Here is a 57671-nt window from a genome sequence, read left to right as displayed (position 1 = left end):
GTCGCCCAGTGCATAGACCATGACGAAGATCAAGAAAGTGGTGCCGATGAAGACGGGCACCATCTGGAGCAGTCGTCGTATGACGTAGCGCCCCATGTGTCCTCCAGAAAAGCGCCGACGCGGGGGCAGCCGGGCCCGGCGCAGGACCGGTGGGTCCTGCGCGGGCGGGCCGGCTGCTCCTGCCGCCGTGAGCGGTCGGATACGAAGCCCCGCTCGGGAGACCGGCCGGGTGGGCCGGTCTCAGGGGCAGTTGCGTCGGGTCAGCTGCTGACCTTGATCTTGGTGAAGACCGGGAAGCTGAACGCGTTGAGCTGGACGCCGGAGACGTGCTCGGACCAGCCGGCGGTGCCGTTCTGGTACCAGAGCGGGATGCTGACCATCTTGTCGAGGACGATCTTCTCGGCCTGCTTGTAGAGGTCGGTCGCCTTCTTGGTGTCCGGCTCGGCGCCGGCCTGCTGGAGCAGCGCGTCGAACTTCGGGTCGCTGAACTTGGCGTCGTTGGAGGCGCCGCCGGTGGCGTACAGCGGGGTCAGGAAGTTCTCGATCTGCGGGTAGTCCATCTGCCAGCCGGAACGGAAGGGCTGGGTCATCTCCCGCTTGGTGATCTGGTTGCGGAAGTCACCGAAGGTGCCGACGGGGTTGCCGACGCAGGCGGTGTCGTTGCCCAGCACCTTGTTGATGCTGTTGCAGACCGCGTCCACCCACTGCTTGTGGGAGTCCTTGTCGGCGTTGTACCCGATGGTCATCTTGCCGCCGGGGATGCCGCCGCCTTCCTTGATGAGCTTCTTGGCCTCGGTGGGGTTGTACGTGCAGGCGTCGCCGCAGACGTCCTTGCTGTAGCCGTTCGCGTCACCGAGGACCGGCGAGGTCAGGTCGGTGGCCGGCGTGCGGGTGCCGTTGTAGACCTTGTCGGTGATCGCCTTGCGGTCGATCGCCATCGACAGGCCCTTGCGGACCTTCTCCATGCCGGCCTTGTTCCAGCCGTCCTGGTAGAGCGGGAAGGTGATGACCTGGTTGATACCGGCCGGCTGCGAGAGGTAGTTGCCCTTCAGGTCCGACTTGGCGTTCCTGATCTGCTCCGCCGGCACGTCGTCGTCGACGTCGAGGTTGCCGGACTGGAGGTCGGCGTAGGCGGCGTTGGAGTCCGTGTAGACCTTGAGCAGGACGCCCTTGTTCTGCGGCTTGTCCTCGCCGATGTAGTGCGTGTTCGGGACAAGCTTCATCTGCTTGCCCTTGTCGTACGAGTCCACGGCGTACGGGCCGTTGCCGACCGGCTTGGCGAGGTAGGCGTCATGCTTGCTGAAGAACACCGTCGGCAGCGGCGCGAACGCCTTGTAGCCGAGACGGACCGGCCAGGTCGACATCTTCTCGTTCAGCGTGACGGTGAAGGTGTGGTCGTCGACGACCTTCAGCCCCGAGAGGGTCTTGGCGGTCGGCTTGCCCTCGGCGGGCGCGACCTTGTCGTAGCCCTTGATGTCGGCGAAGAAGTACGAGCCCTTCTGCGCGTTGGTGCTCAGCGCACCGTAGTTCCAGGCGTCGACGAACGAACGGGCGGTGACCGCCTCGCCGTTGGAGAACTTCTCGCCCTTCTTCACCTTGATGGTGAAGGTCTGCTGGTCCTTGGTGTCGATCGACTGGGCGACGTCGTTCTTGGCCTCGCCGGTCTTGGGGTCATAGCTCTTCAGGTTGCTGAAGATCATGTCCAGGACCTTGCCGCCGAGCACCTCGTTGGTGTTGGCCGGCTCCAGCGGGTTCTGCGGGTCGCCCCAGTTCGCCCGAACCACACCGGGTTCGGCACTCGCACTGCTGCTGCCGCCGCCACAGGCCGTCGCCCCCAGGGCCACGACTATCGCTCCTGCGACCCAGGTGGCGCTCTTGGCACCGCGCATGGGACTGCCTCCTCATGAGTCCATTTCCTGATATGGAAAGGAGCCGGCCCGCGACTGACACCCCTGACAGTCCGCAACCAGCCCCCGATGCTCGTGAGTCGGCGCTTCTTACGGCGCTTGACCCATTGACCCGAGCTCAATACCGCCCAGTCTCAGTCACGTTCCCGCCATAAGTCACGCGTAAGTGGTTGCGATTAAGTCACATCTGTTCACCTCGCCGTTCGGAATCCGGACAAACCAAACCATCCACACGGCCACGAATCGGACGAGGTGGGCAGCGGAACCTCAGATTCCTTCCACATTGCGGACTCCGGCTCATCAGGTGGAGACCAAAGCCCCGTTGACGATCCCCCACAACAGCGATATAAGCTCCCGCGCCCTCCCCGCACACGACAGCGCCCCGCCGGACGGAGAGTCCGGCGGGGCGCTGTGCGGTGCGGGTGGCGCGTGCCCTTGGAGGGTCAGCGCTTGGCGCGCGACGCGGAGCGGCCGCGCTCCTTCTGGTCCAGGACGACCTTGCGGATGCGCACGGTCTCCGGGGTGACCTCGATGCACTCGTCGTCGCGGCAGAACTCCAGCGACTGCTCCAGGGAGAGCTTGCGCGGCGGCACGACGTTCTCGGTCGAGTCCGCGGAAGCCGCACGCATGTTGGTGAGCTTCTTCTCCTTGGTGATGTTCACGTCCATGTCGTCGGCGCGCGAGTTCTCACCGATGATCATGCCCTCGTACACCTCGGTGCCCGGCTCCGTGAAGATCACGCCGCGCTCCTGGAGGTTGATCATCGCGAACGGCGTGACCGAACCGGAGCGGTCGGCGACCAGCGAACCGTTGTGACGGGTGCGCAGCTCACCGAACCACGGCTCGTGACCCTCGAACAGGGAGTGCGCGATGCCGGTGCCGCGGGTCTGGGTCAGGAACTCCGTACGGAAGCCGATCAGACCGCGCGAAGGAACGATCCACTCCATGCGGATCCAGCCGGAACCGTGGTTGGTCATGGTCTCCATGCGGCCCTTGCGGGTCGCCATCAGCTGCGTGATCGCGCCAAGGTGCTCCTCGGGGGAGTCGATCGTCAGGCGCTCGATCGGCTCGTGCAGCTTGCCGTCGACCTCCTTGGTGACGACCTCGGGCTTGCCGACGGTCAGCTCGAAGCCTTCCCGGCGCATGGTCTCGACGAGGATCGCCAGCGCCAGCTCGCCACGGCCCTGGACCTCCCAGGCGTCGGGACGCTCGGTGTCCAGCACGCGCAGCGAGACGTTACCGATCAGCTCGCGGTCGAGGCGGTCCTTGACCTGGCGGGCGGTGACCTTGTGGCCCTTGCCGCCCTTGCCGACCAGCGGCGAGGTGTTGGTGCCGATGGTCATCGAGATGGCCGGCTCGTCGACCGTGATCAGCGGCAGCGCGATCGGGTTCTCGGGGTCGGCCAGCGTCTCGCCGATCATGATGTCCGGGATACCGGCAACCGCGCAGATGTCACCCGGGCCCGCCTTCTCGGCCGGCTTGCGGGTGAGCGCCTCGGTCATCATCAGCTCGGTGATGCGGACGTTGGACATCGTGCCGTCACGCTTGATCCACGCGACGGTCTGGCCCTTCTTCAGCTCGCCCTGCTCGACACGGAGCAGCGCGATACGGCCGAGGAAGTTGTCCGCGTCGAGGTTGGTGACGTGCGCCTGGAGCGGCAGCGAGTCGTCGTACTCGGGGGCCGGGACGTGCTCAAGCAGCGTGCTGAAGAACGGCAGCAGGTCCTCGCTGTCGGCCGGGACGGTGCCGTCCTCCGGCTTGGTCAGCGAGGCGACGCCGTCACGGGCGCAGGCGTAGACGATCGGGAACTCGATCTGCTCCTCGTCCGCGTCCAGGTCCAGGAACAGGTCGTAGGTCTCGTTGACGACCTCGTCGATCCGGGAGTCCGGGCGGTCCGTCTTGTTGATGCACAGGATGACCGGCATCCGCGCCGACAGGGCCTTGCGCAGCACGAAGCGGGTCTGCGGGAGCGGGCCCTCGGAGGCGTCGACGAGGAGGACGACCGCGTCCACCATCGACAGACCGCGCTCGACCTCGCCACCGAAGTCGGCGTGGCCGGGGGTGTCGATGATGTTGATCGTGATGGGATCCCCGCCGTCCTTGGGGTGGTACTTCACGGCGGTGTTCTTCGCCAGGATCGTGATGCCCTTCTCACGCTCCAGGTCGTTCGAGTCCATCATGCGTTCGTCGAGGTTCTCGGCGGCGTGGGCAGCGAACGCTCCCGCCTGCTTGAGCATGGCATCGACGAGGGTCGTCTTGCCGTGGTCGACGTGGGCGACGATGGCTACGTTACGAATGTCGTGGCGCGTGGGCATACTGGCGGCGCTTCTCCCGGAATCGTGGATGGCGGCGCGTACGGTCCGGTACGCGCGCCCGCCGGGCATGAAGACGCCACGGCCTCACCCCATCGTACGTGGCTGCGGCGGCGATGGCCGCCCCAGCCCGTACGTATCGCACCTGACCTGCGGTTTCTTACCGATTGTTCGCCGTTACTTCGTATAACCGATGTCCTGGAAGCGCGGCATGGCGAAGCCGAAGGCGCCGACGTTGGCGAGCGACTTCTTCGTGGCGACCAGCTCGGGCCGCTGGTAGAGCGGGATCGATCCGGCGACGGCCCAGATCCGGGCGTCCGCCTTCTCCATCGCGTCCTGCGAGCTGTCCGGGTCCAGCTCGGAGACCGCCTGGTCGAAGAGCTGGTCGATCCGGTCGGTGCCGACCCGGGTGTAGTTCTGCTCGACGGTCAGCGAGCCGTCGGGCGCGGGCTGCGGCTTGGCGTAGATCGGCCGGGCGTCGGTGGCGGGGTAGGCGGTGCCGGGCCAGGTGTAGAGCGCCAGGTCGTAGTCGCCGGCGGCGATGTGGTCCTGGAAGTAACCGGCGCCCTCGACCTTCTGGACGGCGGTCCTGACGCCGATCCGGCCGAGCATCGCGGCGATCCGGTCACCCACGGTGCGCAACTGCTCGGAGCCGGGCCCGTCGGGCAGGACGAAGCGCAGGGTCAGCGCCTTGCCGCCCTTCTTCATGGCGGGAACCTGGGCGGCCGCGGCCCGGCCCGCCGACCGCCGCTCCGCATCCTCCTGCTTCCCGGCCTTCCCCTTCTTCTCGTTCTTCTCGTTCTTCTCGTTCTTCTCGTCCTGCCCGCCGGCCTGCGGTCCCGGGTTCCCGGCCGCCGCACCGTCGTCGCCGGACCGGTCGTCGTCGCCGGACCGGCCTTCGTCGGCGGACCGGTCGTCGTCAACGGTCGGGCCTTCGTCGGCGGCCTGGCCGGTATCGGTGGTCCGGCCGGTGCCGACGTATCCACCGTCGTCGCCGGACTCGCCGGACTCGCCGTTGTCGGCGTTCTGGCCGGTGTCGATCAGCTCGGCCGCCGCGAGGGCGTTGGTGGCCCGCTTGGTGTACGTCCGGGACTCGGCGGACGCGTCGCCCCCGGTGTCGCCGCCGGCCTCGTCCTCGCGGTCGGCGGCCGCGGCCCGGTAATACGTGGCGCTCTGCCGCAGCAGCGCCGCCTGCTGGACCTCGGCGCCGATCGCGCGGGCCGACGAGAGCGGGGCGGCCGCGGCGGCGGGGCGGCTGTCCACGGCGTGCTCGTCGTCGGGGTGGGCGGCGCGGCCCGCCGCCGGGGCGCGCTCCGGATTCCGGCCGTCGGCATCGTGCGCGGTCTTCGGGGAGGCGGCCGGTCCCGCCTTCGCGGAGGAGGAGGCGGAGGGATGCGCGGAGGCCGACGCGGAAGCGGACGAGGACGCGGTGCCGGCCGCATTCTCGTTCGCGGGCTGCGGCGACGCCTGGCCGCCGCCCTTCCCCGGCCGCCAGCCGGCATCCGCGAGCAGCGCCTTGGCCGCGCCCGTGTCCTGGCCGCCGATCGCGTCGCTGTGGTCCTCGTAGCCGTGCTGCCCGGCCAACAGGAGGTGACTGCCGAGCGGACGGGAGGGCAGTCGCAGCGGCTTGAGCACGGTGTCGGCGAGCTTCTGCCGGTCGATGGCGCGGGCCACCGCGCGGCGTACCCGCTCGTCGCTGAGCGGCCCGGTGCTGCCGTTGAGCGCGAGCTGCGTGTAGGCGGGCCCCAGGGCCTTGCGCAGGGCGTAGCCGGACAGGGCCTTCTTTCCGGCCGCGGCCTTGTGCGCCTGCGGCCCGGAGTTGCCCGCGTGCACGCTCTTCGGCAGGCTGCCCGGCACCGTGCCCCCGGAGGAGTCGACTTTCCTGGCGTCCGCCGTGTCGACCTCCGCCACGTCGATGTCCCCGGCGGCCAGCGCCTTGGCCCGCTGCGCGCGCGGCAGCGCCTGGAACACCACCCGGTCGAGCTTGGCCCGCGACCCCCACCACTTCGGGTTGCGGACCAGGGTGACGGTGCCCTCGTCGGTGTCGCGCCCCTCGACGGCGAACGGGCCCGCCGTCACCTTGAGGCGCTCGCGAGCGCCGTCGTTGAAGGCATCGGCACTGCCCATGACGCTCTGCGGGTAGAGCGGGCTGAACAGCGACCGCCAGTCCGCGTAGGGCTTGGCGAAGGTGACCTTGACCTCGTGCGCATGCGCGCCCTGTTCGACCTTGTCGATCCGGTCGTAGCCGGTGTTGCGCGCGGTCCAGTACGCGTTGTCCATGCCGCGCAGCGCCTTCCACTGGGCGACGAAGTCGGCCGCCCCGATCGCCCGGCCGTCGCTCCAGCGCGCCTTGGGGTTGAGCTTGTAGACGACAACCTGCCGGGGCTCGCGCTTGGTGATGTCGGCGGCCGTGAGGTAGTCGGCGTTGCGCTGCGGCGCGCCGCTCCTGTCGACGGTGAACAGCGTGGGCAGGACGGCGCCGGTGACCCGCGAGGTGGCTGCGTCGGCGTCGGCGTGGAACGCGTTGAGGGTGCCGGGCAGGGCGTCCACGGCCCAGCGGACCGTACCGCCGTCCCTGACCCGGCCGCGGGGCGCCGCCGCGATGTCCTGGGCGACCGCCGCCGACGCCCCTCCGTCGTCGTCGGCTCCGCAGCCGGCCAGCACCGGCAGTGGCAGCAGCACCCCCGCCGCGATGAGCGCGGCGCAACGGCGCCTGCGGCACGCCGCGCGGCCTGTGCTGACGTGGTCGGTCATGGCTGTTACCTCCGGGGCTCGCGCGCGCCGCCGCAACACGTTCGGCCGACTTTGCGGTTCATCACATCTATGGCTCCCCCCACTGAAAGCGACCGATCACGGCCCGGACACCCGACACGTCGAGCGGCGGGCCAAGGCCACCCACCCGGCCCAACACCCGTACGCACGGCGGACATGCGGGCCCGCGGGGCGCATGGGCAGGCCGCCCGGTGGCCGGCGGCGGGGCGTGGAAAGCGGCGCGGGGACCGAAACGCACCGGTTGGATCCGGTAATCACGACAGATCCCTTCCCAACACCTACTGTGACGCGCGACACTCACGGGCGCATGAGGTCGCCCACCACTCCTTCGGAAATGAGGGCACACCATGTCCCTTCACGACGATCTGACGGCGCTCGAACGGAGCCTGGGCGAACTGGTCCGGGCGGTGGGCCGGCTGGAGAAGCAGGTCGGCGGCGGCCTCGACATCCGCCGGGTGCGCAGCGACGCCGACCATCTGGGCGAGAGCCTGCGCCTGCTCAAGGAGAGCGTGGCCTCGTCCGGCCGTACGGCAGGCCGCCCGGCCACCGGGGACGAAGGTGTCGTCACCATCTCCGACGCCCCCTACGACTCCACGCTGTGGACCGACGCCGAGGACGAGGGCCTCGGCGCCAAGGACCGGCACGCACCCTGACCCCGGGGGCCGCGCCCCCCACCACCCGCTCCAGCCCCGCCCCGACGGAACGCCCTTGACGGAGACCGACGTTGGCCACTGGTACCGAACCCGCACCGAAGTCCGGCACGAGGGGCGTGCACGACGCCTCACGTGCCGCCATCCCCGCCCGTCACCTGCGGACCGACCGCTGGTGGCTGGCCCCGGCCGTCACCGCCGCCGGGCTCCTCGCGTTCATCGCCTACTCGACCTGGCGGGCCTTCGCGAACGCCGATTACTACCACGCGCCGTACGTCTCGCCGTTCTACTCGCCGTGCCTGGCGCAGAACTGCGCGCCGATGCACGGCGGCCCCAACTGGCAGATTTTCGGCAGCTGGTGGGGCCTGTCCCCCGCGCTGCTGATCCTGATCTTCCCGCTCGGCTTCCGGCTGACCTGCTACTACTACCGCAAGGCGTACTACCGCGGTTTCTGGGCCGCGCCGCCGGCCTGCGCGGTCGCCGAGCCGCACGCGAAGTACACCGGCGAGACCCGCTTCCCGCTGATCCTGCAGAACATCCACCGCTACTTCTTCTACGCCGCGGTGCTGGTGGCCTGCGTGCTCACCTACGACACCGTGCTGTCGTTCCGCGACGCGCACCACGCCTGGGGCCACATGGGCCTGGGCACCCTGGTGTTCCTCGCCAACATCGTGCTGATCTGGGCGTACACGCTCTCCTGCCACTCCTGCCGGCACATCGTCGGCGGCCGGCTGCGGCACTTCTCCAAGCACCCGGTGCGCTACCGGCTGTGGGGCTGGGTCGGCAAGCTCAACGAGCGGCACATGCTGCTCGCCTGGTCCTCGCTGATCAGCGTGGCCGTCGCCGACTTCTACGTCTTCCTGCTGGCGTCCGGCGTGTTCGACGATCCGCGGTTCTTCTGACGACAGCTCTTTCGACCCTTCCGAGGAAAGGTGTGCTCCGCGATGGCGCATGTGGACCGGCAGACGTGGGACGTGGTCGTGGTCGGCGCGGGCGGCGCCGGGCTGCGCGCCGCCATCGAGGCCCGCGAGGCGGGGCTGCGGACCGCGGTGATCTGCAAGTCGCTGTTCGGCAAGGCCCATACCGTGATGGCCGAGGGCGGCATCGCGGCCAGCATGGGCAACGTCAACGACGGCGACAACTGGCAGGTGCACTTCCGGGACACCCTGCGCGGCGGCAAGTTCCTCAACCACTGGCGGATGGCCGAACTGCACGCCAGGGAGGCGCCCGACCGGGTCTGGGAGCTGGAGACCTGGGGCGCACTGTTCGACCGCACCCCGGACGGCCGGATCTCGCAGCGCAACTTCGGCGGCCACGAGTACCCCCGCCTGGCGCACGTCGGCGACCGTACGGGCCTGGAGCTGATCCGCACGCTCCAGCAGAAGATCGTCTCGCTCCAGCAGGAGGACGAGCGGGAGTTCGGCGCGTACGACGCGCGGCTGAAGGTCTTCCAGGAGTGCACGGTGACCCGGGTGCTCAAGGAGGGCGGCGCTGACGGCGGCCGGGTCGCCGGGGCGTTCTGCTACGAGCGGGAGTCCGGCAGGTTCTTCGTCCTGGAGGCGCCCGCCGTGGTGCTGGCCACCGGCGGGATCGGCAAGTCCTTCAAGGTGACGTCGAATTCGTGGGAGTACACCGGCGACGGGCACGCGCTGGCGCTGCTGGCCGGGGCGCCGCTGGTGCACATGGAGTTCGTGCAGTTCCACCCCACCGGCATGGTCTGGCCGCCGTCGGTGAAGGGCATCCTCGTCACGGAATCCGTCCGCGGTGACGGCGGGGTGCTGCGCAACAGCGAGGGCAAGCGCTTCATGTTCGACTACATCCCGGACGTCTTCAAGGAGAAGTACGCGCAGTCCGAGGACGAGGGCGACCGCTGGTACGACGACCCGGACAACAACCGGCGCCCGCCCGAGCTGCTGCCCCGCGACGAAGTGGCCCGCGCCATCAACGCCGAGGTCAAGGCGGGCCGCGGCTCCCCGCACGGCGGCGTCTTCCTGGACGTCTCCACGCGGATGCCGGCCGAGGTGATCAAGCGGCGGCTGCCGTCCATGCACCACCAGTTCAAGGAGCTGGCGGACGTGGACATCACGGCCGAGCCGATGGAGGTCGGGCCGACCTGCCACTACGTGATGGGCGGCGTCGACGTCGATCCGGACACCGCGGCGGCGGCCGGCGTGCCCGGCCTGTTCGCGGCCGGTGAGGTGGCCGGCGGGATGCACGGCTCCAACAGGCTGGGCGGCAACTCCCTCTCCGACCTGCTGGTCTTCGGCCGCCGCGCCGGTCTGCACGCCGCCGAGTACGCGGCCTCGACGCTCACCAGGCCGCGCGCCGACCAGGCGCAGCTCGACGCGGCAGAGGCGGAGGCGCTGCGTCCGTTCAGCGCCGAGGGCGCCCGCGGCTCGGACCGCGCGCCGGGCCCCGCGGAGAATCCGTACACGCTGCACCAGGAGTTGCAGCAGACGATGAACGACCTGGTCGGCATCATCCGCAGGGCCGGCGAGATGGAGCAGGCACTGGAGCGGCTCGGGGAGCTGCGGGTGCGGGCCGGGCGGGCGGGTGTCGAGGGGCACCGGCAGTACAACCCCGGCTGGCACCTCGCCCTCGACCTGCGCAACATGCTGCTGGTCAGCGAGTGCGTGGCGCGCGCCGCCCTGGAACGCGAGGAGAGCCGCGGCGGGCACACCCGCGACGACCATCCGGAGATGGACCGGCACTGGCGCACCGTCAATCTGCTGTGCACGCTGGCCGGGCCCGACGGCGCGGCGGAGGATCCGGATCCGGCGCGCGGCCGGATCCGGCTCACCCGCCGCGAGACCCCGCCGATCCGGCGCGATCTGCTGGAACTGTTCGACAAGGACGAGCTGGTGAAGTACCTGACGGACGAGGAGCTGAGCCGGTGAGCGGGCAGGAGACGGGGCCTTCGGGCGCGTACACGGCGCACTTCCGGGTGTGGCGGGGCGATGCGGACGGCGGTGGCCTGGAGGACTTCCGGGTCGAGGTGCACGAGGGCGAGGTGGTGCTGGACATCATCCACCGGCTGCAGGCCACCCAGGCGCCGGATCTGGCGGTGCGCTGGAACTGCAAGGCGGGCAAGTGCGGTTCGTGCAGCGCGGAGATCAACGGGCGGCCGCGGCTGATGTGCATGACCCGGATGTCGGTCTTCGACCGGACGCAGACCCTCACGGTCACGCCGATGCGGGCCTTCCCCGTCATCCGGGATCTGGTCACCGACGTGTCGTTCAACTACGTGAAGGCGCGCGAGGTGCCGGCGTTCGTGCCGCCCGCCGAGTTGTCGCCCGGTGAGTACCGCATGCAGCAGGAGGACGTGAACCGTTCGCAGGAGTTCCGTAAGTGCATCGAGTGCTTCCTGTGCCAGGACACCTGCCATGTGGTGCGCGACCACGAGGAGAACAAGGGGGCATTCGCCGGGCCGCGCTTCCTGATGCGGATCGCGGAGCTGGACATGCATCCGCTGGACGCGGCGTCCGAGGCCGGTCTCGACCGCAGGCGCACCGCGCAGGACGAGCACGGGCTCGGCTACTGCAACATCACCAAGTGCTGCACCGAGGTCTGCCCGGAGCAGATCAGGATCACCGACAACGCGCTGATCCCGCTCAAGGAACGTGCCGCGGACCGCAAGTACGACCCGCTGGTGTGGCTGGGCAACAAGATCAGGCGGCGCGGCGACTGAGCGGCGGAGCACCCACGTCGCCTTTACCACAAGGAAATTGACGTTCCGTCAGTTGGCCGGAATGGGCCTTATCGATGCGTAGCCCGCGCACGCTATAAGAACGGAATGAACTTTCCGAAGATAACCAGACGCCGGGTGCTGGCGGGCCTCGGCAGCGTCCCGCTGGCGGCCGCCGCCGGCACCCCCGTACGCCACCGCCCCGCTCCCCCGGCGCCGCCCGAGCCGGACGGCACCCGCCGCACCACCCTCATCCGGGGCGCCGACCTGGTGCTCACCATGGACCCCGCACTCGGCGACGGGACGCTGGGCACCCTGGAGGACGGTGTCGATGTCCTGCTGCGCGAGGGCACCATCGCCGCCGTCGGCCGCCGGCTCGGCGTCCCGCCCGGCGCCCGGGTGATCGACGCACGCGGCAAGCTGGTGCTGCCGGGCTTCGTCGACCTGCACAACCACCTGTGGCAGTCCAGCATCCGCGGCGGCTGCGCCGACCAGGACCTGAACGGCTGGCTGTCCGCCTGCAACCGCGCCGTCCTGCCCAAGATCCACCCCGCCGACATGTACCGCTTCGTCCACCTGGCCGCCCTCGACGCACTCCAGGCCGGCGTCACCACCGTCGTCGACTGGGTGCACGCCATCCCCTACGACACCAGCGGGCGCTACGTCAGGGCCCTGGACGACGCCGGCCTGCGGTTCGTCTACGCGATGACCCAGAGCGGCGCCGACCGCCACCTCATCCGCGAGGTCAAGAAGGACTTCATCGACCCGCTGCCGCTGGCCTCGGCCCAGGTGTCGGTGCACGCGGGCATGTCGGACATCAAAGACCTGCGACAGCTCCACGACCTCTCCCGCGAGCTGGACCTGATGATCAACTCCCATGTGCTGGAACACCGCGACGACCGTAAGGACGAACAGATCCGTGCGCTGCGCGAGGTCGGCGCGTTCGGCCCGCGGCTCCTGATGAACCACGCCGTCCACCTCACCGACGACGAGATCGCGCTCACCGGCGACCACGACGTACGCGTCGCGCACTGCCCGCTCAGCAACATGCGGCTGGCCTCCGGCATCATGCCGCTGCCCGCGCTGCACCATCGCCGCGTACGGGCCGGGCTCGGGCACGACGGCGGGACGAACGACACCTCCGACATGTTCGCGCTGATGAAGGCCGCGGTCGGCCTCCAGCGCGCCCGCCACGAGGACGCCGGCATCCACCCGACGATCCCCGCCGTACTGCGGATGGCGACGCTCGGCGGAGCGGAGTGCATCGGGATGGCCGACCGGGTCGGCTCGCTGACCCCGGGCAAGCGCGCCGACGTCCTCGTCCTCGACCCCGGCACCCTCAACTTCGCCCCGCGCTACGACTGGACCAGCCAGATCGTTCTCAACGGCCAACCGCCCAACCTCTCCCACGTCTTCGTGGACGGATGGCTGCGCAAGGACCGCGGCGAGCTGACCGGGGTGGACACCGCGCGGGTGGTGCACGAGGCGGAGCGGGCCGCGGCACACGTGCGCGCCGCCTGACCCCGGCCCGCCGGCGGCCCCCGTCCGGGCCGTCCCGCCAGGGCTCAGAACAGGCTCAGCAGCGCCTCGGCCGGATCCAGCGCCTCCGACTCACCGTCCGGCAGCGCAAGTTCGAACCAGACGGTCTTGCCGCGCGGGGTACGGCGGCTGCCCCAGCCGGAGCTGAGCAGCCCCACCAACTGAAGCCCGCGGCCGCCCTCGTCCGTGTCCCGGGCCCGGCGCCGACGCGGCTGGGCGAGGTCGGCGTCCCACACCTCGCAGACCAGCGAACGGTCCCGCAGCAGCCGCAGCCTGATCTCGCCGTGACCGTGCCGCAGCGCGTTGGTGACCAGCTCGCTCACCAGCAACTCCGTGGTGTCCACCAGGGCTTCGAGCCCCCAGTCGGTCAGCTGGTCACGGGCCAGCTCGCGGGCGCGGGCCACCGAACGTGCCTCCGGGGCCAGATTCCAGTCCCCCACCGCGTCCTTGGGCAGACCGTGCACCCGAGCCATCAGCAGGGCGATGTCGTCCTCGCCGTGCGAGGTGTCCAGCGCGCTCAGGACGTGATCGCAGGCGTCCTCCAGCAGCTGGTCGGCCTCCGACAGCGCCCCGCGGAACGCCTGTAGCCCCTCGTCCAGCGGATGGTCACGGGACTCGACGAGCCCGTCGGTGTAGAGGGCGAGCAGCGCACCGTCCGGCAGCTCGACCTCGATCTCCTCGAACGGCTCGCCGCCGACCCCCAGCGGCATCCCCGGCGGCACATCGAGCAGCAGAGCGTCCTCGCCCTCCTCGACCAGCACCGGCGGCAGATGCCCGGCGTTGGCGAACGTACACCGGCGGGTGACCGGGTCGTACACGGCGTAGACGCAGGTGGCGAGGTAGACCTCGGAGAGGTCGGCGGTGCCGGCGCGGCGCCCGCTCTCGGCGCCCGTGCCGGACTGCGACCGCTTGCCGGTCCGCCCCTCGCCGCCGCCGAGCCCCCGCGCGATCTCGTCCAGCGCCGAGAGCACCTCGGCAGGCTCCAGGTCAAGCAGCGCCAACGTCCTTACGGCGCTGCGCAGTTCACCCATCGCGACGGCGGCGCGCAGCCCGCGGCCCATGACGTCGCCGATGACCAGGGCCGTGCGGTGTCCCGGCAGCTCGATGACGTCGAACCAGTCGCCGCCGACCTCGGTGGCGGTGGTGCCGGGCAGGTAGCGGCAGGCGATGTCCAGGCCCGCCGCCTCCGGGTCGCCGGGCGGCAGCAGGCTGCGCTGGAGTATCAGCGCCCGCTCGTGCTCCCTGCGGTAGAGCCGGGCGTTGTCGATGCAGACCGCGGCGCGGGCCGCCAGCTCGACCGCCAGCGCGGTGTCCCGCTCCCCGAACGGCTCGCTGCCCTTCGTACGGGAGAACTGCACCAGGCCGACGACGGTGTCCCTGGCGACCATCGGGACGGCGAGGGTGGAGTGCACCACCGCGCCCAGCTCCGGCCCTTCGTCGCTCTCCCGGCCGGGGATGATCTGCGCCTGCGCGGTCCGCAGGGCGCCCGCGCACGGGGAGTTGAACGGGTAGCGGTGCACCGCGCCGACGGCGACCGGATCGCGCTCGCCCTCGGCGACGCAGCAGGTCATGGTGGCGAGCGGGGCGTCGGACACCGCGCTGGAGAAGGCGACTCTGCGCAGTTCGGCGCTGCCGTCGCTCATGCCGGGCGGGGCTTCGTCACCGGCCAGCAGCCCTTGGAAGAGGTCCACCGACGCCAGGTCGCAGAACTGCGGGACGGCGACGTCCAGAAGGGTCCGGGCGGTGGTCTCCAGGTCGAGGGAGTTGCCTATCCGGGCGCCGGCTTCGTTGAGCAGCGCGAGATTGCGGCGGGCGTTGGCGGCCTCCCGCTCGGCGCGGCGGCGTCCTGTGACGTCGGCGGCGAGCGCGGCGACGCCGATCGGACGGCCGCTGGCGCCGTGCAGACGGTAGAGCGAGACCGACCAGCGGCGCCGGTCCTGCTCGCCCGGCACCACACCCACCAGCTGCATCTCGGTGACCGGCTCGCCGGTTTCCAGCACCCGGCGCAGCGCGACGGTCATCCGCTCGGCCTCGGACCGCGGCAGGAAGTCGTGCGGGGTGCCGCCGCGGTACTTGCTCGCCGGGCCGCCGAAGACCGTGGCGAACCGTTCGTTGACCCGCAGCAGCTTGAGCCGGGTGTCGAACAGGGTGAAGCCCATGGGCGATTGACCGAAAACGGCCTGCGAGGCGGCGAGGTCGGTCTCGATGCCGCGCAGCGCCCGGACGTCGACGACCAGACAGACCGCGGTCCGCTCGCCGGCCTCCGTCTCGGACGGCATCACATAGATCTCCGCGAGCCCGTCGGCCTCGGCGCCCTCCTCCCGGTGATAGGGCACCAGGCCGGTCCACTCCCGGCCGTCGAGGATCTGGGACACCGTACGGCGGCCGGTCTCGCGCAGCTCTCTGGGGACGAACGCCTCGACGGGATCCTTGCCGACCGCGTCCCGTGCGGTGATACCGAGCATCTCGGCGGCCCGCTCGCTCCACCGGTCGATCCGCCCGTCGGGGCCGAGCGAGAAGGAGGCGACGCGGATGTAGTCGTAGATCGAGCCGGGCCTGCTGCTCTGCCACACGGGCGGGGGCGGCGGCAGGGGCGCAGGCCGGGCGGCGCCCTGGGCATCCGGTCCGTCCGCACCCCGACCAGCGGTCTGTGCGGGTACCGTCCCACCAGATGACATCTCGCTCACGAGCCCCGTCCCCTCCAGCTCATCGTGCCCGGACCGGACTAGCCGAGTAAATCAGCACCGCGGCCGTCCGGAACACGGTCTTCACGATCACAGCACAGTCTCGATCGCAGCCCATCCACAGAATGTCGATGAAATGGCAACGATCAGGACTCCACCTGTCTCCTAACCCGCCACCGACAGCTCGAACCACACTGTCTTGCCGCTCTTTCCGCGACGGGTGCCCCACCGCCGTGACGTGCACGCCACCAGCTGCAATCCGCGGCCCCCCTCGTCGTCGGGGGCCGCGGTGCGTTCCTGCGGCGGATCGGGCAGCGGATCGGACACCTCGACCAGCAGACCGCCCCCGCTGAGCAGCACCATGCGCACGCCGATGGGGCCGCTGGCGTAGCGCAGGGAATTGGTGACCAGTTCGCTGACGAGCAGGACGGCGACATCGACGGAGGACTCCAGGCCCCAGTCGGAGAGCGCCTGGCGGACCATCGCACGGGCGGTGCGTACGGAGCCGGGATCCGCCGGGAAGCTCCATTCGGCGATGGGGGAACCGGAGGCCATGCCGCGGCGGCGGACGTACGTGGAGGCCGACTCCGGGGCCCCTGCCGCTGCGCTGTCGCTCACGCCGATCACTTCCCAGCCCGATGCGATGCCCGTCGACATCACCCATAAAGAAAAGGGTCAATCAGGACATACCCGATATCGAGGCGCAAGTACCGCCTTCCGCCGGGCACTGTTCCACACCCGCCACACTTCGGCCCGACGCGGCGCCAGGCCCTCCCACCCGCAGCACGCCGGACTCACCCGAACCCGGGCACGAGACGAACCCGAGACGAGCGCGAGCGGCTAGGCGTTATCCGTCGCGGCCGATCCCACGGCTTCCCGCAGCCGACGCATCGCCTCGGCGACCGCCGGGCGGTCCTGGTCCAGCCAGTCGACCGACAGCTCCTCGCTCGGCGGCAGCCAGCGCAGCTCGTCGTGATCCTGGAGGGGCCGTGGCTCCCCCGACACCAGCCGGGCGGCCCAGACCTGCAGCACGAATCCGGGACGCAGCGGCCACTCACCGGCGATCCGCTCCCCCGGCTCCGCCTCGACACCCAACTCCTCGCGCAGCTCGCGCACCAGGGCCTGCTCGGGTGTCTCGCCGTCCTCCACCTTGCCGCCGGGCAGCTCCCAGCGGCCGGCCAGCGCGGGCGGCGCGCTGCGCCGGGCGGCCAGCAGCCGTCCCCGGTCGAGCACCGCTCCGCCCACCACCACACGCACCGTCGTCATACGCGGCAGCCTACGGCGCACACTGCCCCGCGCAACCCGCTCAGCCGGTCGTCCGCCCCACCTTCTCCACCACGTAAAGCCGCTGGTCGCCGCGGGCGTCGAGCCCGCCGGCCACCTTCTCCGCCTCCGCGCGGGTGGCGTACCTGCCCACGCGATAACGATTGCCGCCTTCGTCCTGACGGATGACGAGCCAGGGCAGCACGGCCCCACTGTCGCTCATCGCGCCCCTCCGTCCGCCGTGCAGCGCGCCCGCGCGCGCCCCTCCTGTACCGATACCGAAACCGCATTCTGCATATGCCCGACCCTACGCCCGACCTTCACTCAGCGGATACGGAATGGCACAAAGAGATACCGAACCGGCCACCCGCGGGCCCCCGGCGAACCGGGAGGGGCCTGCGAGCGGCCGGTGGAGCCGGTGACGGCTCGGTGGTGCGGGGTGCTTCTCCGGGACGTCAGGCGCCGGTACGGGCCTTGCCCTCGCCCGCCGGGTCGTCGTCGGACCCCGCGGATTCGGCGGAGCGCTGGGCGCCGACACCGGCCGCTTCAGCCGCCTCGGCTGCCTCGTCGGCCTCGTTCGCCGCCTGGATCTCCGTCTCGACCTGGACCAGCGAGGGGTTGCGCCACGAGCTGCGCACGCCCCAGAAGTAGAAGCCGAGGCCGACCAGCGCGACGACGACGATGTCCCAGCCCGGAGGCAGGTAGCCCTTGCCGCCGAACTCCTTGCCGCCCATGTACGAAATCATGGCCATGACCAGCAGGTACGCCACCATCCAGGCGCCGGCCTTGAGGTGCGGCCGCAGCTCGGCCCACGGCTTGCGGCCCTGGGTGAGCGGCTTGCCGATCTCGTACCAGGCCCAGACCGGCAGTCCGACGGCCATGATCAGGATGACCTTGCCGGTGAGCGGCCAGCGGCCCCAGTAGAGCACCAGCGAGCCGAAGACCATCGCGATCGGCGCGATCACCGGCATCACGCGCAGCTTGACCGGCCGCTTGAGGCCGGGCGAAAGCCGGCGCAGCGACATCACGGCGACCGGTCCCGTGATGTACGAGATGACGGTCGCGACCGAGACGATCTCGGCGAGCGAGCCCCAGCCGCGGAAGACCGCCAGGAAGAGGAAGGCGATGACGAGGTTGAGCACCAGCGCGGGCCGCGGCACACCCGTCTTCTTGTCGACCTTGCCGAAGATGCCGGGCAGGTGACCGTTCTCCTGGACGCCGTTGATCATGCGCGAGGTGGTGGCCGCGTAGATCATGCCGGTGCCGGACGGGGAGATGAACGCGTCGGCGTAGAGCAGCATCGCCAGCCAGTTCAGGCCCCAGGCGACGGCGAGGTCGGCGAGCGGGGAGTTGTAACCGAGACCGGCCCAGCCGCCCGAGGCACCCAGCTTGTCGCCCGGGACCGCCATCAGGAAGGCGACCTGCAGCGCGACGTAGATGACCAGCGCGATCACGATGGACCAGATGACGGCCTTGGGCAGCGACCGGCCCGGGTTACGGGCCTCACCCGCGAGGTTCAGCGGCGACTGGAAACCGTTGTAGGCCCAGACGATGCCGGAGACCGCGACGGCGGTGAAGACCGAGCTCCAGCCGTTGGGTGTGAAGCCGCCGTGATCCTTGATGTTGCTGGTGTCGAAGTGCGCCAGCATCAGCGCGCTCGCGGTCAGGATCGGGACGACGACCTTGAAGACCGTGATGGCCGTGTTGGTCTTCGCGAACAGCGTGATCGCGAACCAGTTCAGGAAGAAGTAGAAGATCAGCAGCACACTGGCGAGCGCCACACCGGTGCCCGTCAGCTCCTTGCCGTCGTACAGCCCGTGCGTCCAGCCGAAGTCCCAGGAACTCATGTACTGCACGGAGGCGGTGGCCTCACCGGGGATCACCGAGACGATCGCGATCCAGTTGGCCCAGGCCGCGAGGTATCCGGCGAGCGAGCCGTGCGAGTACTGGCCGTAACGGACCATGCCGCCGGCCTTCGGGAACATCGAGCCCAGCTCGGTGTACGTGAGGGCGATCGTGAGCGCGACAACCGCGCCGATGATCCAGGCGAGGATGGCGGCAGGACCGGCAATGGCGGCCGCCCGCTCGGCTCCGAAGAGCCAGCCGGAGCCGATGATCGATCCGAGACCAGTGGCGGTCAGGGCGATGGTCCCGAGGGACCGACGGTAATTCGAATGCGAGCCCTGCTCCGCACTCGTGGTTTTCGTCTGGCTCACGTGCTTGGTCTCCTGGTCTTCCCCCGTGCCGTGCACAAACTTCGCCATCGTAAGAGCCAATCAGATGATCGGCTTCCCTTACTCGGCAAAAAGTCCCGCCCGACTGAGGGTCTGTGAGTTTTCCCACGGCACGTTTCAGCCGACAATTCAGCACGAATCCAGACATAGCGACGGCATAAGTGGCGCAACGAGCGCCGAGAAGAGGCCGGCAAACGGCCGTGGAATCACCCAGGGCGCAGGGGCGCAGCAGGGGCGCACGCGACCGCCCCTGCGCCGTCCCGCATCAGGGCGCCACAAGCCCGCACGTCCCTTCCGGACCGGCCCTGACGCACCGGCAGGCGGCTACCGCACCGGCAGGTGGTACGTCACCCGATGGCGGTCGGCGAGCGTGACCACGTCCGCCGTCTCCACGGGCCGCCCGCCCGCGCAGTACGTCCGCGAGATGACCAGCACCGCGTGCCCCGGCACGCCGCCCAGCACCATGACCTCTTCCGCGAGGCCCGGCCGCGAACCGATCTCCTCCACGACGTTGTCCACCACGATGTCGATGGCGGCCATCCGCTCGACCACCCCGCGGCCGGCCAGCGGCCCCTCCTCGGGCAGCATCACCGGCGTGCGCCCGGTCACCTCCAGGGGCTCCCAGGAGGTCGACAGCATGGCGGGCTCACCCTCGGCGCGAAAGACGTAGCGCGTACGCATCACCCGGGCCCCGCGCTGGATGCGCAGCCGCCCGGCAACGGCGGCACCGGCCTCCTCCTGGCCGCTGCTGGACTCCCAACTCCCCTTCACCCGCTCGTCGGTCTGCTCCTGCCGGAACGGCGTGCAGGCCGGGCCCGTGTGGTATCCGGCGCGGGCGATCCGGCGCGGGACGGGCCGCTCGCGCACATACGTACCGGAGCCGGAGCGGCCCTCGACGAGCCCCTCGGCCATCAGGACCTTGCGGGCCTCCAGGGCGACCGTGTCCGAGACGCCGTACTCCGCGCGGATGCGGGCCTGGGAAGGGAGGCGGGTGTGCGGCGGCAGCACGCCGTCGACGATCTTCTGGCGCAGGTCGCCGGCGACGCGGAGGTACGCGGGCTGCTCACCGAAAGGCACGTGCCCCTCCCCAACAGCTTGACAGTCAGCAACAGCGTGGCAACCCTGCGTTGTCACCCGCAAGCCTGGGCCAGAAAATCACTCAAAGTCATGATCCCCAGCTCATCCGACATACCGATCAAGAAAACGGATCAGTTTCCCCTGCCGCCCCACCCCTTTACTGCCACGATCGAACGGGCACCGCACCCGCCCCCGACCTCACGTCAGGCCCCGAGCAAGGAGCCCCCATGCCCCCCGAATCCGCGCCCGACATCCTCCCCCCGCTCGCCGCCATGCCCGACGACTGGCAACGCGCCCTCGCGATCGTCGCCCACCCCGACGACCTCGAATACGGCGCGGCCGCCGCCATCGCCGAATGGACGGCGGCCGGACGCGAGGTCGGCTACCTCCTGGTGACCCGAGGCGAAGCAGGCATCGACGGCCTCGCGCCGGAACGGTGCGCCACGGTGCGCGAGGCCGAACAGCGGGCCGGTGCCGCCCTGGTGGGCGTCGACACCGTCGAATTCCTCGACCACCCCGACGGCGTCATCGAAGCAACCACGGCCCTGCGCCGCGACCTGGCAGCCGCCGTCCGCCGCCACCGCCCCGAACTCCTCGTCACCCTCAACCACCACGACACCTGGGGCGGCGTCCACTGGAACACCCCCGACCACCGGGTGGTCGGCCGCGCCGCCCTGGACGCGGCGGGCGACGCGGGAAACCGCTGGATCTTCCCCGAACTCGCCACAGAGCAGGGCCTCGCCCCCTGGAACGGCGTCCGCTGGGTGGCCGTGGCGGGCTCCCCCTACCCCACCCACGCCGCCGAGGTGGGCCCCGGCATCGACCGCGCCGTCGACTCCCTCGCCGCCCACCGCACCTACATCCAGGGCCTCGCCCCCACCCACCAGGACCCGCACACCTACGCCCGCGCCTTCCTCACCCCCATGCTCCAGGCCGGCGCCACCCGCCACCGGGGGCGGCCTGCAACGCTGTTCGAGGTCTTTCCCCGGTGAGGGCGGCGGGGCGGGCGGGGGGGACGGAACGACTGAGGGGCCGGCCCCCGTCCGCCGGGTTAGGCCGGTGACGTGGTCCAGGCATCGGAGACGGTGATGCCGTCGCCGGTGGCACCGCCTTCGGGCACCAGCAGCGGGGCGGCCTCAAGTACCCCGGCACCGTCCGGGCGCCGATGACGGATCAGCAGCACAGCGCCCTCTCCTGACGGCCGCAATCGCTGGGGTCGGCCCATGACCGCACTGCCCGACTGGATGCGCCCGCCCCGCGCGGAAGGCCGGTTCGCGGAGGATCTGGACCGCCTCCCCGAGGCACCACGCCACACCGAGCTGATCGACGGAGCACTCGTCGTCATACTGTCCCCGCAGCGGTCGTGGCACGCCGCCTCGTCACCGGTCTCACGGTGGCGCTCATGGCTCAGGCCCCCGACGGCATCGAAGTCGAGCGGGAGATGACCATCCGCCTCGACGCCCGCAACCGCCCGGAGCCGGACCTGCTTCTGACCACCGCCCCGTACGACGCGGACCGCACCTGGTTCGCTCCCGAAGACGTCCAGCTCGTCATCGAGGTCGTCTCGCCCGAGTCCGCCCACCGCGACCGGACCGTCAAGCTGCGCAAGTACGCCGAGGCCGGCATCCGCCACTACTGGTGCATCGAGGACGAGGACACGGTCCCCGTCGTACACACCTACGAGCTCGACGAGCCGACCGGCTCGTACGCCCCGGTGGGAATCTTCCGCCACGCACTCCAGCGCTCCCTGCCGTTCGAATCAGCCTCGACCTCGACAAGCTCGCACCGGGCCGGCCGGCCTGACAGCACAGCTCCACATCAGCACCAAGGTCAGCACGGGAACGCGGAAGGGGCCGAGCTCATCACCGCTCGGCCCCTTCCGATCTGCGCGTTTGACGAGTTACCTAGCGCGCAGTACGCAACTTGCTACACGTTGAACCGGAATGCCTGCGAGCTGATCCTGACCTGCGGCGGAGCCGCATGCAGGGCTCTGAACAGGTGTTTCTCTGTTGGCGTGCGTTGGGGGTCCTGACGGCCGCTTACGGGTGTCCTGCGGACTCCCTGCGGGGTCTAGATGGAGTGGAGAGGCCCGCCGCAGCCGCTTCGTCGCCACCCTCGGCCGAAAGCTCCCAGGGTGACGTAGGCAATCGGGCTTGAGGTATCGATGCCGTCTCTTCGCCTCGGGGCGAGGTGAGGTGGTTTCCGCGACCTTCTGCGTATCCAGAGCCCCGAACGGGGAAAGGGACCGCGCACTCACTCCGACATCGTGGTGAAGTCGACGCCGAGTTCCTGAGCGAATGCCTCAACCTCAGCAAGGGCTGGTCGGACTCCTTGCGGTGCTTGCGGTACGGGTCGGACGGGTCGAAAGCCTGCTTCTCGAAGTCGGCCAAATGCTCGGGCTTCATCGGGTTCTTCTTGAGGGTGAAGCGGCTGCCGGTGCGGAGGTCGTACGTCCACACATAGGTGGTGTGGGGCTGGGTCTTCGTCCGCGCGGTGTCCTGGGACTGCTTCGAAAAAGAGGACATGGGCCTTCACGCCACCGGCATAAAAGATGTTCTCCGGCAGCAGTCGCAGCATGGTGTGCAGGTTGTAGCCGGTGAGCAGTTCGCGGCGGACAAGATCGCCCACGCTGCCAGCGCTGCCCTCGTACAGACGGTGATCGTCAGGCCGGACCCGGCTGCGAACCGGGCGAACTCCGTCTTCCAAGCGCGGGTGCGATAGCAGTTGGAGCCGCCCGCGTCGGCGGTGATCAGAAGCCGGCCGGCCGTCGGGGAGCTGGTCCGTCCGGCTCCGTTCCACCAGCGGCGGATGGATTCGACGGCGAACGCGGCGGTGTCGTGGTCGGTGCCCACGTTGACCCAGCCGGTGTTCGCGGCGACGTCGTAGATGCCGTAGGGCACCGCCCTACCCAGCTCGCGGTCGGGGAAGTCGTGGGTGTCGACCCGCACCGGCTCGCCTCTCGGCTCCCATTCAGGCCGTTGTTTTTGAAGGGGCCGACCAGTTCCTTCTTCTTCGTGTCCACACTGATCACCGGAGCACCGCTGTCTTGGTGGTTGCGGGCCTGCTCGTTGAGGTAGCGGAACTGCGCGTCCCGGTCGGGGTGCTGCTTGCCTTCCAGGGGCTTGGCGTTGCTCTGCAGGCTGAAGCCCTCCTCGCGCAGGAGGTCGCCCACCGTATCCGCGGAGATCCTGTGGCCCTGCCGGGTCAGCTGCTCGGCAAGCTTGCGGGTGGATTTGGTAGTCCAGCGCAGCGGCGACGTGGGATCTCCGCGGACGTCGGGCTCGACCAGCGTGAGGAGTGCTTCTCGAACGGCCGGGTTCAGGTCGACGACGCGTCTACGGCCACCTCCAAGCCGACGAATACGTCCCAACGGCGCCTGTTCGGAGTTGAGTTCACGCATTCCGGCAGACACAGTGCCTTCACGGACACCGGCGGCACGGGCGACTGCTCTGATCCCGCCATGGCCGAGGGACTGGGCCTCCGCCCCTATCAACAGACGACGCTGCCGCTCGTCGAGGTGCGGCAGAATCGCCCTGAACTTGGCTGCCAGCACGGCCCGTTGCCCTTCCAACCCACTCATGCCAGACCAACGAACCACCGAGCGGAAAGCCACGAGTTAGTGATCTACACGCCCTAGTGCTGCAACGGTGTTTGTCGTGACTGGTGGCCGGCTTCGTCGTTGGTCTGGCTATGGGTGGGGACCTTGCTGATGTCAGGCTGTGGGCCGGGGAACTGCGTGCGGTGCACGAGCGGTTCGTGCACCGGTTCAGCCGGCAGGAGCCGCGGGATTCGGCGCTCGCTTATATGCGAGGACTGATTGCTCCGCTGGAGCGGAAGAACGGCTGGACGCTCGCGGAAGAAGCCGGGCACGCAGGCCCTGACCGCATGCACCGGTTGCTGAACCGGATCGGGTGGGAGGCGCAGGAGGTCCTGGACGACGTGCGCGGCTACGTCGTGGAACATCTCGGAGACCAGGACGCTGTCCTGATCGTGGATGACACCGGGTTCCTCAAGAAGGGGATCCGTTCGGCCGGGGTGCAACGGCAGTACTCCGGCACCGCCGGACGCACCGAGAACAGTCAGATTGGCGTCTTCCTCGCCTACGCCACCGCCCGCGGACGCACGCTGATCGACCGCCGCTTGTATCTGCCCATGTCCTGGACCGACGACCGGGAAAGGTGCCGGCAGGCCGGCGTCGACGACAGTGTCGCCTTCGAGACGAAGGTGGCCATGGCCAAGGCGATGGTCCGCCGGGCGATCAACGACAAGATCCCGTTCGGATGGGTGACGGCGGACGCCGGCTACGGCTACGGCTACAGCAAGGGCTGGCGCTCTGAGCTGGAACAGGCCGATGTCTTCCACGTCATGGCCACCACCCGGCACGACACCGTCGTCACCCGCTGGGCCATGGACCATCCCGTTCACGAGCTGTTCCCCGGCCTGCCACGGCAGAAGTGGAAACGCCGTTCGTGCGGTGCGGGTGCACATGGCCCGCGGGTCTATGACTGGGCTCGCGTCGAGGTTCGGCCCTGGCATCGCGAAGACCGCCGGCACTGGGTTATCGCCCGCCGCAGTGTCAGCCGACCCGAGGAGATTTCCTACTACATCGCCTATTGTCCCGCCGGGACCACGCTGGACCAGCTGATCTCAACAGCAGGTAGCCGGTGGGCTGTTGAAGAGTGCTTCCAGACCGCGAAGCAGGAGTGCGGCCTGGACGACTACCAAGTCCGCCGCTATCCCGGCTGGCACCGCCACATGACGCTGTCCATGGCTGTCCATGCCTGCCTGACCGTCCTGCGGGCCCGCGAACTCGATGCGGAGAAAGCAGAAACGGATCCTCCCAACTCATCCACCTCAGCCTCGCCGAGATCAGACGCCTGATCAACCGCCTCACCCATCGACAGCCCCCGCCTGTCGATCACATCCTGCACTGGTCGACATGGCGACGCAGACGACAACACCAAGCCCGCGCCAGTCACCACAAACGACGCGGGCACAGCCCATAACACCTGCCCACCAGTCAGAACAAACACCGTTGCAGTACTAAGACGGTGTCCTACATGGTGAGTTGGGGTAGCCCGCTTCTATGGGGAGCGGGCGGTGGGACTGGATTGTGCCAGTTGGGTTGTGGGAGATCGCGGAGCCTTTGCTGCCCGCGGTGCAGGTACGGCCGCAGGGCGGCGGGGTGGCGAACATCGATGACGAGGCGGTCTTCGCCGCGATCATCTACGTGCTGGTGTCCGGGTGCGCCTGGCGGGCTCTGCCACCGTGCTTCGGAGCGTCGAAGTCAACCGTGCACCGACAGTTCGTCATCTGGTCGCGGGCAGGTGTCTGGGGCCGGCTGCATCAGAAGGCGCTGCAACTCCTCGACGAGCAGGGCCTGGTAGATCTGTCCCGGGCCGTGCTCGACTCTGCCCACGTGCGCGCTAAAAAAGGGGCGAACTTGCAGGTCCGAGCCCCGTGGACCGGGGTAAGCCCCCTTCCAAGATGCACGTCCTGTCCGACGCGGACGGACTGCCCCTACGCGTCGGACTCTCCGCGGCCAACACCCACGACAGCCTCGCACTGAAGCCGATGCTGTCCCATTCCACATGGGACACGAATCCCACGCAGCTGATTCCAAACCTCAGCGACTCCACGCCGACAAGGCGTACGACGTCCCTCACCTGCGACGATGGTTATGGGGCAAACGCATCGGCGTACGCATCGCCCGCAAAGGCATCGAAACCAGCGAGCGCCTCGGGCGCCGAAGGTGGGTGATCGAGCGGACCATGTCCTGGCTGACCGGCTACCGCCGACTCAACCACCGCTACGAACGTCACCCCACCAACTACCTGGCCTTCCTCGGCCTCGCCGCCGCACTCTGCTGCTACAAGCGGCTCCTCAAACTCACCATGTAGGACACCGTCTAAGGGGACATAGCCCAGCGGAGCTTTCCGTTCGCTCCTCTTATAGCAATCGCATGATTCTGCGGCTTGCATGAGGGATGGTCTCATCATCCGAAAATGGACCGGGCTTCCGGCTTACCTTGCGTCGCTTGGGAATGAACCTCTGCGTCTTGACTGTATTTCTGATCCGGAGGAAGCGTGGGAGAAACTCCCGACCCTTCCCCTGGTCCATCAGGGAGGAATCGCAGCGTACGCAAGAAATTGGTGACGATCTCGCTGTATTCGGGCCAGTGGTCGACGCTTGGCGTACTGAAGGTGACAGTGACCAGGGCCTGCTCCCCTGGCACATCCTTCCGGGATACCGGAATGAATGTTTGAATCTGCGCGACATCTATGGGTATATCCTGCCCTCCAGGGGTGAGCGCGCCGGGGATCTGGAGAGCCGGAGTCTGCTGGATTACCAGGACTGCCTGACCGCACGGTAGTTCCAGCGTGCTGATCTCTGCGAACTGTGCACGCTCCTGGGACATGATGCTGCGGATTCCCTCGACAGCAACGGATTCATCCGTGTACGTGAGCGGGCTGAGCCCTACGGTCAAGGTTCCAGTTGACCACTCGTCCACAAACTGACCGAAGCAGGATGCGGCGTACACCACCCCTTCAGCCTGAAGCATCTCGGCTGTTCTCACGTATGCCGTTGCTATTTCTTCCAGCTGCTCCGGGGTGCGCTCGGCCCCTCTTTCCAGCGCCCTTGATGCGGCTTCATGTCGCACTTCTTCGTAACTCAGTCCAACCTTAATCTCTTCGAATGCGGATGAAATTTCAAAACTCAGATTCACTGTGCTTGATTTCCTGGTGTCGGAGGGGTGGCTCCATGCGTGGCGTCCTTGGCGTTAGGGGCGCGACGCGCAAGCGAATGATTGATGGCGAAAGAGATGAGTGCGCCGGCAGAAAGTGCGATGGTGATGGAGCCCGGCGCGGTGAATGAAGAACCCGAGAAAATGTCGATGACTGTCGTCAGACTTGTCCCCGTCGCGAGAAGCGACAAGATCGTCCCGGTTCTACGCCAAGTCCAGGTGCCAGGTGCTTTATTGAGCTGGTGGCGGACGGTGGGGATTTCTGCGCCCGGGCGCATGATGGGCTGGTTTTGCTGGAACGGCGCCTCCCCATACGGCTGGTACGGGTATGCAGGGGGGAAATTATTCTCCAAGGGCGGCGGAGGATGGGGAAACTGTGCCCGCCGCATCCTCATGTAGAGGCCAGTCCTGTTGTACGTTTCCCATTTCCAGAATTCATAGCCGTACTGCCGTGCCAGCAACACTGTTTCCTCGCGAGACAGGCCGGTTCCGGCGGCACGTACGACGACTTCCAGGCGTCCGTCGAAGGACTGAATGATCTCTGCCTTACGGCGTTCGCGTGCTGCTGACGAGCCAATGTGATCGTGATACAGGTACAGTGGAGCGCAGATGATGAAGGCCAGCAAAAGGGCCACGGCTACGATAATGGAGAAGTCCTGCAACGTTACTCCTAGCCATTCGCCTGGTGTGCTGCTCTATCTTTTTCGCTGCCGGACTCCCAGGCGTGACTGAAGGCTATGCCCAAGGCCGTCACCGGACCGAGAGGTCCACCGAGCAGGAGCGTCCCACCCATGGCCGCCCCCTCTGCTTTGTTTTGCGGCAGGAACTGCTTGAGTGGTGACTGGTCATTGTGCCAGTCTTCGATAGCCATAGCGCCTCCGCCGACCCCGATCATCGTGCCAAGCTTATTCACCATCTTGCCGATGGACTCTGCCTCGCCAATTTGTTTTGCGACTTTTCCCACCCCGAAGGAGACCAGTCCAAGGCCGTCCTCGGTGAGGGTTCGATCGCTGACTTCGGCGCCACCTTCTTTAGCCACAAGGTGCAGTCCGAGGGCCAGCCCCGAGGTGACGGCCGATATGCCCCCCATGGCTATGCCGGCGGGAGGGAATGCTTCATCAAGTACCACACCCACCAGCCCCGTCACCGTACTGATGGTGGCGAATGTGTCTCCGATCGCCGCGATGGCATTGGCGTGGTCCTTCACCCACTGAGTTACTGTGTGGAAGAAAAGCTCCTGCCCCTTGACCAGTTGGTCCAGGCCATGCTTCAGTTCGTCAAAAAGCCCTGGTCCCTCGGGGGCTTGTTCGGCAGCCGCCTTGAGGAGCGAGGCGATTTTGCCGGCAAGTTCCTCGTGCTGGTTTCGGATATTGTTGGCTGAGGAGAGGATTCCTTCCAGCTCATCCTGTGCCGCACCGAGTTCGTTGATGGCTGCGTTATAGCGCCTTTTGGCATCCTCGGCCTCGGCGTCGGTCATCCCGATTCCGCCGAAGCGAAAAACCTTCAGGTCTTCGTTCTGCTCTGCTCGCTCGGCGCGCTTACGGGCGGTTTTGGCGTCGGCTTCGTACGACTGCGTCTTGGACTGCATCGAGCCCAGCTGGCTCTGCCATTTCTCCAGAACGTCGTGTGCCAGCTTGAAGCTCTTGCCGGCCTCGTCCAGAAGTTTAGGGAGTGCCTGGGTCTTGGCTCGGAACGCTTCCGCAGCAGTGCCGCTCCATTCGTGACCGCCGACGTTGTTCAGCGTTTCTGAGGCGCTTGTGATGTTCTTCCATGCGCGGTTGAGATCCTCAACGAGATCATTGACCGCCTGCGGCACTCCGGGCGCCGGATTGAACTGCAATCCGGGGAAGCTGCCATTGTTCTCGTACGGATCGCCGCCGCCGTATCCCCACAGTTGCTCGCTGAGCGACAACTCGCCCCCCTGTAATTTCTTTTGAAATCTGAGTACTTGCGTCTGCCGCAGGCTCAGCCGAACGGGCCGGTTCCTGCGCTGCTTCCGCCGTGCTGCCGGTTTCCCTTGTCAAGCGCCTGCTGGATAGCGCTATCCGTCTCATTGTATGCCCGGGCCGTGGTCTGTAGGCCCTTTTTGATGGCATCCGTCAGCTGGGTGATCTGATCGATTCCGTATTCCCAGGAGCTCTTGAATTCGGCTCCGGCCTTGTCGATGTCAGCGCTGCCGAGATCTCCCGTGCTCGCACTCCGGAGATCGCTGCTCGCGTGCTTCATCGACTCCGTGCAGTGTTCCAAGCGCGCTGCCAAGGAACCCAACTCTTGAACATCGACCTTGAATTGCCGTGAGTTGGACATGGCTTGCCGCCCCCTGATACAAGGTTACCTTCTTTTCGGCCCGCGAGTGTAACATGCGCACAATTCCTCCTGTTAAGAAGTTCTGCTGGAGGTGAGGTGAAGTAGCGAGAAGGGGGGTTCCAGTCATGGTGCGTAGCTCATCGGGGATTAACAGGTACCTAGTGTGGCGGCACTTGGGCTGCAGCCGAATGGTTGCTCAGGTATGCCGTTCCGTTGCAGCAGCTGGTGTCTGGAGGCCCGCGGGGCTCGTCGCCCCTCTTCTCGCCCAATAGCGAGGTCGCGCATGAACCTTGCGGCGCTCGGCGCAAGTGGCAGAACCGTCGCCGTTCTCATGTCGGCTATGTCTGCCGGTATCGGGCGCCATGACTGGAGCAGGTGCTGATTTCGGCGCGGCGCTCGATAGGCGTGGAGCGCTCTACGATTGTCTGAAAGTAATACGCAACGAGGCGGAATCGGGCTCTGCCGCTTAACACTGCAACGACACTTCGTGGCGTTTTGGCTGTCACGTCGTTGATTGTCGCGTGGGTGAAGAGATAACTGACGGCTGGCCAGGTGCGTTCGACGACTTCGTGGCGAGGTTCGCGGACCGGTTCGGCCGGGTGGAGCCTCGGCGACGGATGGTGTCCTACCTGCGGGGACTGCCCAGTGAGACGGAGCGGAAGAACGGCTGGACCCTGGCGGAGGCTGCCGGGGACGACGGCCCTCAGGGCATGCAGCGTCTGCTGAACCACTGCTTATGGGACGTGGACGCCATGCGTGATGACGTCCGCGACGCAGTGGTGGAACACCCCGGGGATCCCGAGCGGGGAATCCTTATTCCCGATGAGACGGGATTCCTCAAAAAGGGGGTCTGGTCGGCGGGCGTGGCCCGGCAGTATTCAGGAACGGCCGGGCGGATCGAGAATTCTCAGGTAGGCGTCTTCCTGGCGTATGGATCAGGGAAGGGTCGGGCGCTGATCGACCGCGAGCTGTATCTTCCGAAGGAACGGACATCGAACCGTGACCGCTGCCGGGCGGCCGGCATCGGTGATGACGTCGAGTTCACCACGAAACCCGACCTGGGCTTGCGCATGCTGAAGCGTGCCGTGGAGTCCGGAATACCGTTCGGGTGGGTCACCGCCGATGAAGCCTATGGGCAGACAAGCCGGATTCGTGTCTGGCTGGAAGTACATGACATCCCTCATGTACTTGCTGTGCCGAAATCGCAGATGGTCATGACCATGGAGTTCTTCGGCCAGGCCCGCGCGCACAAGCTGATCGGCGAGCTCCCCGACGATGCATGGACGCGCCTGAGCTGCGGCGACGGCGCTCACGGCCCACGCGAATACGACTGGGCCGCAACAGCGATCCGGCCCTGGCGGCGCGAGGGCTGGAACCACTGGCTGATGGCGCGACGCCCTCACCGACCCTACGGATATCGCCTACTACATATGCTTCTGCCCGGCCGGGACTCCACTAGTGACCTGAGTCAGAGATTCGGTGGTAGTAGGCGGCGACTTTGTCGAGGGTTTCGTCGGCGGTTTTGGTCCAGGTGAAGGGGCTTGGCTGTTCGTTCCAGTCGGCGAGCCATGCTCTGATGTCGCGTTCGAGGGCCTGGACGGAGCGGTGGACGCCGCGCTTGAGCTTTTTCTGTGTGAGTTCGGCGAACCACCGCTCGACCAGGTTCAGTCAGGATGCGCTCGTGGAGGTGAAGTGCAGGTGGAACCGTGGGTGTGCCAGCAGCCACTTCTTCACGTCGGGCGTCTTGTGGGTCGCGTAGTTGTCGAGGATCAGGTGCACGTCGAGGCCGGCCGGGACTTCCTTGTGGAGCTTGGCCAGGAACTTCTTGAACTCGATGGCCCGGTGCCGTCGGTGCAGGGATCCGATGACCTTTCCGGTCGCCACTTCCAGGGCGGCGAACAAGGTGGTGGTGCCGGCCCGGACGTAGTCGTGGCTGCGGCGTTCGGGAATGCCGGGCATCATCGGCAGCACCGGCTGGGACCGGTCCAGTGCCTGGATCCGCGACTTCTCGTCCACACACAGCACCAGGGCTTTCTCCGGCGGGTCGAGGTAGAGGCCGACGACGTCGCGGACCTTGTCGATGAACAGCGGATCCGTGGACAGCGGAGACGTCTGCGTGCGGTGCGGGGCCGGAGCGAACGCCCGCCAGATCCGCGAGATCGCCGACTGCGACATTCCCGTGGCCGCGGCCATCGACCTCGTCGACCAGTGGGTTGCGCCGGCCGGTGTCTCTTCCAGTGTCTTGACGATCACACGCCCGACATCGGCATCGGTGATCTTCCGCGGGACACCGGGCCGCGGCTCGTCACACAAGCCGTCCAGCCCGCGGTCGAGGAAGCGCCGCCGCCAGGTGCGGACCGTGTCCGGGGCACCCCCCAGCCGACGCGACACTTCCATGATCGAGCGCCCGTCGACGCACTCCAGCACGATCCGCGACCGCTGAGCCAGGGCCTGGGCCGTCGTGCGACGACGCCCCCAGCCCTCCAGCACAGCCCGTTGGACACCAGCCAACGACAACGGCGGAATCTTCGGACCCGGACAACTCACACCCAACCAACGACGAATCTCCGACTCAGGTCACTAGGATTTGTCCGGCTGATCATGTGACTACTGCGTGCCCAGGTCGTTGATGTGGACATGGGGCGGGGTGATCTGGGTGATGTCGAGTGGGAACGGCTGCGGCCGTTCCTGCCGGTGAGCAACGGGCGTTGTGGTCGGTGGCGGGATCACCGGCAGGTGATCGACGGGATTTTGCACCGGGTGCGGACCGGCGTGCAGTGGCGTGACCTTCCTGAACGGTTCGGGCCGTGGAAGACGGTCTATGAACGGCACCGGCTGTGGTCGGCTGACGGGACTTGGGAGCGTCTGCTCCAGCAGGTCCAGGCCGCGGCGGATGCGGTGGGGAGATCGACTGGGATGTCTCGATCGACTCCACCATCGTGCGCGCGCACCAGCATGCGGCGGGTGCCCGCACCGACCTGCCGCCGGCCCCGCGTCAAAGGGGCCGAAGGACGGAACATCAGGATGAATCGCCGTGGCAGAGCCTGCACGCCCGGCTGGTGGAAGTGGTGCGGGAGGTGAGGGCCTGGGCCGCTTGCGCGGCGGGTTCACCACCAAACTCCACCTGAGTGCGGACGGCCGCTGCCGCCCGCTGTCCCTGGTCGTCACACCAGGACAGCGGGCGGACTGCACTCAGTTGAAGCCGGTCCTGGACAAGATCCGCGTCCCGAAACCCGGGCCGGGCAGGCCTCGCAGGAAACCTGACTGCGTCGCGGCGGACAAGGCCTACAGCACAGGCCATGCCGCGACTATCTGCGGCGTCGGGGCATCCGACACACGATCCCGGAGAAGACCGACAGCCGCGCCGCCCGCCTGCGCAAAGGGGCACGCGGCGGACGGCCGCCCGGCTTCGACGAAGAGCGGTACAAGAAACGCAACACCGTCAAGCGGGCCATCAACCGGCTCAAACAGCACCGGGCCGTGGCCACCCGCTACGACAAGCGCCGCTACATCTACGTCGGCACCGCCACCGCCGCAGCCCTCACCATCTGGCTCCGCGCATGATCCGCCGGACAAGTCCTAGTTCCAGCCATCCAGTGATACCCAAGAAGTTCCCATCAGATACTGGTGCAGAGCACTGGCGGTGGTGTCAACGAAGAATTCGGGGATGGCATCGGCGTCGACCCAGCAGACTTGGGAATGCTTGCGAGGTTCGCGGTTCTCGGATTCGCCGGTCCATTCATGAGCGGCGAAGACAACAGTGAGAAAGCCGTTGGGGGCCGCCACGCCCCAGGCGCCATGGATGATGTGGGCAACCTTGCGGGACTCGGGCTTCACGGTGAGGCCGGTGTCTTCGTAAAGCTCGCGGACGGCGGTTTCCGTGATCGGCTCGCCGGGCTCGCTCTTCCCGACGGGCAGGTCCCACATGCCCTGGGCAAACTTGGCGTTTTCGCTGCGCTGGAGAAGGACGACGCGATTGGTGGCCTTGTCGTGGACGATGACCGCGGCGACCAGCAGGGTCATCGATTCGAGTGCCGGCTTGAGGGCCTTCGACTGGGCGTCGGTCGGCCGGGGCACGGGGATTCCCTTCGTCGGGCGGGTGTCGGGCACGTTAGGCCAGGGCTTCGCGGGCGCGGCGGGCGAGTTCTGCGGCGCCCGGCACTTTGCGTCGCTGGTAGACCGCGAGGGTGGAGCGGATCGAGGTGATCGCCTTGCGCGTGCGGTCGGAGGTCATGCCCTCCATGAGGGTCAGGGTCTGGGTCCAGGCGGCGACGGCTTCGTCGGCACGGGCCTGGGCGGCGAGGCTGTCGCCGAGGTCGGCCTGGGTGAGGGCGTGGACGCGCTTGAACTTCTCGGGATCCCAACGGACGAGCGCGTCCCGGTGCTGCTGCTCGGTGCCGACGTGATCGGCGAGGGCGGTGAGCGTACGAGCCGTATGGCTGGTGACGGTCCCGGCGGCCGGCCCGCTGACGAGGGAGAAGCTGGGCTGAGAGCCGTCGTCGCGGAGCAGGGCGTCCTCGGCGGAGAGCAGGGCACGGGCCGCTGCGGGCTTCTCATCGATCGTGGCGAAGGCGCGGCGCGTGGGTGATGTGAAGCAGCGCCTCGGTCTGGCCGTCCACGTGACCAAGACCGCGGGTGAGGGCGCCTTCGACGAGGTCGACGCAGTGGTGGGGCTGTTTGAGGCTCAGGGCCTGGTAGGCGAGGGCGCGCATCATCCAGGCGGCGTGGCCGTGGGGGTCGGCTTCGCAGGCGAGTTGGTAGCCGACCTGGTAGTAGCGCTGGGCGGCACCTTCCTGGCCGAGGTCATGGTGCTTCCACCCTGCGAGATAGGCGAGTTCGGCGACCGCGCCGAAAGCGGCCCGACGTAAAGCTCGCTGGGGAATCGCCCCCGGAGTATGGGGGCGGCGGTGTCGGCGAGGTACGCGGTGACGGTGGTCAGGCCGTGTCCGCCGCCGAGGCGCTCGTCGGCTGCGCTGAAGGCCGCGGTGATCTGGCGTACGACGTCCACATCCTCCACCCCGACCACGGACACACCGGTGCGGGCACGGAGCATACGGGCGGTGGCTTCGTGGTCGTAGCCGAGCGGCATGGTGACGCCGGCGGTGGTGAAGGCCGCGATGGCGAGGAAGCGGCGGCGTTCGACGTCGGCTCGGCCCAGGTCGGTGGCGGCGAGGACGGGGTCGGATTCCGCCGCCTCTTCGGTGTCACTGGCAGGGAAGCCGATCTCGGTCCAGGTGACCGTGCGTCCTGCTCTGCGGGAGAGGGCCTCGGCCAGGTACTGACCGACCCGGCCCGATGGAGTGCGGGCACCGTTCACCCAGTGCGAGATGGCCGACTTGTTGGTCTGGAGGATCTCTCCGTTCTCGGCGGCGATGCGGCGCACGTCTCTGGCCAGGGCCTCGTAGGTGCAGTCGGCCGCGTCGATGACGGCGCGCAGACGCGAGTTGGGGTCTCTCCCCGCCGCCACGATCACCTCCGCTCCGGAGCTGTAAACCGCGTATACCGCTTCAACTGTCTTCCACCGTACCGACTGAGCGTGACCACCAGTTCACTTATCAGCAGCCGCCCGGAACGACGCGACCGTCATCCAGGCTCCCCCCTTGGTCCGGGCGGCTCCTCGAAGTTCCGTACGTACACACCAGGTTCGGGCATTCCTGTGCCCGACCCCGGCCGATCAGAGACGGAGACACGGTGACCACCATCGACACCTCGGCCATCACGGTCGAGCTGCCCGAGGCGTTCGACCCGCACTGGAGCCGCCTGCCCGGTATCCAGGTCGACCGCCGGCGCATCACCATCGACCCGGCCGAGTACTTCTTCCGCTTCGAGGCCCACAGCTGGCTCGTCGCCGACTGGGAGCTGATCAAGGCTCAGCTCCTGGACGTGGATGAGACGGCAGAGAGCACGGTCGAGCAACTCGCGCTCGACTTCATCAAGCAGCACAGCGAGTCCACCGCAGATGCCGCCCGGGTACTGGCCACCGCGTATGAGGTGTACGCGTACCTGTTCCGCGACGAGCACCTCGCGGGCCTCGGACTCCCGCAGATCACCGCCGACCACCTGCGGATGCTCCGTGAGGCCGCCACGCTCATGGCGCTCAACAAGGTCGAACTGGACGGGCACATCTCCAACGTCGGCCCGTGCTGGTTCTTCCCCGCCGCCACCTCCGTCGTCTTCGACCTGGACGACGAGAGGGGCGGGATGCTCGACGAGGTCTACTACGGCGGCTGGTTCAACGAGCACCGCCGGATCGAGTCCATCAAGGCCCACGCCGCCCTCGGCGGCCGGCTCGTCCACGGCTGCCAGTCCGTGCCGGACCAGTCCGGCGGCGTGGTCGCACCGTACGGCGCCTCGATGGCCAACTTCCGCGCCGACCTGGCCGCCTTCAAGGCGGGCTGGATCGAGCAGGTCTACGCCCACCGCGTGGCACCACTACGCCAGCCTGCTGATCAAGCACGGCGAGTCCGTGAAGACGGTCTCCGAGCACCTCGGCCACACCAACGCGGCCATGACGCTGAACATCTACACCCACCTGTGGCCCGACTCCGAGGAGCGGACCCGGGCCGCCGTCGACAAGGCGTACGCGGACCGGTCCGCCGATGCCCGACCGCAGGTCGACGAAGCGACGTAACCGCTCCGCCGCGTGCCGGGCTCATCCAGCACGCTGCGGACTCTGTGCGGACCGCAAAGGCCGCCCAACCTGCTCCGCCGCAGGTCAGACGGCCTTTCGCCGGACGTCTTAGACGTTGAACCGGAACTCCACCACATCCCCGTCCTGCATCACATAGTCCTTGCCCTCCATGCGGGCCTTGCCAGCCGAGCGGGCGTCGGCGACCGAGCCGGCTTCGACGAGGTCGGCGAAGGAGATGACCTCGGCCTTGATGAAGCCCTTTTGGAAGTCGGTGTGGATGACGCCGGCGGCCTCGGGGGCGGTGGCGCCCTTCTTGATGGTCCAGGCGCGGGTTTCCTTGGGGCCGGCCGTCAGGTACGTCTGGAGGCCGAGGGTGTTGAAGCCGACGTGGGCGAGGGTGGCGAGGCCGGGCTCTTCCTGGCCGACGGACTGGAGGAGTTCGAGGGCCTCCTCGTCGTCCAGCTCGGCGAGGTCGGCCTCCAGCTTGGCGTTGAGGAAGATGGCCTCGGCGGGGGCGACCAGGGCGCGCTGCTCGTTCTTGAAGTCGTCGTCGGTCAGCTCGTCCTCGTCGACGTTGAAGACGTAGAGGAACGGCTTGGTGGTGAGGAGGTGCAGGTCACGCAGCAGCTCACCCTTCTCTGACTCCTTGGTGATGCCGGCGGAGAAGAGGGTGCGGCCGTCCTCCAGGATCGCCTTGACCTCTTCGACGGCCTTGACCTGGACGGCCTTGTCCTTCTGGATCCGGGACTCCTTGACCAGACGCGGCAGCACCTTCTCGACGGTCTGGAGGTCGGCGAGGATCAGCTCGGTGTTGATGGTCTCGATGTCGTCCTTGGGCGAGACCTTGCCGTCGACGTGGACGACGTTCTCGTCCTTGAAGGCGCGGATGACCTGGCAGATCGCGTCGGACTCGCGGATGTTCGCGAGGAACTTGTTGCCCAGGCCCTCTCCCTCGGACGCGCCGCGGACGATGCCCGCGATGTCGACGAAGTCGACGGTGGCGGGGAGGATCTTCTGCGAGCCGAAGATCCCGGCGAGGGTGGCCAGACGGGTGTCGGGGACGCCGACGACGCCGACGTTCGGCTCGATGGTGGCGAACGGGTAGTTGGCCGCCAGCACGTCGTTCTTGGTCAGGGCGTTGAACAGGGTCGACTTGCCGACATTCGGCAGACCGACGATTCCGATCGTGAGCGACACGGTGGCGACTTCCCGGAGCGAGGCGGTGGAGGGCTGACACGGCTCCCGTGGGGGCCGATCCACCAGTCTACGGGGCGGGCGCGGCACTCCGCCCGGCCCGGTGCCGTCCGCCGAACGCACCGTCTACCTCGGGGAAAGGGCGTGTCCCGAAGCCTGTTAATACCACTTAGCGGCCTACCGTTGGCGAGTGGAGCAACACGAAGCGCGCACCCCTCAGCACCGCCCGCCCGGGAGCAGCAGGTCGCTCACCGGCCAGGATGCCCGGCTCCCCCGCCCCGCGGTGTCCGTGAACGAGCGTCCTGGCGGGCGGCCGCGAGGCCGGGCGGACGAGCCGCGCGGCAGCCGGGCCGAGGGCTCCGGGGGCGAGCGGGCCGCGCCGGGCTCGGCGGCCGTCTACCGTGCCGGGGTGCGGCGCAGGCCGCCGCTGGCGCCGCTGGTCGCCTTTCTGCGCCGGATGCCGGCGCCGAAGCTGACCGGCCTGGGCTGCGGACTGCTCAGCACCCTCGCCCTGCTCGCGTTCGCCGCGCTCGACCAGTTCCTCTTCGACGGCGCGCAGACCGCGTACGGCGTGTTCTTCCTGCTGGTCGCGGTGGGTGCCGGCCTGTGGGTGCGGCCGTACGACCTGATTGCGGCGCCGATCGCGCTGCCGATCGCCTTCACGTTGGGCGCGGTGCCGATCCACCGCGGTTCCGGCGGGTTCGGCGAGCTGCTGATGGGTGTCTTCACGGTGCTGGCGCTGAACGCGGGCTGGCTCTATGCCGGCACGCTGGTCTGCGGGCTGCTGGTGCTGGTGCGCAAGGTGGTGCTCATCGTTCGGCGTCGGGCCAGCCGACCGGCGAGTCGACCCCAGGGCCGGCGGCCCGCGGCCGGTCAGGATGCCCCTGCGGGCCGGCCGCGGCCGGCCCGGTCGCCGGGGAACCGTCCGCGTCAGGTGGCCCGCCAGCCCGAGCGGCGTGCGCAGCCATCGCGGCCCCCACAATCCCCGCATTGTTCTGAAGCTGAGCCGGTACGACCTCGGCGCTGAGGCCCTCGATCAGCGGCAGGAACTTCTCCGCCTTGCGGCTCACCCCGCCGCCGATCACGAACAGCTCGGGCGAGAACAGCATCTCCACGTGAGTGAGGTACTTCTCGACGCGGCGGGCCCAGCGCCGCCAGCTCAGCTCGTCCTCATCCTTGGCGCGGGTCGAGGCGCGCTTCTCGGCGTCGTGGCCGTTCAGCTCCAGATGACCCAGTTCGGTGTTGGGGACCAGCCGGCCGCCGGTGAAGACGGCGCTGCCGATGCCGGTGCCGAGAGTGAGCACGATGACCGTGCCGTGGCGCCCGCGGCCCGCGCCGTAGCGCATCTCGGCCAGGCCCGCCGCGTCCGCGTCGTTGAGCAGCGTCACCGGGCAGCCGCCGGCCTCGCCGCCGAGGCGGCCTGTGAGCAGCGTGGCGGCGTCGGCGTCGACCCAGCTGGTGTCGACGTTGGCGGCGGTACGGGTGACGCCGGCGGTGACCACGCCGGGGAAGGTCGCGCCGACCGGGCCCGTCCAGCCGAAGTGCGCGACGACCTCCCGGACGCAGTCGGCGACCGCGTCCGGGGTGGCCGGCTGCGGTGTCAGCACCTTGTGGCGCTCGTCGGCGAGATCGCCGCGTTCCAGGTCGACCGGGGCGCCCTTGATGCCCGAACCGCCGATGTCCACGCCGAAGACCTTCATGGGAAAAGGCTAGGTCCCCGGGCCGCCTGGCACCCCTCGGACCGGGAATCCGGCCGGTCCGCCCGTCAGCGTTCGGTGGCCGCCTTGGCCTCGGCGCGCAGGTCGCGGCGGAGTTCCTTGGGCAGCGAGAAGGCGATGGACTCCTCGGCCGCGGTGACCGTCTCGACGTCTTCGTAGCCGCGCTCGGCCAGCCAGTCCAGGACGCCGTGCACCAGCACGTCGGGGACGGAGGCGCCGGAGGTGACGCCGACGGTGCCCACGCCCTCCAGCCAGCTCTCGTCGATCTCGTCGGCGTAGTCGACCAGATGGGCGTCCCGGGCTCCGGCGCCCAGGGCGACCTCGACCAGCCGGACGGAGTTCGAGGAGTTCTTGGAGCCGACGACGATGACGAGGTCGGCGTCGGCGCCCATCTGCTTGACCGCGATCTGGCGGTTCTGGGTGGCGTAGCAGATGTCGTCGCTGGGCGGCGAGAGGAGGTTGGGGTAGCGGCCCTTGATGGCGCCGACCGTCTCCATGGTCTCGTCGACGGAGAGGGTGGTCTGGGAGAGCCAGACGACCTTGTCCGGGTCGCGGACCTCGATGTTCGCCACGTCGTCGGGGCCGTCGACCAGGGTGATGTGGTCGGGCGCCTCGCCGCTGGTGCCGATGACCTCTTCGTGGCCTTCGTGGCCGATGAGGAGGATGTCGTAGTCCTCCTTGGCGTACCGGACCGCTTCCTTGTGGACCTTGGTGACCAGCGGGCAGGTGGCGTCGATGGTGGCGAGCTTGCCGCGCTCGGCCTCGTCGTGGACGGCCGGGGCGACGCCGTGCGCGGAGAAGATGACGATGTTGCCCTCGGGCACCTCCGCCGTCTCCTCGACGAAGATGGCGCCCTTCTTCTCCAGGGTCTTCACGACGTACTTGTTGTGCACGATTTCGTGACGCACGTAGACGGGTGCGCCGTACTGCTCAAGGGCTTTCTCGACGGCGATCACGGCGCGGTCCACGCCCGCGCAGTAGCCGCGGGGGGCGGCGAGCAGGACGCGTCGATTCGCACGCGGGGCCTGTGCGTTCAAGGTGCTGGCGGGCGACGGGTGGTCACCGTGACGCGGGGCGTCTCCGCTCGGGGCGGTGGCGGGTGACGGGCCGGGCGTAGCAGTCATGCGTCCCATCGTACGGGCGTACCGGGGCTCACAAAGATCTCAGCGGTGGCCCAGACTGAGGGCGAACGCACGGAGGAGGCAGCATGCCGGGCTCGATCGGCGAAACCAGCGGCGGCGACGGGGAGGACACCGGGGAGAGGACGGCGGCCGGCGGGGGTGCCGGCAGCCGGCCCGCGTTGCGGCGCACGCTGAGCTTCCGGGATCTGATCGTCTACGGACTGCTGTTCATCGCCCCGATGGCGCCGGTCGGCATCTTCGGCACGCTCCAGGCCAAGTCGCACGGCGCGATCACCCTCGTCTACCTGGTCGCGACCGTCGCGATGGCCTTCACCGCGTATTCGTACGCCCAGATGGTGCGGGTCGCGCCGCAGGCCGGGTCGGTGTACACGTACGCCAGGGTGGGGCTCGGCGAGGGGGCCGGGTTCATCGCCGGGTGGATGGCGATGCTGGACTATCTGCTGATCCCGGCGGTGGCGTATCTGTTCTCCGGGATCGCGATGCATGCGCTGGTGCCGGAGGTGCACCAGTGGGTGTGGACGGCGATTGCGGTGGTGGTGACGACGCTGCTGAACCTGTGGGGCGTGCGGACCGCGGCCGTCGTCGGGTTCGCGGTGCTGGCCATGGAGATCGCGGTGCTGGGCGTGTTCGTGGTGTCGGCGGTCGTGGAGCTGGCTCTGCACGGCGCGCAGCGGGGCTGGGCGGAGCCGCTGACCGGCGAGGGCGCCTTCTCCATGACGGCGGTGCTGGCCGCGGTGTCGGTGGCCGTGCTGTCGTATCTGGGTTTCGACGCCATCGCGGCGTTCGCGGAGGAGGCGCGGGGCGCACACGACGGGCAGGCCCGCGGGAAGGGCCGGGGGCTGCGCGGCTCGGACCGGGTGGCGCGGGCGGTGCTCACGTGTCTGGTGGTGGCCGGTGTGCTGTTCGCCGTGCAGACGTATCTGGCGGCGCTGCTGGCTCCGATGCCGGCGGCCGAACTGGCGGCGAAGCCGGGTGAGCAGGGCGACGCGTTCTACGCCACGGTCGATGCGGCGGTGGGCGGCTGGCTGCACGACCTGGTGGCGGTGAGCAAGGCGATCGGCGCGGCCTTCGCGGCGCTGGCGGGGCAGGCGGCGGCCGGCCGGCTGCTGTTCGCGATGGCGCGGGACCGGCGGCTGCCGGGGGCGATGTCGAAGGTGGACGCGGGCAGCGGGGTGCCGCGCCGGGCGCTGCTGGGGGCGGCCGTGGTGACGCTGATCGCCGCGGTGTGGGCGGCGACCAGGGACGACGGGCTCGATCATCTGTCGTCGATCGTCAACGTCGGGGCGCTGACCGCGTTCGGGCTGCTGCACGCTTCGGTGATCGGCTGGTTCCGGATCCGCAAGCGGGCCGAGGTGCCGAGCGTGCTGCGGCATGTGGTGGCGCCGGTGCTGGGCCTGGCCGTGGTGGTGGCGGTGATCGTGGAGGCGTCGGGCACGGCGCAGGTCGTCGGTGGCTGCTGGCTGGTGGTGGGCTTCGTGGTGCTGGCGTTGCAGTACCGGGGCAGGCGGCGGGAGGCGCGGCCGGGCGTCTGACGGCCGTCGGCCTCCGCCGCCTGCCCCGGCGGGGGCCCGCTGTCGGTGCCCGCCGTTACGCTCCTTCGTATGGCTCTCTCCACGTCTCCGGAAGCGCCGATCCCGGTCGGCCAGGTGTCCCGGCTCATCGGCGGCTGGATCGACCGGCTCGGCGCGGTATGGGTCGAGGGGCAGATCACCCAGCTCTCCCGGCGGCCCGGCGCGGGGGTGGTCTTTCTGACCCTGCGCGATCCGTCGCACGACATCTCGGTCAGCGTGACGTGTTACCGCCAGGTCTTCGACCGGGTGTCCGAGGTGGTGGGCGAGGGCGCCCGGGTGGTGGTGCACGCCAAACCGGAGTGGTACGCGCCGCGCGGCCAGCTCTCTCTGCGGGCCGCCGAGATCAAGCCGGTCGGCGTCGGCGAACTCCTCGCGCGCCTGGAGCAGTTGAAGAAGTCCCTGGCGTCCGAGGGCCTCTTCGCCCTGGACCGCAAGCGGCCGCTGCCGTTCCTGCCGCAGCTGATCGGCCTGGTCTGCGGCCGGGCGAGCGCCGCGGAGCGTGACGTCCTGGAGAACGCCAGGCACCGCTGGCCCGCGGTCCGCTTCGAGGTGCGCAACGTGCCGGTGCAGGGGGTGCGCGCGGTGCCGCAGGTGATCGCGGCGGTGCGGGAGTTGGACGCGCTGCCCGAGGTCGACGTGATCATCGTGGCGCGTGGCGGCGGCAGCGTGGAGGACCTGCTGCCGTTCTCCGACGAACAGCTCGTACGGGCCGTGGGCGACGCCCGCACCCCCGTCGTCTCGGCGATCGGCCACGAACCGGACACGCCGCTCCTCGACCTCGTCGCCGACCTGCGGGCGTCCACCCCCACGGACGCGGCGAAGAAGGTCGTCCCGGATGTCGGCGAGGAGCTGGTCCGCGTCCAGCAGCTGCGCGAGCGGGCGCTGCGGGCGGTCGGCGGTTTCCTGGAGCGGGAGGAGCGCGGCCTGGCCGCGGCGCTGAGCCGGCCGTCGATACGGCACCCGCAGCGGATGGTGGAGGAGCGCGCCGAGCAGATCGAGGCGCTGGCCGGGCGGGCCCGCCGGACGCTGGGGCATCTGCTGGACCGGGCCGATTCGGAGCTGGCGCACACCCGGGCGCGGGTCGTCGCGCTCTCCCCCAAGGCGACGCTGGAGCGCGGATACGCCGTGCTCCAGAAGCCGGACGGGACGGCGGTGCGCTCGCCGGACGAGGTCGGCGCGGACGAGGAGTTGCGGGCCCGGGTGTCCGAGGGCGAGTTCCGGGTGCGGGTCGCGGACGCGGACGCGGCGGGCGCTGTCACACCCCGCGCTTAGGGTGGGAGACATGGCGAAGGCGAAGACGGACGAGGTGGCGGGCCCGGAGGCCGGGGCGGTCGGCGCGGAGGCGGAGCCGGAGCCGGTGGACTCCACGCTCGGCTACGAACAGGCGCGGGACGAGCTGATCGAGGTCGTCCGCAGCCTGGAGGCGGGGGGCACGACGCTGGAGGAGTCGCTCGCCCTCTGGGAGCGCGGCGAGCGGCTGGCGAAGGTCTGCCGCCGCTGGCTGGACGGCGCCCGCGCCCGGCTGGACGCGTCCCTGGCCGAGTCGGAGGACACGACGGAGGACGGGGCGGAGCGCGGGTAGCGGCTCAGGCGGGCGTCGGGTGCGGGGATGCACCCGGGACGCCTGAGACGTTGGGACGTACGGCCCGCACGGGGCGACGCAGGGTGCGTCGGAACACCCGGAACCCCGGCCATCCAGGCAGTTCAGGCATGTGAACCGCCTCACCCTCACCCCATTTTAGTTGAAGTTTAATCTAATTCGACTACAGTGGTGTCCATAACCACCACAGGATCGGCAGACCCTGCGATGCGACCCCCATCTGACTCACCGAGGTGCCCCTATGTCTCTCGCCCTTGACGCCGCCGCTCAGGACCTCCTGTTCCGCGAGGCCCAGACCGCCAACACGTTCACGGACGAGCCGGTGACGGACGAGCAGGTCCAGGCCATCTACGACCTGGTGAAGTACGCCCCGACCGCCTTCAACCAGTCGCCGCTGCGGATCACCCTGGTCCGCTCCGATGACGCCCGTAAGCGCCTGGTCGGCCACGCCATGGGTGCCAACGGCCCGAAGACGCTGGCCGCGCCGCTGACCGTGGTCCTCTCCGTGGACCTGGACTTCCACGAGAAGCTGCCGCAGCTCTTCCCGCACGCCCCCGGCGTCAAGGACGCCTTCTTCTCGGAGGCCACCGCCCGCGAGGCCGCCGGCACCCAGAACGCCACGCTGCAGGCCGGCTACTTCATCCTCGGCATCCGCGCGGCCGGCCTGGCCGCAGGCCCGATGACCGGCTTCGACTTCACCGGCGTCGACAAGGAGTTCTTCGGCGACGGCAAGCAGAAGTCCTTCCTGGTCATCAACGTCGGCAAGCCCGGCGCCGACGCCTTCTTCCCGCGCTCGCCGCGCCTGGAGTTCGCCGACGCCGCCACCACCGTCTGAGCCGCACCCGGCCCGTATGACGCCCGAGGCCGCCGCACCCGCGAGGGATGCGGCGGCCTCGTCCGTCCGCGCCGGGCGCCCGCCCGCCGCGGGCCGGTCAGCCCTTCTTCGCCACCAGGGCGGCGGCCAGGTCGGCCAGCCGGCCGTAGGGCGCGGTGCCGGTGACGACCGTGGTCACCCCCGGCTCCTCGTGCACCAGCGCGTTGTACTGGTCGCCCTTGTAGCGGTCCCACTTCTTGCTGCCGACGGCCTGCTTGCCCTTGGCCTTCGCCGCGCCCAGCGTCACGTCCTTGATGAACTTCTCCGCCGGCGCGTCGCTCTGCTCCACCGCCACGTAGTCCTCCTCCGGGTCGAGCATGCCCAGGTGCCAGGCGCCGCCCTTGCCGTCGCTGCTCGCCTTGTACGAGACGGAGGTGGCGCGCCAGTCCTTGGACAGGCCCTCCGGCGCAGCGACCGGGTACGGCGCCGCGCGCCGGGCCGTGGTCACCTCGACGCGGTAGTCGACGGTCTTGACCGCGCTCTTCTCCGCGGAGCTGCTGTCGTCGTGCGGGATGAAGATGTAGATCGCCGCGACGAGCACGCCGATCACCGCCAGCGACAGGACCATGTCCCGTACCGTTTGCCTGCCTCGCATACCTGCCACGCCCCTATCGTCCCCCATGCCCCACGCGATCAGGACATGACCCCCGGGAAGACCGCGCGGTTCGGGGACCGGCCGGATCCCGCCGCCGCAAGGTTGCTCATGCGAAGGCCCCCCTGCTCAATCTCGCGGCCTACCGATAAAGTCGTCATCACCCTCAGAATTGCGGCCGTCGCCGTACAGAAAGGTGCGCTCGATGACCGAGCATCAGCTCCCGTCCCCCCTCGAAGTCAGCCCCGAGGCCCCCGATCGCAACCTCGCCCTGGAGTTGGTCCGGGTCACCGAGGCCGGCGCCATGGCCTCGGGCCGCTGGGTGGGACGAGGTGACAAGAACGGTGCGGACGGTGCGGCGGTCAAGGCCATGCGCGCCCTGATCCACACCGTGTCGATGAACGGTGTGGTGGTCATCGGGGAGGGCGAGAAGGACAACGCCCCGATGCTCTACAACGGCGAGCGGGTCGGCGACGGCACGGGCCCCGAGTGCGACGTGGCCGTGGACCCGGTGGACGGCACGACGCTGACCGCCAAGGGCATGGCCAACGCGGTCTCCGTGATGGCCGTCGCCGAGCGCGGCTCCATGTTCGACCCGTCCGCGGTCTTCTACATGGACAAGCTCGCGACCGGCCCCGAGGCCGCCGACTTCGTCGACATCGACGCGCCGGTCGCGGTGAACATCAAGCGCATCGCCAAGGCCAAGCGCTCGGCCGTCGAGGACGTCACCGTCGTCATCCTGGACCGCCCGCGCCACGACGGCCTGGTCAAGGAGGTCCGCGAGGCGGGCGCCCGGATCAAGTTCATCGCGGACGGCGATGTGGCCGGCGCGATCATGGCGGCCCGCGAGGGCACCGGCGTCGACCTGCTGCTCGGCATCGGCGGCACCCCGGAAGGCATCATCGCGGCCTGCGCGCTCAAGTGTCTGGGCGGCACCCTTCAGGCCAAGCTGTGGCCCAAGGACGACACGGAGCGGCAGCGCGCCCTCGACGCCGGTCACGACCTGGACAAGGTCCTGCAGATCGACGATCTCGTGCAGGGCGACAACGTCTTCTTCGTCGCCACCGGCATCACCGACGGCGACCTGCTGCGCGGCGTCCGCTACCGCGCGGAGACCGCCTACACCCAGTCCCTGGTGATGCGCTCCAAGTCGGGCACCATCCGCCAGATCGACTCGCAGCACCGGCTGTCCAAGCTCCGCGCGTACAGCTCGGTGGACTTCGAGCGCCCCAGCTGACGTCACCCGCTCCGGCACGGGAACACCGGGCGCACCGCCCCGGCATACGTGTCGCCCCGCCGAAGAGGCTGCCCTCTCCGGCGGGGCGAGCGCCGTGTCGTCATCCGTGCGCCGCCGCCCGGCCGTCGCGCGCGCCGTTACGGGCCGCCCCGGGAGCGCGCGCCGACGGGCCTCAGCCGGCCGCCGGCACCGCAGCCGTGCGCTGCAGCTCGGCGTCCCGCCGGCGCCTGCGGGCCAGTACGACGCGCCGCTCGGCCGCCGTCAGCCCGCCCCAGACGCCGTACGGCTCGGGCTGGAGCAGGGCGTGCTCGCGGCATTCAATCATCACGGGACAGCGGGCGCAGACCCGCTTCGCTGCCTCTTCTCTGGCCAGCCGCGCGGCGGTCGGCTCCTTGGAGGGGGCGAAGAACAGCCCGGCTTCATCCCGACGGCACACCGCCTCCGAATGCCAGGGGCCGGCCTCCTCGCGAGACGGCACCCGCTGGGACGGAACGACAGCGGCGGTCTGCAGGGGCTGATGCGGTAGCAGCACGGTCTACTCCTGACGACGGCTTCGGCGAGCAAATCACCCTTGCCCGTCCCTCTGCGCACGGCGTTACGCACCCCGCAGCCGTACGAGAGACGATGCCCCAGCCCTACCCGCTGTACCCACGCTTATGCACACCGTGGCCGTCGGCTGAAAGCCGTATTCAGCCGTCGAGGTCCTTACGGAAACGGTCCCTGCGCTCCTGCCGTCCGTGCCTCAACTCCGCGTGCCGCTCACGCCGTTCGTCCCGCTGGACGCGCAGCCGGTCGCGCAGGTCGCGGATCAGGGCGCCGCGCTTGGGCCTGGCCTCGACGCTGCCCAGGACGGCATAGCCGTTGACCTGCACCACCGGGGCGTCCGCCGCTATCGCGTCGTTCGTCTCGACCTCGAAGGAGCCCAGCACGCCGGAGCCGCTGCTGCGCAGCGTGAGATTCTCCGGGACGAGGATTTCGACGCTGCCGAAGATCGCGGTGACGTTGATCAGGATCTGCTGCTGCGGGAACAGGGCTTCGGTCAGGTCGATCTCCACGCTGCCGAAGATCGCCACGGCGTTGATGCGGGCCGGGACCTGCCAGCGGCCCTTGCGCTTCGACTCGCTGAAGACCGCGACGAGATTCTGGTCCGGCGGCGGCGCACCGGCGTACGCCCCGGAACCGGACGGCGGCGGGGACGGCTGCCCGGCGACGGGCAAGTCCCGCACCATGGGCTCCAGTTCGCCCATCGTCTTGGCGCGGTAGACGGCGTCGATCCGCTCGGAGTGCTCCTCGGGATCCAGCCGGCCCTCCGCCAGCGCCTCGCGCAGGATCTCGGCGATCCGGTCACGGTCCGCGTCGGACGCGCGGATCTCCGCGCCGGCGACGGGCTTGGCCATGTCCACCGGCCGCGGGCTCCGATGCACCGGCTGCCGGCCCGGGGCATCCAGGGGGCCGGTCGGGGTCGCGGGGTCCGGCCCCGGGTTGTCTGCAGCGTCCACGGCCCCAGCCTACCCAAACGCGATACATCGCGACCAGCGATTGTCCGCTCCGATCCCGACGGACCCCAGGAGGGGGCGGCGCGCACGGGGCCCGGATCAACTGAGCCTTACCTCACAACGGTGCCACCCCGCCCGGGTTCTACGCTGTTCTGGTGCTGCCACAGATGCCAGCCGTCATCCCCGTCGAGTGAGGAATGCCCGTCATGCCCCCCGTCTCCCGCCCGGCCAGCCCGGCATTCGCCTACACGGACCTGCTCCCCGTAGGCGAGGACAACACCCCGTACCGCCTGGTCACTTCGGAGGGTGTGAGCACCTTCGAGGCCGACGGCCGTACGTTCCTCAAGGTCGAGCCGGAGGCCCTGCGCAAGCTGGCCGCCGAGGCGATGCACGACATCGCGCACTACCTGCGCCCGACGCACCTCGCGCAGCTCCGCAGGATCCTGGACGACCCGGAGGCCAGCGCCAACGACCGCTTCGTGGCGCTCGACCTGCTCAAGAACGCGAACATCGCGGCGGCCGGCGTGCTCCCGATGTGCCAGGACACCGGCACCGCCATCGTCATGGGCAAGCGCGGCCAGCAGGTCCTCACCGAGGGCGGCGACGAGGAAGCGCTCTCCCGCGGCATCTTCGACGCGTACACGCAGCTCAACCTGCGCTACTCGCAGATGGCACCGCTGACGATGTGGGACGAGAAGAACACCGGCTCCAACCTCCCGGCCCAGATCGAGCTGTACGCGACCGACGGCGGCGCCTACAAGTTCCTGTTCATGGCCAAGGGCGGCGGCAGCGCCAACAAGTCCTTCCTCTTCCAGGAGACGAAGGCGGTCCTCAACGAGGGCTCGATGATGAAGTTCCTGGAGCAGAAGATCCGCTCACTCGGCACGGCCGCCTGCCCGCCGTACCACCTGGCGATCGTCGTCGGCGGCACCAGCGCCGAGTACGCCATGAAGACCGCCAAGTACGCCTCCGCGCACTACCTGGACGAGCTGCCCGCCGAGGGCTCCCCGACGGGCCACGGCTTCCGCGACAAGGAGCTTGAGGACAAGGTCTTCGAACTCACCCAGAAGATCGGCATCGGCGCGCAGTTCGGCGGCAAGTACTTCTGCCACGACGTCCGCGTCGTCCGCCTCCCCCGCCACGGCGCGTCCTGCCCGGTCGCCATCGCCGTCTCCTGCTCGGCGGACCGCCAGGCCGTCGCGAAGATCACCGCCGACGGCGTCTTCCTGGAGCAGCTGGAGACCGACCCGGCGCGCTTCCTCCCGGAGACCACCGACGACGAGCTGACCGAGGGCGCGGGCCCGGACCTCGACGCCGTCGCCGTCGACCTCAACCGGCCGATGGACGAGGTGCTCGCCGAGCTGACCCGGCACCCGGTCAAGACCCGCCTCTCCCTCACCGGCACCCTCGTCGTCGCCCGCGACATCGCACACGCGAAGATCAAGGAACGCCTGGACGCGGGCGAGGAGATGCCGGAGTACCTCAAGAACCACCCGGTCTACTACGCCGGCCCCGCCAAGACCCCCGAGGGCTTCGCCTCCGGCTCCTTCGGCCCGACGACCGCGGGCCGGATGGACGCGTACGTCGAGCAGTTCCAGGCGGCCGGCGGCTCCAAGGTCATGCTCGCCAAGGGCAACCGCTCCCAGCAGGTCACCGACGCCTGCGCCGCCCACGGCGGCTTCTACCTCGGCTCCATCGGCGGCCCGGCCGCCCGCCTCGCCCAGGACTGCATCAAGAAGGTCGAGGTCCTGGAGTACGAGGAACTCGGCATGGAAGCGGTCTGGCGCATCGAGGTCGAGAACTTCCCGGCCTTCATCGTCGTCGACGACAAGGGCAACGACTTCTTCCAGGACCCCGCCCCGGCCCCGACGTTCACCAGCATTCCGGTGCGGCGGGGGGCTTAGCGGTCCGCGCGAGCGCGCCCGGGAACGCCGTGAGCTCGGCCGCCACCCGCACCGGGCGGGTGGCGGCCGCGTCCCGTCCAGGCCCTTCGCGCACGCGCGCGCCGGTCCGCTGCCGTACGCGAAAGGACATCGATGGCATCCCTCCTGTGGCTCGTGCTTCCCGTGCTCGCCCTGGCCGGCCTCGCCGCCGTGATCTTCGTCGGATACTCCGACGCCGTCGGCACCAAGGCACAGCGCAGGCGGCGGCACGAGGAGGTGCTGCGCTCCTTCGACGGGCGCCCGGAGGCCAGGGTCCGGGTGAGCGGCACAGGGCTGTCCCCGGCGCAGACGGCATGGCTGGGCCACCAGTACGGATACGCGGTGCAGAACTGGGAGACCGGTCGGCACAAGCCCCGGTACCTCGTGATGCGGCGGGTTACGCCGGGCCCGGCCGGCCCCGTTCCCGTCCCGGAGGGGTGGACGGGCGCTCCTGGTCCCGCTGCTCCTGTTCCGGTCTCGGATGAGCAGCTGCGCGCGGAGCTTCGCCGGGCGCCGGATCCCGTCGCGCGGCGCAACCAGCTCATGGCCCTGCTGCTGTTCGGGGCCGGCTCGGTGGTGGCGGCGGTCGACAACTACCGTTCCGGCGACGCGTATCTCCTGCCCACCCTCGCCGCGGTCGTCTTTCTGACCGGTGCGGCGACTCTGACGTGGTTCAGGCGCCGGGCGGACCGGCAGCGGCGCGCCACGCCGCCTCCGGTGGATCCCCGACAGGGCTATATGCGGTGACGGCGGAGAATTCTCCCCTGCCATCCGCCTGCGCGTAGCGCGCACAGAACGGTGCCCCTCCCGCGCAACGCAGGTGGGGCACCGTTCGTGGTGTCGCGGGAGCCGGGTCAGGACTGCGGCCGGCTGCCGTGGTTGGCTCCGTTCTTGCGGCGTGCCTTCTTCTTGCGGCGTCGCTTCGACGACATGCCATCTCCCTTCACCGAGGTGCTTTTCGACGAGTTTCCACCCTTACATACCGGTGACGGGATCGACGACCCCGGGTCGGCGCGCTGACGGGCCCGACCTTGCTCGGGCCGCCTGCCCCGCGTGCCCGGTCGGTATGCACCGGCGTCATGCCGTCTTCCGCCGGCCCGGCTGCCTGCCTACGCTCGGGTGGTCGGGGAGGCCCGCGGGGTGCAGGGAGAGGCCGTGCCACAGGAGCGACGCGAGGGACCTGAGCGAAACCCGGGGTTGCGGCGCGATGCCATCGGGCTGCGGGATGTGCTGTTCCAGAGCGTGACGTCGATGGCGCCCGCCGCGGCCGTCGCCGTGTCCATTCCGGCCGGTGCCGCCTTCGCTGGCGGCGCGCTGCCGCTGTCCGTGCTGATCGCCCTGGTGGCGTGCCTGTTCACGGCCTCGTCCGTGGCCGAGCTTGCGCGGCATCTGCCGTCCGCCGGGTCGGTGGCCACCTACAGCGCCCAGGGGCTGCATCCCGTCGTCGGCTTCCTGGTGGCCTGGACGTATCTGCTCGTCGAGGCCCTCGTGCCCGCGCTGCTCCTGCTCCAGCTGGGCTTCACGGTCGCGGGCACCCTGCACCAGGAGTGGCCCGGGTATCCGGGGGGCCTGTGGTGGCCGTGGGCCGTCGCCGGCGCGGTGGTGATCGCCGTGACGGGCTTCTACGGAATACGGGCCTCCGCGCGGCTGGGAACCGTGCTCGGCGTCTTCGAGGTGCTGGTCTTCGTGGTCCTCGCCGTCCTCTTGATCGTGAGCGCGGGCGGGCACAACACCCTGTCGGTGTTCGGCACTTCGCACACTCCGGCAGCCCACAAGGGCATCGGCGGCGTGATCGCGGGATCGGTCTACACGGTGCTGGCCTTCGCCGGGTTCGAGGCGGCGGCGCCGCTCGCCGAGGAGGCCCGCGATCCGCGCCGTACGCTGCGCCGCGCGGTGCTCGGTGCGGCGCTGTCGATCGGGCTGCTGTTCGTCCTGACGACGTACGCCATCACCGTCTCCTACGGGCCGGACGCGTTCGCCGGATTCGGCGCGTCCGGTGCCGCTTCCTGGGACGGCGTGGCGCGCGCCTCGTTCGGCGTCTTCTGGGTCCTGGTCTTCCTGGCGGTGGTCAACTCCACCGTCGCCAACGCCAACGCGGCCACCAACGCCTCCACCCGCACCGCCTTCGCGCTGGGCCGGGCCGGCGTCTTCCCGCGCGCCTTCATGCGCGTGCACCCGGTGCACCGCTCGCCGGTGGTGGGCCTGTCCGTCCAGTTCGCCGTGGCGCTGGGCGCGGCCCTGGGCCTGGGCTTCGCGTACGGCCCGACCACCGCGTTCCTGCTGCTCGCCACCCTCGTGGTGACCGCGGTCATCTCCGTCTACCTGCTCACCAACCTCGCCTGCGCCGGCTACTTCCTGCGCCGCCGCCGCGCCGAATTCCGCCCGGTCCGGCACCTCCTCTTCCCGCTCCTGGGCATCGCGGCCTTCGCCCCCGCGCTGCTCACCGCCGCCGGGATCCCGGCCTTCTCCTTCGTCACGCGGCTCACCGCGCCCGTCTCGTACGCGGGCCCGGCCGCCTTGGTGTGGACGGTGGCCGGGCTCGCCGTCGTCGCCTTCCTCCGGCGCCGGTACCCGGACCGGCTCGCGGCGACCGGCCTGATCCACCTCGACGCCCCGCCCGGCCCCGGCCCCGCACCCCGCCCCGCCACCCCACTCGACCAGGAGTCCCCATGACCGACCCGGCATCCGACCCGCGCATCCTCACCGTCCGGCCCGGCGGCAACGACTACGCCTGGACGTTCGGCGGCGCCGCCCCGGTGGCCCGCATCGCCCCCGGCACGGTCCTGGACGTCTTCACCGAGGACTGTTTCGGCGGCCGGGTGCGGTCGGAACGGGACCTGGTCTCGCAGGTCTGCGAGTTCCCGTTCGTCAATCCGCAGACGGGTCCTTTCCACGTCGAGGGCGCGGAGCCTGGCGACACCCTGGCCGTGCACTTCGTCTCCATCGAGCCCCGCAGGGACTGGGCGGCATCGACGACCGTGCCGCTCTTCGGCGCGCTGACCGCCACCCACGCCACCGCCGCGCTGCACCCGCCGCTCCCGGAGGCGGTGTGGATCTGGCAGCTGGACCGCGCCCGGCGGCTGTGCCACTTCAGCGCCAGGGACAGCGACGTGACGCTGACGCTGCCGATGGATCCGATGCACGGCACGGTCGGGGTGGCACCGGCCAACCTGGAGGTGCGCTCGGCGCTCGTCCCGGATGCGCACGGCGGCAACATGGACACGCCGGAGATGCGCGCGGGGGTCACCTGCTACCTGGGCGTGAACGTCGAAGGGGCGCTGTTCAGCCTGGGCGACGGACATGCCCGCCAGGGTGAGGGCGAGACCTGCGGCGTCGCCGTCGAGACCGCCATGCACAGCGTCGTGATCGTGGAGCTGCTGAAGGGCGTCGCCACGCCGTGGCCGCGTCTTGAGTCGGACACCCACCTCATCTCGACCGGCTCCGCGCGCCCCCTGGAGGACGCCTTCCGCATCTCGCAACTGGACCTGGTCCAGTGGCTGGCCCGCGACTTCGGCCTGAGCGAACTGGACGCCTACCAGGTCGTCACGCAGGCGGTCGAATCGCCGCTGGCCAACGTCTGCGACAGCAACTACACCTGCATCGCCAAGATCCGCAAGGAGTGGCTGCCGCCCGCCGACGTGCACGGCGGCCTGCACGGCGAACTGCGGAGGCGGGCGGCGGCGCTGGCCTGACCCGCCGACGGCTGCCGCGCCGTAGGGCCACGAGGGGCGCACGGCCTATCGTATGGGCCATGTCCGCCCCTGAGTTGATCCGCATCGTCTCCCGTGACTCGCCGATGGCGCTCGCCCAGGTGGAGCGCGTACGCACCGAGCTGGCCGCGCTCCACCCGCACCTGCGCACCGAAGTGGTCCCGGTCAAAACCACCGGGGACAAGTGGATGGGCGACCTCTCCCTGGTGGAGGGCAAGGGAGCGTTCACCAAGGAGGTGGACGCAGCGCTGCTGGCCGGCGACGCGGACCTCGCGGTGCACTGCGTCAAGGATGTCCCGGCCGACCGGCCGCTGCCCGCGGGCACGACGTTCGCCGCGTTCCTCCGCCGCGACGACGTCCGCGACGCGCTCATCCACCCCGGCGGCCGCCCCCTCGACCGGCTTCCCGCCGGCACCCGGATCGGCACCTCGTCGGTACGCCGCAGGGCCCAACTCGCCGCTTCGCACCCGCACCTGGAGTGCGTGCCGATGCGCGGCAACGCCAACCGCCGGATGGAGAAGCTGGCCGCGGGCGACGCGGACGCGCTGCTCCTCGCCGTCTCAGGGCTGGAGCGCATCGGCCGCGAGGACGTGATCACAGAGGTGCTGTCCACCGAGGTGATGTGCCCGCCGATCGGCGCCGGGATCCTGGCCCTCCAGTGCCGCGAGGGCGACACGGACCTCATCGGCACCATCAGCACCCTCGGTGACCCGGCCGCCCACCGGGAGGCCACCGCCGAGCGGATGTTCCTGCACGTCCTCCAGGGCCACTGCAACTCCCCCATCGCCGGTTACGCCCGCTCCGAGCGCGGCGGCGAACTCTCCCTGCGGGCCTGCGTCTTCACCCCCGACGGCAAGACCGTACTCAACGCCCACGAGTGGGCGGGCCGCCTCGACCCGGCGACCCTGGGCACATCGGTGGCCGTCGCCCTGCTCCGTCAGGGCGCACGCGAACTGATCGACGGCATCGGGCACTGACCGGCTCCGGGCACCGGCGGCGCTGCGGACCGCGGCGCCGCCGGTGCCCCGTATGCGCCCCGACCCGTTCCCCGGATCGAGGTATTACCGGCGGTATTTACCAGTTGGTAGCCCGTGCCGGGAACACGCTTCGGCTGCGGAACGCTGAGCAAGCAGGAGGTGGCCGACATGGGCGAGCGTCAGGACGGCACGAGGAACGGCGAGCAGGGGAGCGGCGACGGGGCGGAGTACCGCACCGAGCACGACTCCATGGGCGAGGTGCAGGTGCCCGCGCACGCGAAGTGGCGGGCGCAGACGCAGCGGGCGGTGGAGAACTTCCCGATTTCCGGCCAGCGGATCGAGCGGGCGCACATCGAGGCACTGGCACGGATCAAGGCGGCGGCGGCCAAGGTCAACGCCGAACTGGGAGTGCTCGACAAGGAGGTGGCCGAGGCCATCCAGGAGGCGGCCGCGGAGGTCGCCGACGGCCGGTGGGACGCGCACTTCCCCATCGACGTGTTCCAGACCGGATCCGGCACCTCGTCGAACATGAACACCAACGAGGTCATCGCGACGCTGGCGAGCGAGCGGCTGGGGCGGGACGTCCACCCGAACGACCACGTCAACGCCAGCCAGTCGTCGAACGACGTGTTCCCCTCGTCGATCCATGTCGCGGCGACGGCGGCGGTCACCCGGGATCTGATCCCGGCGCTGGAACACCTCGCGGCCTCTCTGGAGCGCAAGGCCGCCGAGTTCGCCGAGGTGGTGAAGTCGGGGCGGACGCACCTGATGGACGCCACCCCCGTAACGCTCGGGCAGGAGTTCGGCGGGTACGCCGCGCAGGTGCGGTACGGCGTCGAAAGGCTGCGCGCCTCGCTGCCCCGGCTTGCCGAACTGCCGTTGGGCGGCACGGCGGTGGGGACGGGCATCAACACCCCGCCCGGGTTCTCGGCCGCGGTGATCGCCGAGGTGGCGCGGGCCACGCAGCTGCCGCTGACGGAGGCGCGCAATCACTTCGAGGCGCAGGGCGCCCGCGACGGCATCGTGGAGACCAGTGGGCAGCTCCGGACGATCGGGGTCGGGCTGACGAAAATCGCCAACGACCTGCGGTGGATGGCGTCGGGACCGCGCACCGGCCTCGCGGAGATCGCGCTGCCGGATCTGCAGCCGGGCTCCTCGATCATGCCGGGCAAGGTCAACCCGGTGATCCCGGAAGCCGTGTTGATGGTCGCGGCGCAGGTCACCGGAGCTGACGCGACGGTGGCCGCGGCCGGCGCGGCCGGCAACTTCGAGCTGAACGTCATGCTGCCGGTGATCGCCAAAAACGTCCTGGAGTCGGTCCGGCTGCTGGCCAATGTGGCGCGGCTGCTGGCCGACCGCACGGTCGACGGCATCACCGCCAACGCCGAACGGGCCCGGGAGTACGCCGAGTCGTCGCCTTCGGTGGTCACCCCGCTCAACAAGTACCTCGGCTACGAGGAGGCGGCGAAGGTCGCGAAGCGGGCGCTGGCCGAGCGGAAGACCATCCGCCAGGTGGTCATCGAGGGTGGATTTGTCGAGCGCGGACTGCTGACCGAAGAGCAGCTTGACCAGGCATTGGATGTGCTGCGCATGACGCGTCCTTGACGTCGGGTGCGGCCCGGGTCACGGCGCCCGTAACACTGCGCCCCTAAGATCTGCGCATGACAGCGGACATCGTGAGGACTACGGAAGGCGAGACGGCCGGTACGGGCACCGTGATCGGTACGGCGGAGACCGGACGGCCGGACGGGGCCGGTGCGGTGCGGTGGTCGCCGGGCGAGCACGTCCTGTGGCGTTACCGCGACAACGCCGACAGCCGGCGCATCCACATCTGCCGCCCGATGACCGTGGTCCAGGACACCGACGAGATGCTGGCGGTGTGGATGGCGCCCGGCACTCCCTGTATCAAGCCGGTGATGGCCGACGGCACCCCGGTCCACCGTGAACCGCTGTCCACCCGTTACACCAAGCCCCGGCGTACCGTCCGTGACCAGTGGTTCGGCGCCGGAGTGCTCAAGTTGGCGCGGCCCGGCGACCCGTGGTCGGTGTGGCTGTTCTGGGAACGCGGCTGGCATTTCAAGAACTGGTACGTCAACTTGGAGGAGCCACGGACCCGTTGGGCGGGCGGCGTGGACTCGGAGGACCACTTCCTGGACCTCTGCGTCTATCCGGACCGGCACTGGGAGTGGCGGGACGAGGACGAGTTCGCACAGGCGCAGCGGGACGGGCTGATGACACCTGAGCAGACGGCCGGGGCGCGGGCCGCCGGCCGGGCCGCGGTGGACCATATCGCGGCATGGGGACGCCCGTTCGGCGACGGCTGGGAGGACTGGCGGCCGGATCCGGGCTGGACGGTGCCGCAGCTGCCGGAGGACTGGGACCGTACGCAGGAACATTTGCGGCCGTGAGGAAACGACGCGCATCAGGGCGAGTGAAGGGGGCGAACCGTGGAAAGACGCGCCTATGGGCAACGCCTCTCCTCGCGTGGCGAGCAGCGGGAACGAGCCCCCTTGATGCGCCCTGGGTCACAAACCGTAGGATCGTCCTCCGCGAGACTGCACAGGCGCAACTCCGGAACTGAAAACCGAACTTGACCGCGGTCGCGGGAGGGGCGAGGTCGTGAGCGCTGAGAGCTACGACAAATATGAAGGTCTGAACCGGTTAGCACTGGACCGGGCCGGCCAGGCCGAGGCGTTCGACGCGATCGGCGACCGCTACGACGACGCGTTCCCGCACAAGGACGGCCAGCTGTCGTCGGGTGCCTGGCTGGCGGACGAACTGCCGCCCGACTCACGGGTGCTGGACGTCGGCTGCGGTACGGGGCTGCCGACCGCCCGGCAACTGTCGGACGCCGGCCACCGCGTCGTGGGTGTCGACCTCTCCCCCGCGATGATCAAGCTGGCCAGGGACAACGTCCCGAAGGCCGATTTCCACCGGCTGGACATCGCGGACCTGCGAGGCGGCCGGCTCGGCGGCGCCGGTTCGTTCGACGGCATCGCCGCTTTCTTCACCCTGCTGATGCTGCCGCGCGCGGAGATTCCCTATGCGCTGCGGATGTTGCATGATCTGCTACGGCCTGGCGGGCTGCTGGCCCTGTCCATGGTCGAGGCGGATGTGGACGACTTCACGATTCCGTTCCTGGGCAACTCGATCCGGGTATCGGGTTTTCTGCGGGAGGACCTGCGCCGAGTCGTGCACGACGCGGGTTTCGACGTCATCGGGGAGGACTCCTACGCCTATGCCCCGGCCAGTACGGACGTACCACCCGAGATCCAGCTCTTTCTGCACCTGCGACGCGCTTGAGACGTAGCGGGTCAGGCGCATCCCCCAGGATGTGCTTGAAACGCGGCGCGTCGGGCGCGCAGCCCCGGACGGATGGAATCCCACGCGTGACGGAGCACCCCACCTCCCCCCAACTGCGGCAGTCGGCCACGCCTGCCGCATCATCGGCGTCCCCTGTGCGGGGGCAGGCCGGGACGGCGCCGCTGGGCGCGGTCCCCGACCCGCGCAGCGCCCTCCAGCAGCCCGGCGCGCCCGGGTTCACCCCGCTCCCCGGGGCCGGCTTCGCCATCCGCGGCGGTGACGACGCCGGCTTCGGTGACGGTGCGGGACCGGGCAGCGACGCGCCGCACGACTCAGGCGCCCCCTTCGACGGGGCGGCGGGCCCGTCGGTTCCGCCGAGCGGTCCGCCGGCTGCCGGGGCTGCCGCCGCCCGCGCAGGGCGCGCCGACGACGAATCGGCAGCCGGCCACTCGCTGCCGGGCGCATCGGGCGGCCGCCGCGAGGGCGGTCCGTACGACGGCCACCGGGCGGCACACGGTGCGGGCGGCAG

Annotated in this window: 43 protein-coding genes and 10 pseudogenes (1 of these 53 running past the window's edge); 27 read left to right on the top strand and 26 right to left on the bottom strand. The window is 69.4% G+C overall.

Features of this window, described 5'->3' with window-relative positions:
* The 4 genes from LIU39_RS20715 to LIU39_RS20700 all read right to left on the bottom strand — a co-directional run.
* Window positions 1-96: the 5' end (the start) of an ABC transporter permease gene (locus LIU39_RS20715; protein ID WP_227048292.1), read on the bottom strand. Its footprint begins 828 nt before the window's first position; 96 of the gene's 924 nt are visible here — the first part of the coding sequence; its start codon is at window positions 94-96; the stop codon falls past the left edge of the window.
* Window positions 97-260: 164 nt separating this feature from the next.
* The gene (locus LIU39_RS20710) at window positions 261-1889 is read right to left on the bottom strand and encodes a peptide ABC transporter substrate-binding protein (protein ID WP_227048291.1); all 1629 of its coding nucleotides are present in this window, start codon (window positions 1887-1889) and stop codon (window positions 261-263) included.
* Between the two features lie 461 nt (window positions 1890-2350).
* The gene (gene typA, locus LIU39_RS20705; RefSeq protein ID WP_227048290.1) at window positions 2351-4222 is read right to left on the bottom strand and encodes a translational GTPase TypA; all 1872 of its coding nucleotides are present in this window, start codon (window positions 4220-4222) and stop codon (window positions 2351-2353) included.
* A 174-nt stretch (window positions 4223-4396) separates the two neighbouring features.
* Entirely contained in the window at window positions 4397-6973 is a 2577-nt protein-coding gene (locus LIU39_RS20700) for an ABC transporter substrate-binding protein (protein WP_227048289.1), read from the bottom strand.
* Window positions 6974-7338: 365 nt separating this feature from the next.
* Here LIU39_RS20700 and LIU39_RS20695 point away from each other — a divergent pair, with 365 nt between their 5' ends.
* From LIU39_RS20695 to LIU39_RS20675, 5 genes are all read left to right on the top strand, one after another.
* Window positions 7339-7644: an Rv0250c family protein gene (locus LIU39_RS20695; protein WP_227048288.1), complete on the top strand. Its 306-nt coding sequence runs from the start codon at window positions 7339-7341 to the stop codon at window positions 7642-7644.
* Window positions 7645-7715: 71 nt separating this feature from the next.
* On the top strand, window positions 7716-8543 hold the full coding sequence (sdhC, locus tag LIU39_RS20690) for a succinate dehydrogenase subunit SdhC (protein WP_227048287.1): 828 nt from the start codon (window positions 7716-7718) through the stop codon (window positions 8541-8543).
* 42 nt (window positions 8544-8585) lie between these two features.
* Complete coding sequence (locus tag LIU39_RS20685; protein ID WP_227048286.1) at window positions 8586-10538, top strand: fumarate reductase/succinate dehydrogenase flavoprotein subunit; 1953 nt, start codon at window positions 8586-8588, stop codon at window positions 10536-10538.
* Complete coding sequence (locus tag LIU39_RS20680; protein WP_227048285.1) at window positions 10535-11329, top strand: succinate dehydrogenase/fumarate reductase iron-sulfur subunit; 795 nt, start codon at window positions 10535-10537, stop codon at window positions 11327-11329. Before LIU39_RS20685 ends, LIU39_RS20680 begins: the two co-directional genes overlap by 4 nt.
* A 105-nt stretch (window positions 11330-11434) precedes the next feature.
* Window positions 11435-12847: an amidohydrolase family protein gene (locus LIU39_RS20675; RefSeq protein WP_227048284.1), complete on the top strand. Its 1413-nt coding sequence runs from the start codon at window positions 11435-11437 to the stop codon at window positions 12845-12847.
* Between the two features lie 44 nt (window positions 12848-12891).
* On the opposite strand, the gene LIU39_RS20670 is transcribed toward LIU39_RS20675, so the two are convergent.
* From LIU39_RS20670 to LIU39_RS20645, 6 genes are all read right to left on the bottom strand, one after another.
* Complete coding sequence (locus LIU39_RS20670; RefSeq protein WP_264483067.1) at window positions 12892-15543, bottom strand: SpoIIE family protein phosphatase; 2652 nt, start codon at window positions 15541-15543, stop codon at window positions 12892-12894.
* Window positions 15544-15714: 171 nt separating this feature from the next.
* On the bottom strand, window positions 15715-16104 hold the full coding sequence (locus LIU39_RS20665) for an ATP-binding protein (RefSeq protein ID WP_227048315.1): 390 nt from the start codon (window positions 16102-16104) through the stop codon (window positions 15715-15717).
* A 285-nt stretch (window positions 16105-16389) separates the two neighbouring features.
* Window positions 16390-16815, bottom strand: coding sequence for a (deoxy)nucleoside triphosphate pyrophosphohydrolase (locus LIU39_RS20660; RefSeq protein WP_227048282.1), 426 nt, complete (start codon window positions 16813-16815; stop codon window positions 16390-16392).
* Between the two features lie 40 nt (window positions 16816-16855).
* On the bottom strand, window positions 16856-17035 hold the full coding sequence (locus LIU39_RS20655; RefSeq protein ID WP_227048281.1) for an SPOR domain-containing protein: 180 nt from the start codon (window positions 17033-17035) through the stop codon (window positions 16856-16858).
* Between the two features lie 232 nt (window positions 17036-17267).
* Window positions 17268-19028, bottom strand: coding sequence for an APC family permease (locus LIU39_RS20650; protein ID WP_227048280.1), 1761 nt, complete (start codon window positions 19026-19028; stop codon window positions 17268-17270).
* 342 nt (window positions 19029-19370) lie between these two features.
* The gene (locus LIU39_RS20645) at window positions 19371-20123 is read right to left on the bottom strand and encodes a GntR family transcriptional regulator (RefSeq protein WP_227048279.1); all 753 of its coding nucleotides are present in this window, start codon (window positions 20121-20123) and stop codon (window positions 19371-19373) included.
* Between the two features lie 227 nt (window positions 20124-20350).
* Here LIU39_RS20645 and LIU39_RS20640 point away from each other — a divergent pair, with 227 nt between their 5' ends.
* On the top strand, window positions 20351-21115 hold the full coding sequence (locus tag LIU39_RS20640) for a PIG-L deacetylase family protein (RefSeq protein ID WP_227048278.1): 765 nt from the start codon (window positions 20351-20353) through the stop codon (window positions 21113-21115).
* A 59-nt stretch (window positions 21116-21174) separates the two neighbouring features.
* On the opposite strand, the gene LIU39_RS34985 is transcribed toward LIU39_RS20640, so the two are convergent.
* Window positions 21175-21306 carry a hypothetical protein gene (locus LIU39_RS34985; RefSeq protein ID WP_264483058.1) on the bottom strand — a complete coding sequence of 44 codons (132 nt, stop codon included), beginning with the start codon at window positions 21304-21306 and terminating at the stop codon, window positions 21175-21177.
* A gap of 40 nt (window positions 21307-21346) precedes the next feature.
* On the opposite strand from LIU39_RS34985, the pseudogene LIU39_RS20635 reads away from it, so the two are divergent.
* Window positions 21347-21926 (top strand): annotated as a pseudogene (locus LIU39_RS20635) (Uma2 family endonuclease).
* Window positions 21927-22771: 845 nt separating this feature from the next.
* On the opposite strand, the pseudogene LIU39_RS20630 reads toward LIU39_RS20635, so the two are convergent.
* Window positions 22772-23703 (bottom strand): annotated as a pseudogene (locus LIU39_RS20630) (ISAzo13 family transposase); the annotation flags it as partial.
* Window positions 23704-23813: 110 nt separating this feature from the next.
* Here LIU39_RS20630 and LIU39_RS20625 point away from each other — a divergent pair.
* The gene (locus LIU39_RS20625) at window positions 23814-25004 is read left to right on the top strand and encodes an IS701 family transposase (RefSeq protein ID WP_227048314.1); all 1191 of its coding nucleotides are present in this window, start codon (window positions 23814-23816) and stop codon (window positions 25002-25004) included.
* Window positions 25005-25209: 205 nt separating this feature from the next.
* Window positions 25210-26023 (top strand): annotated as a pseudogene (locus LIU39_RS20620) (IS5 family transposase).
* Between the two features lie 95 nt (window positions 26024-26118).
* On the opposite strand, the gene LIU39_RS20615 reads toward LIU39_RS20620, so the two are convergent.
* From LIU39_RS20615 to LIU39_RS20600, 4 genes are read right to left on the bottom strand one after another with little or no spacing between them, the layout of a single operon-like run.
* Window positions 26119-26850: a hypothetical protein gene (locus LIU39_RS20615; protein WP_227048277.1), complete on the bottom strand. Its 732-nt coding sequence runs from the start codon at window positions 26848-26850 to the stop codon at window positions 26119-26121.
* Window positions 26847-27530, bottom strand: a complete 684-nt coding sequence (locus tag LIU39_RS20610; protein WP_227048276.1) for a hypothetical protein — start codon at window positions 27528-27530, stop codon at window positions 26847-26849. The genes LIU39_RS20615 and LIU39_RS20610 overlap by 4 nt, the downstream gene beginning before the upstream one ends.
* An 8-nt stretch (window positions 27531-27538) precedes the next feature.
* Window positions 27539-28780 carry a putative T7SS-secreted protein gene (locus LIU39_RS20605; protein WP_227048275.1) on the bottom strand — a complete coding sequence of 414 codons (1242 nt, stop codon included), beginning with the start codon at window positions 28778-28780 and terminating at the stop codon, window positions 27539-27541.
* 53 nt (window positions 28781-28833) lie between these two features.
* Entirely contained in the window at window positions 28834-29175 is a 342-nt protein-coding gene (locus LIU39_RS20600; protein ID WP_227048274.1) for a DUF6317 family protein, read from the bottom strand.
* A gap of 533 nt (window positions 29176-29708) precedes the next feature.
* On the opposite strand from LIU39_RS20600, the pseudogene LIU39_RS20595 reads away from it, so the two are divergent.
* Window positions 29709-30633, top strand: a pseudogene (locus LIU39_RS20595) (IS701 family transposase); the annotation flags it as partial.
* Here LIU39_RS20595 and LIU39_RS20590 read toward each other — a convergent pair.
* Window positions 30631-31722: pseudogene (locus tag LIU39_RS20590) on the bottom strand (IS630 family transposase). The pseudogenes LIU39_RS20595 and LIU39_RS20590 sit on opposite strands and share 3 nt — an antisense overlap.
* A gap of 90 nt (window positions 31723-31812) precedes the next feature.
* Between LIU39_RS20590 and LIU39_RS20585 the strand changes: the two are divergent.
* Window positions 31813-32739: pseudogene (locus tag LIU39_RS20585) on the top strand (IS5 family transposase).
* 15 nt (window positions 32740-32754) lie between these two features.
* Here the strand turns inward: LIU39_RS20585 and LIU39_RS20580 are convergent.
* Together LIU39_RS20580 and LIU39_RS20575 are read right to left on the bottom strand one after the other, a co-directional pair.
* Window positions 32755-33198: an NUDIX domain-containing protein gene (locus LIU39_RS20580; RefSeq protein ID WP_264483065.1), complete on the bottom strand. Its 444-nt coding sequence runs from the start codon at window positions 33196-33198 to the stop codon at window positions 32755-32757.
* 88 nt (window positions 33199-33286) lie between these two features.
* Window positions 33287-34642 (bottom strand): annotated as a pseudogene (locus LIU39_RS20575) (NsdA family TPR-like regulatory protein).
* Between the two features lie 224 nt (window positions 34643-34866).
* On the opposite strand from LIU39_RS20575, the pseudogene LIU39_RS20570 reads away from it, so the two are divergent.
* Window positions 34867-35607: pseudogene (locus LIU39_RS20570) on the top strand (hypothetical protein); the annotation flags it as partial.
* A 307-nt stretch (window positions 35608-35914) separates the two neighbouring features.
* Here LIU39_RS20570 and ychF read toward each other — a convergent pair.
* The gene (gene ychF / locus LIU39_RS20560; RefSeq protein WP_227048272.1) at window positions 35915-37003 is read right to left on the bottom strand and encodes a redox-regulated ATPase YchF; all 1089 of its coding nucleotides are present in this window, start codon (window positions 37001-37003) and stop codon (window positions 35915-35917) included.
* A 454-nt stretch (window positions 37004-37457) separates the two neighbouring features.
* Between ychF and LIU39_RS35300 the strand changes: the two are divergent.
* Window positions 37458-37748: pseudogene (locus LIU39_RS35300) on the top strand (DUF6542 domain-containing protein); the annotation flags it as partial.
* 61 nt (window positions 37749-37809) lie between these two features.
* Here the strand turns inward: LIU39_RS35300 and ppgK are convergent.
* Together ppgK and LIU39_RS20545 are read right to left on the bottom strand one after the other, a co-directional pair.
* Window positions 37810-38700, bottom strand: coding sequence for a polyphosphate--glucose phosphotransferase (gene ppgK, locus LIU39_RS20550; RefSeq protein ID WP_227048270.1), 891 nt, complete (start codon window positions 38698-38700; stop codon window positions 37810-37812).
* Window positions 38701-38765: 65 nt separating this feature from the next.
* Complete coding sequence (locus LIU39_RS20545; protein ID WP_227048269.1) at window positions 38766-39842, bottom strand: 4-hydroxy-3-methylbut-2-enyl diphosphate reductase; 1077 nt, start codon at window positions 39840-39842, stop codon at window positions 38766-38768.
* A gap of 83 nt (window positions 39843-39925) precedes the next feature.
* Between LIU39_RS20545 and LIU39_RS20540 the strand changes: the two genes are divergently transcribed.
* From LIU39_RS20540 to LIU39_RS20525, 4 genes are all read left to right on the top strand, one after another.
* The gene (locus LIU39_RS20540; RefSeq protein WP_227048268.1) at window positions 39926-41392 is read left to right on the top strand and encodes an APC family permease; all 1467 of its coding nucleotides are present in this window, start codon (window positions 39926-39928) and stop codon (window positions 41390-41392) included.
* Between the two features lie 69 nt (window positions 41393-41461).
* The gene (gene xseA / locus LIU39_RS20535; protein WP_227048267.1) at window positions 41462-42703 is read left to right on the top strand and encodes an exodeoxyribonuclease VII large subunit; all 1242 of its coding nucleotides are present in this window, start codon (window positions 41462-41464) and stop codon (window positions 42701-42703) included.
* A 10-nt stretch (window positions 42704-42713) separates the two neighbouring features.
* The gene (locus LIU39_RS20530) at window positions 42714-43013 is read left to right on the top strand and encodes an exodeoxyribonuclease VII small subunit (RefSeq protein WP_227048266.1); all 300 of its coding nucleotides are present in this window, start codon (window positions 42714-42716) and stop codon (window positions 43011-43013) included.
* Between the two features lie 259 nt (window positions 43014-43272).
* A complete protein-coding gene (locus LIU39_RS20525) occupies window positions 43273-43866 on the top strand; it encodes a malonic semialdehyde reductase (RefSeq protein ID WP_227048265.1) in 594 nt (197 codons plus the stop codon).
* Window positions 43867-43963: 97 nt separating this feature from the next.
* Here the strand turns inward: LIU39_RS20525 and LIU39_RS20520 are convergent, their stop codons facing one another.
* Window positions 43964-44500: a DUF4245 domain-containing protein gene (locus LIU39_RS20520; protein ID WP_227048313.1), complete on the bottom strand. Its 537-nt coding sequence runs from the start codon at window positions 44498-44500 to the stop codon at window positions 43964-43966.
* A 202-nt stretch (window positions 44501-44702) separates the two neighbouring features.
* On the opposite strand from LIU39_RS20520, the gene glpX reads away from it, so the two are divergent.
* Window positions 44703-45734, top strand: coding sequence for a class II fructose-bisphosphatase (gene glpX / locus LIU39_RS20515; RefSeq protein WP_227048264.1), 1032 nt, complete (start codon window positions 44703-44705; stop codon window positions 45732-45734).
* A 172-nt stretch (window positions 45735-45906) separates the two neighbouring features.
* On the opposite strand, the gene LIU39_RS20510 is transcribed toward glpX, so the two are convergent.
* Window positions 45907-46266 carry a WhiB family transcriptional regulator gene (locus LIU39_RS20510; RefSeq protein WP_227048263.1) on the bottom strand — a complete coding sequence of 120 codons (360 nt, stop codon included), beginning with the start codon at window positions 46264-46266 and terminating at the stop codon, window positions 45907-45909.
* A 157-nt stretch (window positions 46267-46423) separates the two neighbouring features.
* A complete protein-coding gene (locus LIU39_RS20505; RefSeq protein WP_227048312.1) occupies window positions 46424-47131 on the bottom strand; it encodes a DUF1707 SHOCT-like domain-containing protein in 708 nt (235 codons plus the stop codon).
* A gap of 305 nt (window positions 47132-47436) precedes the next feature.
* Between LIU39_RS20505 and LIU39_RS20500 the strand changes: the two genes are divergently transcribed.
* Both LIU39_RS20500 and LIU39_RS20495 read left to right on the top strand, forming a co-directional pair.
* A complete protein-coding gene (locus LIU39_RS20500) occupies window positions 47437-49134 on the top strand; it encodes a fumarate hydratase (RefSeq protein WP_227048262.1) in 1698 nt (565 codons plus the stop codon).
* A 132-nt stretch (window positions 49135-49266) separates the two neighbouring features.
* On the top strand, window positions 49267-49899 hold the full coding sequence (locus LIU39_RS20495) for a hypothetical protein (protein WP_227048261.1): 633 nt from the start codon (window positions 49267-49269) through the stop codon (window positions 49897-49899).
* Window positions 49900-50006: 107 nt separating this feature from the next.
* On the opposite strand, the gene LIU39_RS35635 is transcribed toward LIU39_RS20495, so the two are convergent.
* Entirely contained in the window at window positions 50007-50084 is a 78-nt protein-coding gene (locus tag LIU39_RS35635; RefSeq protein ID WP_370443954.1) for a 50S ribosomal protein bL37, read from the bottom strand.
* Between the two features lie 223 nt (window positions 50085-50307).
* On the opposite strand from LIU39_RS35635, the gene LIU39_RS20490 reads away from it, so the two are divergent.
* The 7 genes and pseudogenes from LIU39_RS20490 to LIU39_RS20460 all read left to right on the top strand — a co-directional run.
* Complete coding sequence (locus LIU39_RS20490; protein ID WP_227048260.1) at window positions 50308-51825, top strand: APC family permease; 1518 nt, start codon at window positions 50308-50310, stop codon at window positions 51823-51825.
* Window positions 51822-52844 (top strand): acetamidase/formamidase family protein, encoded by a 1023-nt coding sequence (locus LIU39_RS20485; protein ID WP_227048259.1) that lies wholly within the window; start codon window positions 51822-51824, stop codon window positions 52842-52844. The genes LIU39_RS20490 and LIU39_RS20485 overlap by 4 nt, the downstream gene beginning before the upstream one ends.
* A gap of 59 nt (window positions 52845-52903) precedes the next feature.
* Window positions 52904-53839 (top strand): hydroxymethylbilane synthase, encoded by a 936-nt coding sequence (gene hemC / locus LIU39_RS20480; protein ID WP_227048258.1) that lies wholly within the window; start codon window positions 52904-52906, stop codon window positions 53837-53839.
* Window positions 53840-54007: 168 nt separating this feature from the next.
* Window positions 54008-55444, top strand: a complete 1437-nt coding sequence (locus LIU39_RS20475) for a class II fumarate hydratase (protein WP_227048257.1) — start codon at window positions 54008-54010, stop codon at window positions 55442-55444.
* Between the two features lie 56 nt (window positions 55445-55500).
* On the top strand, window positions 55501-56247 hold the full coding sequence (fomD, locus tag LIU39_RS20470) for a cytidylyl-2-hydroxypropylphosphonate hydrolase (protein WP_227048256.1): 747 nt from the start codon (window positions 55501-55503) through the stop codon (window positions 56245-56247).
* A 211-nt stretch (window positions 56248-56458) separates the two neighbouring features.
* Window positions 56459-57142 carry a class I SAM-dependent DNA methyltransferase gene (locus LIU39_RS20465; protein WP_227048255.1) on the top strand — a complete coding sequence of 228 codons (684 nt, stop codon included), beginning with the start codon at window positions 56459-56461 and terminating at the stop codon, window positions 57140-57142.
* Between the two features lie 86 nt (window positions 57143-57228).
* Window positions 57229-57671: pseudogene (locus LIU39_RS20460) on the top strand (SpoIIE family protein phosphatase); the annotation flags it as partial.

It is taken from the genome of Streptomyces pinistramenti (assembly GCF_020564935.1).
Classification (GTDB): Bacteria; Actinomycetota; Actinomycetes; order Streptomycetales; family Streptomycetaceae; genus Streptomyces; species Streptomyces pinistramenti.
The sequence above is the reverse complement of the archived record's forward strand: the minus strand, read 5'-3'. Positions and strand labels throughout refer to the sequence as shown.

Excerpts from the sequence above, each read along its gene's own strand:
- LIU39_RS20710 (WP_227048291.1), bottom strand. The coding sequence starts at position 1,889 with ATGCGCGGTGCCAAGAGCGCCACCTGGGTCGCAGGAGCGATAGTCGTG.
- typA (WP_227048290.1), bottom strand. The coding sequence starts at position 4,222 with ATGCCCACGCGCCACGACATTCGTAACGTAGCCATCGTCGCCCACGTC.
- LIU39_RS20700 (WP_227048289.1), bottom strand. The coding sequence starts at position 6,973 with ATGACCGACCACGTCAGCACAGGCCGCGCGGCGTGCCGCAGGCGCCGT.
- LIU39_RS20695 (WP_227048288.1), top strand. The coding sequence starts at position 7,339 with ATGTCCCTTCACGACGATCTGACGGCGCTCGAACGGAGCCTGGGCGAA.
- LIU39_RS20685 (WP_227048286.1), top strand. The coding sequence starts at position 8,586 with ATGGCGCATGTGGACCGGCAGACGTGGGACGTGGTCGTGGTCGGCGCG.
- LIU39_RS20675 (WP_227048284.1), top strand. The coding sequence starts at position 11,435 with ATGAACTTTCCGAAGATAACCAGACGCCGGGTGCTGGCGGGCCTCGGC.
- LIU39_RS20670 (WP_264483067.1), bottom strand. The coding sequence starts at position 15,543 with ATGTCATCTGGTGGGACGGTACCCGCACAGACCGCTGGTCGGGGTGCG.
- LIU39_RS20665 (WP_227048315.1), bottom strand. The coding sequence starts at position 16,104 with ATGGCCTCCGGTTCCCCCATCGCCGAATGGAGCTTCCCGGCGGATCCC.
- LIU39_RS20660 (WP_227048282.1), bottom strand. The coding sequence starts at position 16,815 with ATGACGACGGTGCGTGTGGTGGTGGGCGGAGCGGTGCTCGACCGGGGA.
- LIU39_RS20655 (WP_227048281.1), bottom strand. The coding sequence starts at position 17,035 with ATGAGCGACAGTGGGGCCGTGCTGCCCTGGCTCGTCATCCGTCAGGAC.
- LIU39_RS20640 (WP_227048278.1), top strand. The coding sequence starts at position 20,351 with ATGCCCCCCGAATCCGCGCCCGACATCCTCCCCCCGCTCGCCGCCATG.
- LIU39_RS20625 (WP_227048314.1), top strand. The coding sequence starts at position 23,814 with ATGGGTGGGGACCTTGCTGATGTCAGGCTGTGGGCCGGGGAACTGCGT.
- LIU39_RS20600 (WP_227048274.1), bottom strand. The coding sequence starts at position 29,175 with ATGTCCAACTCACGGCAATTCAAGGTCGATGTTCAAGAGTTGGGTTCC.
- LIU39_RS20580 (WP_264483065.1), bottom strand. The coding sequence starts at position 33,198 with ATGACCCTGCTGGTCGCCGCGGTCATCGTCCACGACAAGGCCACCAAT.
- ppgK (WP_227048270.1), bottom strand. The coding sequence starts at position 38,700 with ATGAAGGTCTTCGGCGTGGACATCGGCGGTTCGGGCATCAAGGGCGCC.
- LIU39_RS20545 (WP_227048269.1), bottom strand. The coding sequence starts at position 39,842 with ATGACTGCTACGCCCGGCCCGTCACCCGCCACCGCCCCGAGCGGAGAC.
- LIU39_RS20540 (WP_227048268.1), top strand. The coding sequence starts at position 39,926 with ATGCCGGGCTCGATCGGCGAAACCAGCGGCGGCGACGGGGAGGACACC.
- xseA (WP_227048267.1), top strand. The coding sequence starts at position 41,462 with ATGGCTCTCTCCACGTCTCCGGAAGCGCCGATCCCGGTCGGCCAGGTG.
- LIU39_RS20530 (WP_227048266.1), top strand. The coding sequence starts at position 42,714 with ATGGCGAAGGCGAAGACGGACGAGGTGGCGGGCCCGGAGGCCGGGGCG.
- LIU39_RS20525 (WP_227048265.1), top strand. The coding sequence starts at position 43,273 with ATGTCTCTCGCCCTTGACGCCGCCGCTCAGGACCTCCTGTTCCGCGAG.
- LIU39_RS20520 (WP_227048313.1), bottom strand. The coding sequence starts at position 44,500 with ATGCGAGGCAGGCAAACGGTACGGGACATGGTCCTGTCGCTGGCGGTG.
- glpX (WP_227048264.1), top strand. The coding sequence starts at position 44,703 with ATGACCGAGCATCAGCTCCCGTCCCCCCTCGAAGTCAGCCCCGAGGCC.
- LIU39_RS20505 (WP_227048312.1), bottom strand. The coding sequence starts at position 47,131 with ATGGCCAAGCCCGTCGCCGGCGCGGAGATCCGCGCGTCCGACGCGGAC.
- LIU39_RS20500 (WP_227048262.1), top strand. The coding sequence starts at position 47,437 with ATGCCCCCCGTCTCCCGCCCGGCCAGCCCGGCATTCGCCTACACGGAC.
- LIU39_RS20495 (WP_227048261.1), top strand. The coding sequence starts at position 49,267 with ATGGCATCCCTCCTGTGGCTCGTGCTTCCCGTGCTCGCCCTGGCCGGC.
- LIU39_RS35635 (WP_370443954.1), bottom strand. The coding sequence starts at position 50,084 with ATGTCGTCGAAGCGACGCCGCAAGAAGAAGGCACGCCGCAAGAACGGA.
- LIU39_RS20485 (WP_227048259.1), top strand. The coding sequence starts at position 51,822 with ATGACCGACCCGGCATCCGACCCGCGCATCCTCACCGTCCGGCCCGGC.
- hemC (WP_227048258.1), top strand. The coding sequence starts at position 52,904 with ATGTCCGCCCCTGAGTTGATCCGCATCGTCTCCCGTGACTCGCCGATG.
- LIU39_RS20475 (WP_227048257.1), top strand. The coding sequence starts at position 54,008 with ATGGGCGAGCGTCAGGACGGCACGAGGAACGGCGAGCAGGGGAGCGGC.
- fomD (WP_227048256.1), top strand. The coding sequence starts at position 55,501 with ATGACAGCGGACATCGTGAGGACTACGGAAGGCGAGACGGCCGGTACG.